Genomic DNA, 57,671 nt, shown 5'->3' with positions numbered 1-57,671 from the left:
GAACTGCTGCTGGAAAGCGAAAAGGTGTCTGCAGACAAGCGCTTGCCTGCAACGTCGAATGAGGTTTTTGTCCGCGTACTTGGCTCTGCAAAAAAGAGCACAACGCTTTTACCCTTGAGGGTTGGAACCTTCTTAACAGGGCGCTGATTGATTTCGTGAAATTGCTCGGCTGTGTCGAGAAGATGAGAAACTTCTTCGAGTGACAGCTGACTAACGTCCAAAAGGTCCTTGTGCGGCCAGATGAAGTGTTTTTCTTGTGACATTTCATTTTCTCTGGTTTGCGGGCAACGCCCATGATGATTGGAAGCCTAAAAGTCTTCCGGCAAAATAGCGTAGTGGAATCGTTTTCCTTTGGACAACGTTCCCAGTTCATTCGTAATGCCGAGTGCTTTTGCGCCCGCAACAGTAAGCATGCGCAAGAGGGCACCGGCAGGTATATCGAAACTATCACGCAGTACGCGTGCTTCATTCCAAAGATTCAGGTCATGGTTCGAAGCAAGGCTGTCTGTACCGATGGTCAGTTGCAGGCCAGCTTCTAAAAAATTGCGTATAGGTGCAGTTCCTACCCCGATAAGCTCGTTTGAGCGGGGGCAGAGGCATACACTTGTTCCGGTCTGCTGGAGAATCGAGATATCATCTTGCGTGCAGTGTACACAGTGGACTGCAAGGGTAGTTTCATCCAGCAGGCCGAGGTGGTGTGCATAGGGTACTGCCCGCATTGCAGGCGGTGTAAAGTCTTTTGGCAGGACTCTGCGGGAGAGTTGTTCTCTGAAGCGTCCTGTGCCTGTAGTGAGCAGCTCTTCTTCGCCGGGGTGCTCTGCCAGATGGATAGAAAAATACCGCTCATTAGAGCGGCACCATTGTTTAGCAATTACCAACGCATCAGGGCTGGTAGAATAAAGAGCGTGACCGGAAAGGGTCATCCATCGTTTTTTTGCTTCAAGCGGCAATGCGGCAGCTGAGGATGGAAATAAATCATCAGCACATAGGGTGCCGTCAGAAATATTCGGGAAATCATAGCCGAATACTTCAAATTGAATGTGGCAGCTTAAGTCTGCGGTTGTCACAGCATCATAGACAGCTTCAGGAGCACGTCCATTTACATCAGCAATGTGTGCAGTTCCGCTCTCTTTCATTTCTGAAACTGCAGCAGAGAGGCTTTGTGCATCTACAGGTGCTGCCATGAGTGGCAATGCTGATTCAATCCAGCTCTCAAATCCTTTGCCAAACGTCGCCTTGCCCTTCAGGTGGGAAAGCTCCAGATGGTTGTGGCAATTAATGAGGCCGGGAGTCAGGGTTACGTCACCCAGATCCTCTGCTTTAATGGAGTATGCTTTGGAAAATGCCTTGAACGAAAGAACGTCCACAATAGTTGAACTATTGTGGACGATAACGCCGTCTTCAATGACATCTGGAAAAGAATAGTACCCCGAATCTGTTCGGGGGGAAGTGTTATGGCCTTCCATAGTGAGGATGCGACTGGCGCGGATGGCATTGAGCATTGAAAAATCTGATGGTTTTATGTGGTTAACTTTTTGGCGTACCGCCACACAGCTAAATCACACATGTTACGTGGTTTGTAAAGAAGAGAATTTGAGCTGAGACAATAAAAAAAGATGACGTAAAATAGCACTGTAAAATCGGGAGTTGTAGAAGGTAACGATTGTAAGCCAAATTTATATGAGACAGTTTTTTACATTTTCTGACTTGTATTGATGTGGGTGTATACTGCAAGTCAGTGTGTATTGACTTGTATTTTCAGGAAATTTTAAGAAACTGACAGTGTCGTCGAATAGATATTGAAGGGTACTACCAAACAAGTGTCGTGTAGGATGTGTGTGTATACATAAAATTATCTACATGCTCTGTTCTATCTACAATTGAAGTATGCCTGTTTTGAAGCAAGTCTTGTTGTGACAATATTTTCTAAAGTCCGGGGGGTATATGTTTAGAAGTATTAAAGCCAAAGTAACTGCTTTGGTGATGGTTGCGTCGATGGTTTCGGTTCTTTCAGTTCTTGCTGTGTCGAATATTATTGTGCGCGATAACGCTGTGGAGTCTTTTGTGTCTTCTTCAGAGACAAATGCGAATCTTGCAGGTGGGGTTGTAAGTAGTTTTTTCGCAGATGTTGTCAGAACGACAAAAGAGATAGCGTTGATGGAGGAGATTCATGAAGCCGAAGGGCCGTTCACGTTTAACAGTACTATTGATACTGAAATAAATTATACGCTGGACGAGCTGACAGAATGGGAACGGCATATTGCTGAAAAATTTTCAAATTCCCGTGTCGCCCATGAAGCATATGACATGGTGTTTTTTGGAAGCAATACTGGTGGTATTATTCTGTCCGACCCTACAAAGCTGCCACCGAACTATGACCCTAGACAACGTCCGTGGTATAAAGATGCGGTTGTTTCCGCCACTGGCTCATCTGTTTCGCAGGCGTATCAGAGTACGTCAGGGATGCCTGTGGCAAGCGCTATGACAGTTGTGAAAAACAGAAAAGGCGATGTGCTTGGGGTTGTCGCCATTGATGTGCAGCTGGCTATGCTTGTTAACCTGATGTCGGAGATCAAAATCGGGGAAACAGGTCGGGTTATTCTGCTCGAAAAGAATGGTACTGTATTGGCTGCTCCGGGAAATGATGAACTGCTCATGAAGCGATCTGGTTCTACCGGCGATGCTGTGCTGGATTTTTTTGCTGATAAAACTGACGGGGTGTATGAATGCGATTCCAGCAATGGTGATGTGTTGGCGCGACTGCACACAGTAAAAGATACAGGTCATAAGTTGATTGTTCTGCAAGACAAAGAAGAGGTTTTCCACGCAGCTGATGCAAGTACAAAAGCCACCTTGGCGGCAGGACTTGGTATTGCGTTACTCATCGGGTTCATTGGCTACCTTGTTGTCTTGAGAACGTTGAAACCGTTGTATCGGGTGATTGATTCAGCTAAGGATGTTACTAAGGGAACCTATTCGACCGTGCAAAAGGATCTTGGTGCTACTGGAGAGCTATTTGATTTGCATACTGCGCTGAAGGAAATGGTGAGCAGTCTTGTACAGTCATTAACGACCGCAGACAGACAGACCAAAGAAGCAGAAGAGCAGACTGCCCGGGCAAATGATGCGTTGCAGGCTGCTGCAGAAGCACAGGCGCAGGCTGATGTGGCGCGCAGGGAAGGCTTGAATCAGGCTGCAGGGCAGTTGGAAGTGATCGTAGAAAATATTGGTTCAGTATCACATGAATTGACTGATCTTGTTGAGCAGACACGGAACGGAACAGAACGGCAGGCTGCCCGCAGTGGTGAAACTGCCACTGCAATGGAGCAGATGAATGTCGCCGTTATGGAAGTTGCCAGAAATGCTTCTGATGCTGCTAAGCATTCTGATGCTATGCGGCATAGTGTCGTGCATGAAGCGCAGGCTGTAATGGAAGTTGTTTCTGCAATTAACGACGTTGCTGTCCGTTCGGAAGAAATGACAGAAAGCCTCGGCTCCCTTGGTGAGAAAGCCGACGGAATCGGTCAGATCATGGATGTTATTTCCGATATTGCAGACCAGACTAACCTGCTGGCGTTAAACGCGGCAATTGAAGCTGCCCGTGCCGGAGAGGCCGGACGTGGTTTTGCAGTGGTTGCTGATGAAGTTCGAAAACTTGCTGAAAAAACCATGCAGGCAACATCTGAAGTTGAAAAAGCTGTTTCCGCCATTCAGGATGGTACATCGCAAAATATTGAAGCGATGAAGCAGACCAGTGACGTGGTTTCAAACTGTACCGGCCTTGCCAGAGAGGCGGGGGATGCGTTGACGAACATGACGACGATGATCGAAAGTTCAACGGATATGGTGCGTGTTATCGCCACAGCTTCGGAAGAACAATCCGCAACGAGTGAAGAAATTAACGCCAGCGTCGAAGAAGTTACCCGCCTTGCTGAGGATATGGCTTCTTCAGCAGGTGATTCCGCAAGGACAATGGCAACACTTGCCAGTTTGTCGGATGAACTTACCGGAGTTATTAATACATTGAAGCAGAGTTAACGTTATCTATCCGGCAGACGTTGTACGTTTTACGGACAGTATGTTGAATAATATCAAAAGAGTCTTTTCCTCAGAACGGGAAAGGCTCTTTTTTGTTATAGCGGTGGTGTGAACGGGTTGGAGAAAATATTTGACTATAAAACTACTGACAGGAACAGTATCGGGAAGTGTGTCGGCAGCTCTTTACTGTTTTAATTTGTGTGATGCTGATGAGGAGTATGCCGTATTGATATAGCAGGAGAGTTATATGGAAATGCATGAGACTCAGATAGTGGCACAACATGTTGAACCTGTTGGTGATACTGAAAAAGAGATTTTAGATAGTTTACTTCAAGGTACCGGTGTAACTGTTAATGGTTTTAATGACTGGGATCCGAGGTTTTATAGTGCTGAGGTGGTAAACAGGGTGCTGGCTAAAGGCAATCTGGGGCTTGGTGAAGCATATATGGATAGATTGTGGGACGTACCGAAGCTTGATGAATTTTTTTACAGGCTTTTAAAAGGGGGCGTTGATACCAGAATTAAGCCGGTAAAGCTCTTCTGGCACGCAACCCGTTTTAAGTTGCTCAATCTAGAAACCGTAAAGAAAGCTAAGCGGATCGGTGAATTTCATTACGATCTTGGAAACAGTTTTTATCAGGCGATGCTTGATAAATATATGGCGTATAGCTGCGGATACTGGAAGGATGCAGACTCTCTTGAGCAGGCACAGGAAGCAAAGCTCGACCTTATTTGCCAGAAGATAGGGCTGGAGCGGGGAATGCGGGTGCTTGATATTGGATGCGGATGGGGAAGCTTTATGCGATATGCCGCAGAAAAATACGGTGTAGAGTGTGTAGGCCTTACCGTATCTTCTGAACAGGTTAAGCTTGGCAGGGAATTATGCAAAGGCTTGCCTGTTGAATTTCGCCTGAAAGATTACAGGAAGGAAACAGAGAAATTTGACCGGATAGTAAGTGTGGGGATGTGTGAACATGTGGGGCGGAAAAATTACAGGACGTATATGAAGCAGGCGAGTTGTTGTCTGAAGGAGGATGGATTGTTCCTGTTGCACACTATCGGCAAGCGAATCCGAAGTTCAGTCCCCGACCCGTTTATTGCAAAATACATTTTCCCAGTGGGACAGGTCCCTGCTTTGGAGTGGTTGACTCAGGCCGCAGAGGGACTTTTTGTGCTTGAGGACTTGCATAATTTTGGTGCCGATTATGATAAGACGCTTATGGCATGGAATGAACGTTTTGAAGCAGCCTGGCCGCAGTTCAAAGATGAGCTGGGGGATCGCTTTTATCGAATGTGGCGTTATTACCTGCTTTCCTGTGCCGGAGCATTCAGAGCAAGAGACCTTCAGTTGTGGCAGATCGTTTTTAGTAAAAAAGGTGCTTCTGGAGGATATTGCTCTTGTAGATAACAGGGGTTTCCTGCTACTGCCCGAAGTATGAAAGATCAAATGTCACTTTTTTCTATCGTAGTAAGTTCAGTGGTGCTTATCCTGTGGGTCGTTATCTGCTGGCGTATGATTATGCCGTTAAAAGCGCGTCCCGTAACCAAGATTGCTCTGGCTGGTTTATTGTTGCTTGGGCTTGGGATGCATCATATTACCCGCCTGTATGTGCATGAAGGGCTTCCAGTGGAAGTGCCTGCGGTAATTCGCTGGTGCGGGTATCTGTCATTCGGTTTTTTATTCCTCCTTGCGCCGTTCTTGTTTGTAAAAGAAACCTTACAGCTTGTGGGAAGATTGTTTACGCCCAAAAAAACTCCAGTTAACGGTGCACGGCGTGCCTTCATTCATAATGCGGGGAATGCGCTTGTGCTGGCGACAGCACTTCCTATAACGGCATTTTCTGTTGCGGAGGCTTTTCAGACTCCCCTGATTAAAAAGAATATTCTTCCGGTTAAAGAGCTGCATCCAGACCTGCAAGGGCTGACCATTGCCCATATATCAGATCTGCATGTGGGGTCTATTTTGGATAAAAAATGGTTGGAGCCTATTGTTCAACAGATTGAGACACTGAATGCCGACATCGTTGTACTGACTGGGGATGCCATCGACGGGCAAGTTTCCCGTGTCGGAAAAGAGCTTTCAGTATTGAAAAGATTACGTGCACCGCTCGGCAAGTTTTTTGTTACCGGTAACCATGAATTTTATTCCGGTGTAGACGCGTGGGTAGGGCAGATGCGCGAACTGGATTTCACAGTACTCAATAATGAACATACACTGGTGCAGAAAGGAAACGGCAAAATGCTTATGGCTGGTGTGTGGGATTTTCATGGCGACCGTATCGGGCAAGAGTATGCCTCTGATCCGTTTGCAGCCAAAGCTGATGCACCGGAACATGACATGTCTTTGTTGCTGGCGCACAATCCTCGAAATGTCTACAAAGCTGTTGAGGCGCAATACGATGTGCAGTTGTCCGGTCACACTCATGGCGGACAATATTTCCCGTGGACATATGCTGTGGGGTTATTCCAGCAGTATGTCTCTGGGAGATACCAGGTAGGTGGCACTGTGTTGTATGTGAATACAGGTACAGGTTTCTGGGGACCTCCTATGCGGTTTACGGTGCCTCCTGAAATTACACTGCATACACTTGAGCGAGCCTAAGTATAGAGTTCACCGTCCCATATTGATTCCAGAGAGTAGGGCGAATCATATTCTGTGAAGCCTGCGGCATTAAAGATCTTAGCTTTTGCATGTAATTCGGCAATTGTTGCGATATTTAATGGTGTGAGTGCCAGCGATGTTGCTTTGAAGTTTTCCTGTATCCGTTCAGGAGATGATGATCGCGGGATGACGGCAACTTCAATGGCCATCAGCCATGCAAGTAATACCTGTGCAGCCGTGGCATCATGCTCTTCAGCTATTTCATTAATAACAGGGTGAGTGAGCAACGGCGGTAGCTTTGTACCGTCTGCCTGCTGCATTGTATCTACTGAACTTCCAAGTGGGGAGTAGGCTGTCAGGAGAATATGATGCCGCTTAGCGTAGTCCCGTTGTAAATGCTGTTGCTGGTAGGGATGCATTTCTATCTGGTTGACTGCTGGCTGAATGCGGGCTGTTTCTGCTAAGTCATGTAATTTTACTGTACTGAAATTGCTGGTTCCGATGTCACGTACAAGTCCTTTTTTGACACAATGCTCCATTGCTTCCCATGTTTCGGAGAGTGGTACTTCTTCGAGTGTGTAATAATCTTCGTGTTGTGTCGGCCATCCTGTGCCGGGTCTGAGTGCAACCGGAAAATGCATCAGGTAGAGATCAAGGTAGTCCAGCTGAAGTTTATACAGAGAGTCCTTGAGAGCGGTCATAACATCATCAGGCTTATGGGCATCGCACCAGAGTTTTGAGGTAATCCACAAGTCAGGTCGCGGGTATTGTTTTAGCCCTTTTTGCAGAGCTGCTCCAATGGGCAGCTCATTTTTGTATATGGCTGCTGTGTCGATATGCCTGTAACCTGCATCCAATGCAGTCATGATTGCTGGTTCTATTTTTTCATGTTCAATTCTGGACGTACCTAGCCCGAGAGCGGGCATTTTTCTTCCTGTACAAAGTGTGAAGTGTTTCACGCTATTCACCATCCCATATGTTTTCAATTGTATAGGGCGAGTTGTAATGTGTGAAGATGCGTCCGTCGATGATACGGGCATGCATATCCAGCTCTGCCAATGCCGTCATGTCGTTTGTGTCCAGATCAAGTTTTGTGCTGGCAAAGTTTTCTTGTATGCGTTCCGGTGTGATTGATTTAGGAATAGCAGCAATGCCTTGCTTGAGGAGCCATGCAAGAAGTACTTGCGCGGGGGTAGCGCTGTGTTTTTTTGCAATGGAGATAATGAGTGGGTGCTTTAGTAACGGTGGTGGAAGACTGCCGTCCTGGGTAGTGATAGGTGTTCCTATAGAGCCCAGCGGACAATAGGCTGTGAGTGCAATGTTATGCTTTTGAGCAAAGGCAACTTGTTGCTTCTGCTGCTGGTAGGGGTGGATTTCAATTTGATTTACAGCAGGCTGGATGCGTGCCTGTGCAAGCAAGCTGGCAAGTTTATGCGTGCTGAAGTTGCTCACACCGATATTGCGAATGAGGCCTTGTTCTACACATGTTTCCATTGCCTGCCACGTTGCCTGCAACGGAACCTGCTCCAGTGTTATATAGTCTTCATGCTTCTGGGGTAATTCTACTCCCGGAGCCAGAGCTATAGGCCAGTGGATAAGGTACAAGTCCAGATAGGAAAGGTTGAGGTCTTTAAGCGTTTGCTTCAAGGCCGGAAGTACAGCATCCGGTTCGTGACAATCACACCAGAGTTTTGATGTGATCCAGAGATCTTCACGTTTGTAGGTGGCAAGTTCTTTTTGGAGGGCTGCACCGATGTCATCTTCGTTGCCATAGATGGCCGCGCAATCAATGTGCCTGTAGCCACAAGACAAGGCAGTTGAAATTGCCTGCTCTATCTTTTCCGGTGGACTGAGATACGTGCCCAGTCCCAAGGCAGGCATTCTATCACCTGATGGTAATTGAACGTACTTCATGTGGTGCCTCCGTTATGCAAGCGCCAGTTTTTGAAAATTGGTTTCAGCATAGCAGAGATGCTGCGCAAGTAAACACTATGTTGCGGCGGAGCCCAAAGGCATTAGAAGTTACTTATAATAATGTAAAAATAATACGAGGTAAAAGTTGGGTATCGTACTGAATTAGTATGAAAAATATTTTGGTTACAGGTGGAGCAGGGTATATAGGGAGTCATACTGCGGTGGAACTGCTGGAAAGTGGTTATAACGTGATTTGTATTGATAACTTTTCTAACAGTACAGAAGCAGTTTTTGAAAACATCCAACGCATCACGGGAAAACGGTTTACGTGGTACGAGGCAGATGTTCGTGATGCTGTACAGCTTGATTCTATAATGGGAGCACACCATATTGATTGTGTTATTCATTTTGCAGGATACAAAGCTGTTGGTGAATCAGTTCAAAAACCGTTGATGTATTATCAGAACAATATCGACAGTACACTCATATTGTGTGAACGGTGTCTGAAGCATTCAATAAACAACATTATTTTCAGCTCTTCTGCCACCGTGTACGGTCGTCCTCAGTATCTTCCGTTGGATGAAGCGCATTCGCTCAGTGCCACAAATCCATATGGGAAGTGTAAGCTTTTTATTGAGCATATGCTGAAGGATTTGCATATTGCGCATTCAGAAATGAACATTGCGCTGCTTCGATATTTTAATCCTGTCGGTGCTCATTCTTCATACAAGCTTGGGGAAAGTCCTCGAGGAATTCCGAATAACCTTATGCCGTACGTGTGCCAGACCGCACTTGGCATTCGTGAAAAATTGCATATTTTCGGGAATGACTACAACACGGTTGACGGAACAGGCGTACGGGATTTTATCCATGTGGTTGATCTGGCAAAAGGGCACGTTGCGGCAGTGCAGAAAATGGCAACTGACCCGGGATGTGTTGTGTATAATTTAGGGACAGGGAACGGAATTAGTGTGCTGGAGTTGGTACACGCCTTTGAGAAAGTAAATGGCATAGAGGTGCCGTACGTTATTGCCCCGAGGCGATCCGGTGACGTGGCAGAGTGCTGGGCTGACCCCGGTGCTGCAAAGCGTGAGCTGGGGTGGAAGGCGCAATTAACTGTTGAAGATATGGTGCGTGACAGTTGGGAGGCGCAAAAGGCGCTTGGTGTGCACGATATTTTGCAAAGCAGACAGTATACCGCATCGGTATAAGTAATAAAAAAAACCGCCGAATATGGCGGTTTTTTAATTAGTATTGAAAATGGATATTACAATCCCTGACGTTTGTATTCAGCACGGCGCAAAAAGTCTACTGCACGGTCTGGGAAGTCTGTAAATACACCGTCAACATTTACAGTGTAGTAGAAAATGTCGAGCATATCTTCAAAGCTGGCTGCATACTGAGGGATGCGGCCTTCATCGAGACGGAAGGTATAAGGGTGCACTTCCATGCCGTTATCGTGTGCTTCTTTAACCATGTCTGTGATGATCAGGTTATTGCGGGTTGAGTCGTTTTTAACAAGCATTGGCTTCCAAGGACCGATACCGTCAGCATATTCGGCAATTTTCTTCATTGCGCCTTTTTTGAACATCCAGTCGTAGTTGTATGGAACCAGCTTGCCGTTTTTAGGCTCCATGGTTTCGTTCCAGTCAGTCTCTGCAATAAGCTGAACAACTTTAACATTCATGCCAAGCTTAGGAAGCAGTTCCTTGCTGATACGACGGGTCTCATTAGGGTCAAAGCACTGTACATACACTTTATCTTCTTTTGTTGTGTAGCCGTACTTTTTAAGCATGTTGAGAGCCGCAAGGCTGATATCCTTGCCTTCAGAGCGGTGGAACCAAGGAGCTTTGATTTCAGGGTATACTCCAACATTTTTGCCAGTGGACTTGTTCAGACCTTGAATGAGCTGTAACTCTTCTTCAAAGGTAGGAACTTCAAAGGAGGACTTGAACAGTGGGAAGCGGGCACTGAAACCTTGTGTCTTTTTTCCGTCCTTAACTTTGAATCCTTCTGTAACTTTCAGACTTTTAATTTCTGGAAGTGTGAAGTCGATGGCAAACCAGCGTTTTTTACCATCTACCATGCGGTAGCGGTTAGGGAACTTCTCCATAACATCAGTAATGCGATCAAGGTAGTGATCATGGAGTACTACAAGCTGGTTGTCTTTTGTCATTACGAGATCTTGTTCAATGTAGTCTACACCCATAAAGTATGCAGCAGCTTTTGCTTCAAGAGTGTGTTCCGGCAGGTAGCCGCATGCGCCGCGGTGGGCGATTACAATCTTGTCAGCGTCAGCAAAAGCAGCAGTTGCACTGAACATCATAATGGTAACAGCGAGAAATAATAGCAACTTTTTCATAAATAACTCCTCTTTGTAGTATGTGCTTACATACCATAAGAAATAGCAATTGCAATATTGATAGCGTTTACAACAGCAAAGTCTAACACCATGTTGTACAGTACAACCTTGAGCAGTTGTACAATGATCAAGATCTATGCACCTACACGAATGATGCGACTCGTCTTGTGTATAGCAATAGCCAAAAGAAAAGCTACGTATACTCTATTGTATACGTAGCTTTGTGATATTTATGTTACTGATTTGTTTCTTCCGTTATCTTTTCAAGCTCTTTTGCCAGTTTGGAAACTTGTTTTGTCAGGTTGAAGTGTATTTCTGTGTATTCTTGCACCATGCGTTTGTTTTTAGATAGATCCTCTTTTGGAAGCGTTGCTATATCCTTCAGTCGTTCAACCCACATTTCAGCAGGCTCTGACTCTGGAATCAGCAGATCCTTCAGAGAGTCCGGCCAAGCTTCGTGTATTCCACCAACATCCCGCGCAACAGGAATAAGGCCGCAGGACATGGCTTCCAGAAGTGTATTAGGCAGTCCCTCAAAGAACGAGGGAAGAACAAAACAATCTGCCTGTTCAAGCAAAGGGAATATGTCCTGAACCCATCCGTGCCACGTGATATATGAGTCCAGTTGCAATTCTTTACACTGCTTCTTTAACGCTTCTTCTTCGGTTCCTGTTCCAACGATATGCCAGTGAAACGGACAGCCTCTTTCAGCAAGCAGGCCCATGGTCTCCATTAGTTCCTTATGCCCCTTGCGGACATTCAGCTGGCTGGTTGTTATGAACTGAACAGCGCCGGCGTGTGCTTGTGTAGATACATTCCGAACAGGTTTTCCTGTATATACAACAGTTGTTCGTGCTCGATCTACAAACGGAAGATGCTCAAGCATACCTTCACGATTATGGTCGCACGGGAATAAATAGTGCGGAGTAAGAATCTGGTCGAGCAGTTTTACTTTGGTGCAGCACTTCATGTCTTTTGGAAGTCCGATTCGTTGAATTATCGGGATTCCGAGAAGTTTTGCTGCGATGCCGACGGTTCTGAGCTCTTTACTCACGTTTATGAGTATTGCATCCACCTGCTCTTTACGCAGAAAATTCATAAATTTGATGATGCTGACAGGGCTGAAATCTGCGCCAAATGAGACTGTATAGGCTCGCATGTCCTTAGAAGCAGCACGCTCCCTGAATCGGTCGTCTTTTCCGACAACAACAACGTTGTGTCCTTGCTTCTGCAATTCTTCCGCAACGTCGATTGTCCATGTTTTTACTCCACCCCACCCGGCAGTAGCATTGAAGAATGCTATGTTCATACCTATCCCCAGTTACGACGTAAAAGATGTTCTTGGTGCAGCTTTACTTGCACCGGCTGTGCATGCGCCAAGCGTTATACCGAGCATTGCCATGCCGATTGCAAGCCACCATGGACGGAAGAAATCATGAGCAGAGATTCCGGTGCCGAGGTAGGCAAGGTAGCTGCCCCAGAAAAGGGCGGTATAGCGCCAGTAGTAGGCGGATGATTGTTCTTGTATTTCATATTTAATGTTCGGGCGTATGATTGCAAATGCATAGTACAGCAAACCGAACAGGAACAGCATGCAGATTGTGAAGCCGATAATGCCGCCGTCAGAGAGGAACTGGAGGTACATATTATGCGGGTGGGGGATTTCAGCACTGGCAACAACTTGCTTTAAGCCGAGCATATCACGTGCAGGTGCGTAGGTCTTGAGTCCTGCGCCGAAGATGGGAAATTCTTCAAATATTTTTAAGGAGAAAGACCATATTTCCCATCGAGGGTTTTGCATAAGGCGTTCAAAAGAAATTCGTGAAGGACCCAGAATAATCAAAGAGACAACGCCGGCAACAGGTAAGGCCAATTTATAGAGACGAAAAGGAGGCCAGACAAAGGCCCATAACGTAAACAGGGCAATGGCGACTCCGGCATAGCCGCTGCGTGTAAGACTGAATATCCAGAGGAATACTGCAGGAGTAAGCAAAGCGCAGCATACAAGTTTTCCCCATTTCGGGCCTTGTTGTTTTGCAATGTAGCATATCCCGAAAGCAGCAGGCAGAATGATCGCCATGTAGTTGCCAACCCGTGGTGTCTTCATGGAGCCGGTAAGCCTGTCTTCATAGATGGCGGTGCCGTGGATAAGATCAAAGCCTGAAATAGACTGCCAGATGCCGTCAAGTCCTTGGAGAAAGCCCGCACCGGCAAAGGCCATAATTAATTTTTTGAGGTCACGTTCTGATGTGACAAGTTCCATGGCAATGAATGGTATTAAAAATGCCTTCCACCAGTTAGAGCTGATTGCTCTGATGGATGTTGCTGGCCATTGTGACAGTACTACATTGAGAATGAGATAGGCGAAGAAAATAGCAAAGAATTTTTTACCACCAAACTTACTGAGGTTCGTAGTGTTGAACCCTTTAGCATAATATGCTGCCAGAAGGATAATAGACCCGATTTGCCCAATTTGGATGAAAATACGTCCGAAAGAGAAAAATAGCATGTAAAAACAAAAGGTATTTACAAGGGCAGTGTGTATTTGATCCTGACTTGTTTCATTCCACTTGGAACGTATTATCTCGATATATTTCATGTAAATCAGTGTCCGGTGCTGAGATGTAGTGACTTTATCAAAAAAAGCGTTAGGCAACTGCGCGTATAGCAGGGTCTATAGCTAAAAAAAATGCCTGTGAAAATTAGTAGCTCAAACATTCTATGTCAAACTATTTAAAAGATGACCTTAGTTGTCGGGATATCATGACAGTAAAATTAATTTCAATAGAGGGCTTTGCGTATTGAAAGAAGTGGTAAGTGGTTTTGAGTTGCTCTTTTGCATCAAGGGTGGCGTGTATGTTTTTTAGCTAGAAAAAACATATGGTTATGTTGTTGATTTGAACGTTGCCTAATTGCATCCTTTTTGTTTCGGCTTGATTATACAGATAAAATATAATGACGCACTCTTCATGTTTGTGAAAAAAAGAATAAATAAAGGGGATAAAGGGATAGTAGGTACTTTGATCTACTTCTTGGTTTGTTGATGCAGTAATGCAACGTTGTTGGGTGAGGTATCGTGTAAAAGAGAAAGATACCGGTTTCAAAGGGCTCATGCCGATTGATGAAAGGTTGAAAGCGAAAAAACTGGGTAGTTAGCCAGTGTAAAGATGTGAGGAAGAAAAAATTCAATAAAAAACATATTTCAATAACCATCTGATATAATAATATAAAAAACATTTTTGTGATGAGTTGTAAAAAAGTCCTGATTCAAAGTTGGTTGTTTGCACATTTATTGCTTAGTAGAAATGCTTGTTACTTTTCGTACAAAGCATTTTTCTTTGGCTGAAAAAGTAACTGCATATGCTGGAATAACGAAGTGAAGAGCGTTGATGCCACAGGGGTAGTGGTACATTCCGGCAGGTTAGAAAAAGGTTTTTTTAGGTTACTGAATTTATTTTGGTGCAAACAGCAACTTTCATCACCGGAAGGATTTGAGATGAGCTTTCAGCAGACAGTCGCACCTGTCGAATTTTACATGCCGCCAGTGACAGTTATCGGTTCTGGCGCAATTAAAGAGATTCCTGCAAGACTTGCGTCTCTGGGAGGTACCAAGCCTTTGCTCGTAACGGACAAAGGTATGACGCAGCTTGGAGTTACCGCTTCTATCGTACAGCTTATGCAGGCTGCTGGCATGCAGTGCGCTGTATACGATGAAACAGTACCGAACCCGACAGATGCAAACGTGAATGACGGCCTTGCACAGTATACTGCTAATGGTTGTGACTGCATTGTCACCCTTGGCGGCGGCAGCGCTCACGATTGTGGTAAAGGTATTGGCATCGTAGCTACAAACGGTGGGACAATTCACCAGTACGAAGGTGTGAATAAAGCTCGCGTGGCAATGCCTCCGTTCCTCGCTGTTAATACTACAGCAGGTACTGCTTCAGAAATGACACGCTTTTGCATTATCACAGACACAGCCCGCAAAGTTAAAATGGCGATTGTGGACTGGCGTGTTACTCCGGGGATTGCTCTTGATGACCCTGAGCTTATGGTTGGTATGCCACCTAGCCTCACAGCGGCTACAGGTCTTGATGCATTGACACACGCAGTGGAAGCATATGTTTCTACTGGTGCAACGCACATGACCGATGCAAACGCGGAAAAAGCAATTAAGCTTATTGCAAAATATCTGCGCCGCGCTGTTGGTAACGGTCGTAACTTAGAAGCCCGTGAAGCTATGTGTTATGCTCAGTATCAGGCTGGTATGGCATTTAACAATGCTGGGCTCGGATACGTTCATGCTATGGCGCACCAGCTTGGTGGGTACCTTAACTTGCCGCATGGTGAGTGTAACGCAATCCTCCTTCCTCATGTATGTGAATTTAACATGCTTGCTGCGATGGATCGCTTTGCAGAAATGGCAGAATTTTTCGGTGTACAGGGCACAGCCCGTACTCAGCGTGAAGCTGCTTCAAATGTGATTCAGGCTATCCGTGATCTCATGCAGGATGTTGGTATTCCGCCGTCACTTACTCTGCTTGCAAAGAAATACGGTAAGACTGTGAATCCGGAAGACTTTGAAGTAATGGCAGAAAGCGCAATGAAAGACGCCTGTGCAGCTACGAACCCTCGTGGCATGCGTAAGGAAGAGATTGTCGCTATCTACCGTAAGATTTTGTAAGTCTCGATTACACGTTGAAATAGTAAGCGCCTGAGAGTTTCTCTCGGGCGCTTTTTTGTGGCCTTGTGGATGGATAGTACTGTTTGAGGGTCGGGAAGGTGGATAGTGGTGTGGCGTATTGGCTACAGGCAAAACAAAATGCCCTGATTTCTTGGCAAGAGAAATCAGGGCATTTGTAGGGAGTGTGCTCCCGTGCCCAGACAAGGCTTGAAAGATGAGGGACAAAATGGGCTATAAGAAGCGGGGAGAATCTTGATAGCCGCGCGTGGTACCTGCGCTTATGTCTCCTCAAGCAGGGTTCGGAATGGAGTGTTCCGTAGGGTAACCGGAGATAGATGAACAGCCTTAGAGGCATGATCAAAGGAGGAGCTGGTCAACTATCCGGTTGCAAAAAATTTGTGTGCGCTTTTTGGCGCGATATACGTTCCTGTCTGCGTGCATGACGCAGACAGGAACGTGAGGAACAACGTAGTTGTGCGACTACTTGCCGAGACGTGCGAGAACTTCGGAAACGATGTCTTTCACGAGATCAGCAGAAGCTGCGCCACCTGCAACGGAAGCTGCTGGTGCAGATTCGAGGCCGAGGAGTTTTGCAGCGTTGTCATGCATAACTTTCTGACGAACTTCAGGAGTGAATGGAAGTTCGCTGTAAGTCTGAAGTGCCTGACGGAAGTCAATGAATGGGTGAGCAGATGCGTAAAGCAGCTTGTCGGAGATCATTGTGTTAGCAGCCTGAATGTATGCTTCAGACATTGGGGAGCGTTCGTATTCAGAGATTTCGATGAATACGTTTTTGTTACGCTCTGCAACAATGATAGCTTCGTTAACCCATGGGTAGCCACCGTGGCTGATTACGATTTTGAGCTCTGGGAAGTCACGAGCAACAAAGTCGATGTAACGAGGTGCAACGTGGTCAACTACTGCTGCAGGAACGAGAGTAGCAGGACCAGTTGTGAATACGAGAGGAATGTCGAGTTCACAACATTTTGCGTAAATTGGGTAGTACTTGGCATCGTTCGGGTAGAGCTGAGCAAGGTATGGGTCAACTGCTGCGCCGCGGAGGCCGAGAGTCTGAACTGCGTGGTTCAGGTCGCGGATGCCCTGCATGCCTTTGTGTGGGTCCATGCCGAAGAAGCCGATGAACTTCTCTGGATGAGCCTGAACAAAGTCGATAACACTCTGGTTGTTAGGCTTAGCACCGTAGGTAGTTTCACAGTCACGACCGGTGATAACAGCGCGCACAACGTTGTTAGCAGTAAGGTCCTGAACACACTCAGCTACGGTCTGAGCCTTCATTTTAGAAAAGTCGATGTGCTGGCAGAGGCCTTTGAACATAGTGCTGTTCTGGATTCCGCTCAGAGTTTCCGCAGTGTTTGGACGGAAACGGAAGTCAATCACGTTCATTGCAAATCCCCTATGGGTTTTCATCCATCGCCAGATGCATAAACACTATGCGTCGTGGCGTTATTAAACTAATCGGTAGAATTTAAAATACTGCCAGCAGTACAAAAGCAAGTAGAGTGCCAGAGTGAACGTAGACGCTCTTGTGAAAAGAAGAGTTAGAGATAATCTGTTTTGTAAAAAGGCTTGTATGAGAGGGGTTAACCGATTGGTTTGCAGAAATAGTGGTAAAATAGAGCAGGGTGGATTGATTAATTAATCAAACTTTTTCAAGAAAAAACACGTAGCTAGAGAAGTTGAAGAGGTAATTTTTACGCAAAATTTTGATGCGGAGTTGCACCATGCAACTTCAAATTATGCTAATTGTACGAAATGCAATACTTTGCGCAAAAAATGTGCATGTTGCCTTGTTGCAACGTAAGTAAAATTGTTACTTACTGTTAGTAAAACTGAAGAAACTAACGTGTTGAAATACTATAAATTGAATGTGTTAGTAGTAATCAGTATTAAAAAGTATAGTTATGCTGCAAAAATGCATCTCATGCCTTCTTGAACATAGTAAAATACTTTTGCATTTAGGTTGTGGAAAAAATCACAAAACTGAATGCTATTTTTTTTCAAAAGAATTTTTTGCCTCAACATGCAGAAAATAACACTTTATTTCTTATTCAATCATCATTTATAGAGGAGCTGTCCGTAACTACAAGATGGCTGTGTTTTTGTGCACGGTTGTTGCAAGAGAGCCATGTGCCTGCTCTCTTGTGCAGGCTTATATAAATGTTACGCGCAGGTTTTTCACAGCCTGAAAAACTTGGGCAAATGACTGAAAGCCCCATACACGAACAGCCAACACTGGAGGTACTGCATGGGAAAACGGATAGTCACCGAGGCTGACGTTCGCAAAGCTGTTGATAATGGTACTAACTCCATTAAACTTAAAATTTGTGAATGTATCATTACTCCACAAGCTCAGGATAAAGCCGAAGAGCTTGGAGTAACTTTCATTGAGTCTTCTCTTGAAGATGCTGCGCCTGCACAGGCTTGCAGTGCATCTGCTCCAGAAGCATGTGTTGCGCAAGCTCCGGCTCCTGCTGCTCCGGTAGCGCCTGCGGTTTCCGCTGGCGGTTGTACTGAAGCACAAGAGGTTGTGACGCAGGTTTGTGCGCTCCTCAAAGATAAGCTTCCTGCAGGAACAAGCGCTGAAGTGCTTGAAGCTGTGGTTGCCCGCGTTGTTTCCGCTAAACTTGGCGATACTGCGTGTCCGGCAACAGCACCTGCTGCATCGGTTGTTGAAGCTGCTGCTTCAAGCAACGGTATTTGCTTTATCGAAGGGCAGCGCCTGCAGAAACAGGGTTCCAGTCCTGTTCCAGTTGACGAGCAAGTCTTCATTGCAGATGCCATTGGCGCATGTGATGATGCTAAGCTTGCTGCTGGGTACATGGAGTGGGAACGCGCTTCCTTTACCCGTACTGTAGAGTCCCCTGAAGTGGGTATCATCCTTGAAGGCGAATTACATTTGACTGTTGGCGGCGAAACCAAAATCGGTAAAGCCGGCGATATGATGTACTTCCCTGAAGGTGTTGAGATTACTTACAGTACTCCTTCTTCTGTACGCATCGCTTGCGTAAACAACATCCAGTAGTCACGGAGTGTAATGTGAGCATTCTGGAACGTTGTAAAGAAGCATGCAGGCAGAATCCTAAGACTGTTGTGTTCCCGGATTGTCTCGACGAGCGTGTTCTCGAAGCCGTTACCCGCCTGAAGGCTGACGGACTTTGCGAGCCTGTGCTTGTCCAGTCTCCATTTGCTGTGCGCAGTAAAATGCGCGAAGCAAAAGTCCGTACTACAGGTATTACGGTAGTGGATCACACCAGCCCCACACTGCTTGAAAAAAATGCGACCGAATTTTTCGCAATGCGCGAAAAGAAAGGTAAGCCTGTGACAATGGATGCTGCTGTTAAAGCAATGCGTTGTCCGCTTGCTGGTGCTGCCATGATGGTTCGCCGTGATGAAGCACAGCTTGGTGTTGCAGGTAACATCTCCTCAACTGGTGATGTTATTCGTGCCGGGTTGCATATTTTGCCTAAACAGAAAGGTCTCAAAACCGTTTCTAGTTTCTTTTTCATGATCGCGCCTGAGGGCGGTAAGGACTACATTTTTGCAGACTGTGGCGTTGTACCTGCACCTAATGCAGCTACTCTTGCAGATATCGCCATTGCATCTGCGGATAAAGCCCGAAAGCTTCTTGGTGAAGACCCGCGTGTTGCTCTGCTGTCTTTCTCTACCAAAGGTAGTGCAAAGCATGACCGTGTAACACTGGTTCAGGAAGCTTTGGCAAATGTCCGTGAACGTGAATCTGACCTTCTTATTGATGGTGAATTGCAGCTTGATGCTGCGATTGTACCAAGCGTTGCAGCCTCCAAGGCTCCTGACAGCCCTATTAAAGGTGAAGCAAACGTATTGGTATTTCCATCTCTGGAAGCAGGAAACATTGCATACAAGCTTGCACAGCGACTTGGCGGATACACCGCATTAGGTCCGCTTCTGCAGGGCTTTGCTGCAGGCTGGCATGACCTTTCCCGTGGTTGTAGTGCAGATGATATTTATAAAGTTGCCGTCGTAGGCCAGTGCTTATAACGCGGCAAACAAAGTAAAAACATACGTCAGTTACTGACTAATCAATTGGAGGATACAATGGACGCATTAGGAATGATCGAAACTAAAGGTCTTACCGCTCTTATCGAAGCTTCTGACGCAATGGTAAAAGCTGCTCGTGTGCAGCTCGTTGGTTACAAGCAGATTGGTGCTGGTCTTGTTACTGCTATCGTTCGTGGCGACGTAGCTGCTTGTAAAGCTGCTACCGACGCTGGTGCAGCAGCTGCACAGCGCATCGGTGAAGTTGTAGCGGTTCACGTTATTCCTCGTCCTCACGGCGATCTGGAAGACGTTTTTCCATTTAAGCGCTAGTCGCGCTCTTTGTAGCCCTTAACGCACAAAGAAGAATGTCATGGACAAAGTAACACTTATCCGTTCGATCCAGAATGCTGGTGTTGTCGGAGAAGGCGGGGCCGGTTTTCCGGCCCACGTCAAATACGACGCACAAGTTGATACGGTCATTGCCAATGGTTGCGAATGTGAACCATTGCTCCACACTGATCAGTACATCATGAAATCCCATGCTTCTGACATCATTCGTGCCATGCAGGCTGTAGTTGCAGCTACAGGGGCTACACGAGGTGTCATTGGCATTAAACGGAAATATACCGAAATTGCAGATATTTTTGCAAAGGGTATGGAAGGTACCGGCCTTGAGCTTGCTCAACTCGATAACTTCTATCCTGCCGGTGATGAGCAGATTCTGGTTCACGAAGTAACCGGAAAAACCATCCCGCCTTTGGGTTTGCCTAAAGATGTGGGCGCTGTTGTGGCTAACGTTGGTACTCTGCACACTGTTGCAGAAGCTATGGACGGTAAGCCGCTGACACACAAAGTGCTTACAGTTACAGGTGAAGTAGGTAATCCTTCTATTATCCGTGTACCACTCGGTACCAGCCTTAAGGAATGTCTCGAATTCTGTGGCGGTGCAACCGTTGCAGACCCTGTATACATTCTCGGTGGTCCGATGATGGGACGTATGTGTGATTCTCAGGCTGCTTTTGAGAATGAAGTAATCACAAAAACAAGCGGCGGTCTTATTGTGCTCCCTCGTGGACACTACCTGCATAAGCAGGCGACCGTTGATCTTCACACCATGCAGCGCCGTGCTGCTACTGCCTGTATCCAGTGTCGCATGTGTACAGAGCTGTGTCCGCGTTACCTCGTAGGTCACAGTTTTGAAACACACAAAGTTATGCGCGCATTCGGCGGTGGTCAGGATGTAGCAATGGGTGCCACTCAGGCAGCCATGTGTTGTGAATGTGGGGTGTGTGAACTCTTCAGCTGTCCAATGGGGCTTTCCCCGCGCCGTATCAACAGCGCATTAAAAGGACAGTTCCGCGAGAAAGGTGTTCAGTACACCGGTCCGCGTGAAGTTCGTTCCGAACAGTCTGCAATGCGTCCGTACCGTAAAATTCCGGTACCTCGCCTTGCGTCCAAAATCGGCATTGCTGATTACATGAATATCCATCCAGAATTTAAAGGCGATTACAAACCTGCACAGGTAAGTCTCCCGCTCCGCATGCACATTGGCGCACCTTCTGTTGCTCAAGTTAAGGTAGGGGACACTGTAACTGCAGGCCAGCTTATCGGTGCTGTGCCGGAAGGCGCACTCGGTGCAACCGTTCATGCTTCTATTGCAGGTACTGTCGTAGAAGTTGGCAACAACATCGTCATTAAAGGAGCCTAGTTGTGGTAACTCAACTCCAGTCTGTTGGAATGATTGAATTCACTTCCATTGCAGCAGGTATTGAAGCAGCAGACCGCATGATGAAAGCTTCTCTTGTAGAACCTCTCATGCTTAAAACCATCTGCCCGGGCAAATTTGTTGTTGCGGTACATGGCGATGTTGCGGCAGTTCAGTCTGCGGTTGACGCAGGTATGAGCAGCTCTGACGGTACTGTTGCTGATCATTTTGTAATCCCGAACATCAACGAAGCTGTTGTTTCCGCAATGGCCTGTGCAACGCCGGAACCGTCCGGCTCAGCACTTGGTGTTATTGAAACTTTCTCCGCAGCGTCTTCTATTCTTGCAGCTGACACAGCATCCAAAACTGCTGATGTTGATATTGCAGAAGTACGCATTGCAATGGGACTTGGCGGTAAGGCTTTCTGTATCCTTACCGGCGACGTTGCAGCTGTAAACATGGCGGTTGAAGCAGCAGCTAATGTTGTTGCTCAGAGCGCTATGCTGGTTCGCAAAGTTGTAATCCCAAGCGCATCTCCGGAAGTTTTGCGTAATATTTTGTAGACGCTGCTTTCGCTGCGTCCATTGAAGAACGAAAGGAACGTATCGTTATGAACGACTCTTTAGGTTTAGTAGAAGTAGTAGGTCTTGTAGCTGCTGTTGAAGCTGCAGACGCTATGTCCAAAGCAGCTCGCGTACATGTGCGTAGCGTGGCGAATGCTGACTCCGGTCTCCTCACTGTTATTTGTGAAGGTGACCTCGCAGCAGTAAGCGCTGCTGTTGATGCTGGTAAAGCAGCTGCTTCCCGCCTTGGCGAATGCGCAGGCACCAACGTTATCGCTCGTCCGGGTGATGGCCTTGGTGACATGATCGCAAATAAAATTGGTTCTATTTTTGACGAACCAAAGGCTGAAAAGCCTGCGAAAGCTGCTGAAAAACCTGCTAAAGCAGGCCAGAAGAAAAAATAGACCGGCTTTTTCCGGTTTCTGTATATAAACAGGAGATACACATGGGCGACGCTCTTGGTATTATTGAAGTAAAAGGCATGACTGCTCTTGTTGAAGCATCTGATGCCATGACTAAGTCTGCACGCGTTGAACTCGTTGGTTACGAGCGCATCGGCGGCGCACTTGTTTCCGCTCTTATCCGTGGCGACGTTGCTGCTTGCAAAGCTGCTATCGATGCTGGTGCTGCTGCAGCACAGCGCGTTGGTGAAGTTGTAGCAACTCACGTTATCCCACGTCCTCATGCAGATCTTGAGGAAGTTTTCCCTATTAAAACTAAGTAAACTGCCAACGGAAGACCCCCTGACGGCGTTCAATAAGGAGATGCAAAATGGAATTAGGAAGAGTACGAGGACAGGTAGTTTCTACTGTTCGTGATCCCGGCGTGCCTCCAGTAACGCTGTTGTTGGTGGATCTTATTACCGCTGACGGTGAAGTTGTTCGTTCTGGGCAGGTTGCAGCCGACACCCTTGGTGCCGGTGAAGGTGAAATGGTACTCCTCGTTCGAGGCAGTTCCGCGCGTTTCACCATGAATGAAAGACCTCCTCTCGATCTCAGCGTAATAGCGATCATTGATCAGATCTCTGCTCAGGGCGAAACGGTTTACAATAAATAATATAGTTTGGAGATAACATGGCTATCGCACGTGAACAGATAGAGTCTATTGTTTCTGAAGTTCTTACTCAGCTGACTGGTGCTGCACAGACTTCTTCTGCTGCTCCTGCACCTGCTGCTGGCGACTGGGGCATTTTTGATGAGTTAGATGATGCTGTAGCTGCTGCTAAAGCTGCTCAGAAAAAAATCGGTACTATCGCAATGCGTAACAAGATTGTTGATATTATCCGTCGCGCTGCGCGTAATAACGCTCGTCATCTGTCAGAAATGGCTGTAGAAGAAACCGGTATGGGTAACGTTGAAGACAAGATTGCTAAAACTCTTCTTGTTGCAGACCGTACCCCTGGTACAGAAGTTGTTTCTGCTGAAGCAATTACTGGTGACAATGGTTTTACCATGATCGAAAACGCACCTTGGGGCGTTATCGCATCTGTAACTCCATCAACCAACCCGGGTTCCACTGTTATCAACAACGGTATCAGCATGATTGCTGCCGGTAACTCTGTAGTATTCGCTCCGCATCCTGCTGCTAAGCGCATCACTCAGGAAGCTATCAAAATCATCAACAAAGCTGTTGTTGCTGAAACCGGCATTGCTAACCTTCTCGTAGCTGTTAAAGAACCTTCCATTGACGCTGCAAAGCGCCTCTTTACTTACGAAGGTATCAACCTTCTCGTAGTTACCGGTGGTGAAGCTGTAGTAGAAGCTGCACGCAAGACCACGAACAAGCGCCTTATGGCTGCTGGTGCCGGTAACCCTCCTGTAGTTGTAGACGAAACTGCCGACATCGCTCGTGCAGCTGAGTCCATCTACATTGGTGCATCTTTTGATAACAACCTCATTTGTGCTGACGAAAAAGAAATCATCGCAGTTGATTCCATCGCTGACCAGCTTAAAGCTGAGATGAAAAAAGTTGGCGCATACGAGCTTACTCTTGAGCAGGCTAACACCATCGCTCAGACTGTTATCCTTGATTACGGTACTGATAAAGCTCGTGCTAATCCAAAATGGGTTGGCCGTGACGCTAAAAAAATCGCTGCAATCGCAGGCATCACCGTACCTGATACATGCAAGCTTCTTATCGTAGACGCTGGCCGTGATTCTGACTACGTGTTTGCTACTGTTGAGCAGATGATGCCTCTCGTACCTGTACTCCGTGCACACAACTTTGAAGAAGCACTCCAGTGGGCACTTAAGCTTGAGCGTGGCCTCAGCCACACCGCTGGTCTGCACTCAACTAACGTGTACAACATGGAAGCAATGGCTCGTGCTACTGATACAAGCCTTTTCGTTAAAAACGGTCCTCACGTAGCAGGTCTCGGCGCAGGCGGTGAAGGTTGGACTTCTATGACCATCTCCACTCCTACCGGTGAAGGCGTAACTAACGCAGCTACATTTACTCGTAAGCGTCGCTGCTGCCTCGTAGATTGCTTTAGGATCGTTTAATTATGGCCATTTCTTGGGAGTTAGCATGCGAGCGACTTGATCGCGCCGCAGCCATGATGAACGACACCGAACCTGTTTCGGTCGAAGGCCCGATTCACATCGGCATTGACTTAGGTACAGCTGATGTTGTGCTTATGGCTGTTGATGGCGAAGGCGAGCCGGTTGCTGTCTTCCTGGAATGGACAGAAGTTGTACGTGACGGTGTTGTGGTTGACTTTGTTGGTGCTTGCGACGTAGTGCGCAAATTCGTAGCTATGGCGGAAGAACGCCTTGGTATCGAAATCACCGAAGCTTCCACCTCTTTCCCTCCGGGGACAGATGCGCGTCTTTCCACAAATATTTTGGAAACCGCAGGACTCGAGGTAACCCATGTTGAAGACGAACCAAGCTGCGTAGCATCTCTTTTAGAGCTTGATAAAGCAGCAGTTGTCGATATCGGTGGTGGTACTACAGGTACTGCAATCGTTAAAGATGGCGAGATCGTATTCAGCGATGATGAGCCGACAGGCGGTAAGCACATTACACTTACTATTGCCGGTCACTATGATGTTGAGCTTGAGAAAGCTGAAGAGTATAAGCGCAAAGCAGAGGAGTACAAAATTCTCTCAATTGCAAAGCCTACTCTTGAGCGCGTAAGCGACATTGTTGCTGCTCACATGAAAGGGTACGAAGTTGATTCAATTCTTCTTTCAGGTGGTACTTGCTGCCTGCCGGGGATTGAAACCATCTTTGAGAAAGAGCTTAAACTGCCTGTACATCTTCCAAGCCAACCGCTTATGTTAACCCCGCTCTCTATTGCGTCGTTAGCATTGCGCTAGGCTGAAGTTATACGAAATATAAAACCGGCTGTCCGAAAGGACAGCCGGTTTTTTTGTTGCCTTCGGCGAGGGGGCGCTGCCCTCCACCCGCAAGGGGGAGCCCCCCTTGACCGGCTTGACGTACATGTGAGCTGTCTTTCGTAAACAGAGATTATGTAACCCACTACGTAAACGGATGTTAGGAGGTGAGGGTGGTTATGAGAAGTTCAGGTTCATCACAACTGCATTGCGAGATTATTTCACCTTCTTTATTCCAGAAAGCTGATTTTCCGGCGCAGATATATGGTCCTGAATGTCCTATGTAGTTCGCAAATCCTATCGTCACGCTGTGTTGCTGAGCGTATTGGGTAAACATAGCTGCATCTGCTGCATAGCCCTGCTTAGAAATAAGTACAGAAGCAATATAGCAATCAACATCCTTGTTAATCATGTGTTGAATGTGTTCTTGGTGTGTCGTGTCAGCGCAAATAGCGAGTCCAATTTTGAATGAGTTGATTGTGAAAATTTTATGGTGGATACCAGCTCTGAAAAACTGCTTTTCAATACCATGTAGGTGGATTTTGCTATAGTGCTGAGGAGCGTTTTCTGGGGAGAGTATAATCAATGAAAGCTCAGGCTGATCGTACCCTGTATCAAACGGAGCACCAGCAAGAATAGTCATGGAGTGTTTTTTTGCTAAGCTGTCTAGCAATAGTATTGGCTCTGACTCCAATGTCATAGACAGCTTTGATGCTAGCTCTGGCTCGTATCCGGTCAATGAAAGTTCAGGGAACACCAAAAGATCTACTCGTTTGTTTGCTGCAGTTTCTATGAGTGAAATATGTTGGGTGAGGTTGTCAGCAATGTGTCCTTTAGTAGGGGTAAATTGGGCAAGACCTATGGTGATGGTACTCATGAGTTCTCTCTGCTTGTAGTTTGACATTACGTGTATGTAAAAACAGTTAGCTACAGAATTTTTTGCTAAAAAAATAGGTAAAAGTACCAGGATATCTCTCGCCTATTTTTCTAAAAAAACTGCGTTCCACATAACGGGGTCAAGGGGACAAGTCCCCTTGCGGGGGTGCAGGGGGCGGAGTCCGCCTGCCCGTCGGAGACAACTCCAGCAAACACAATCAACATAAAAAAAGCGGAGAACCTTTTCAGGTTCTCCGCAATCTTTTCGGGTAGGGTTGAAGCACAAGGCTTCACCCTGCTACATGAGCATTTTCGGCAGGAAGAGAATCAGCTGCGGGAACATCACGAGCAGGAAGATAACACCGATTGTGACGCAGCAGAACGGAATCGCTTTTGCGGAAATTTCTTCCAGCGAGACGTCTGCGATACCCGAGGCGATAAACATATTTTCCCCTAGTGGTGGAGTAGAGAAGCCTACGCCACAGCAACATACGAGAACGATACCGAAGTGGATTGGGTCCACACCGAATGCTTTCATAACTGGAAGCAGTACCGGGGTAACGAGAAGGATGATTGCAAGGGTTTCCATGAACATGCCGAGGAACAGAAGAATAAGTACTACAAAGATCCAAACAACCATTACGTTGGAAGTAAATGCGAGGAGCATTTCAACGATCTGATCCGGAATACGGTACTGCACAAGCAGACGACCGAATGCGTAGGCGGTAAACATAATGATGAGTACGCGACCGGTAAGCCATGATGTTGTCTCAAGGGACTTCATCAGGGATTTGATTGTAAGTTCTTTGTAAATAAAGAATCCGACGAAGAGTGTGTAGAAGATAGCTACAATAGCTGCTTCTGTCGGTGTAAAGAAGCCGGAGTAGATACCACCCAAAATAACGATAGGTGCCATCATTGCCCAGAAACCTTCTTTCATGGACTTAAACAGAGTGGCTGCAGACCATCCTGCCATATCTTCGTGTACTTCCATTTTGCGACATTTGAACAAGTGCATCGCAATAAGGCCAGCTGCGATTAAGAGGCCAGGGATAACACCACCGAGGAACATCTTGGTAATGGATTCCTGTGCCGCTACGCCGTAGATAACCATAGGGATAGAAGGCGGAATAATAATACCTACACCACCCGCAGTAGCAGTTGCTGCTGCAGCGTAGCCAGGTTCATAATCACGTTTAATCATAGCCGGAATCATCAGCATACCAACCGCAGCAGTAGTAGCCGGGCCAGAACCAGAAATAGCGCCGAAGAATACACAGGCAAGAGCTGTAGAAATTGCCAGACCACCGCGTACAGGGCCAACGAGGTTCTCAGCAATAATAACTAATCGTTTTGATACACCAGCACATTCCATCAATGCCCCAGCAAGTACGAATGCCGGCAATGCCATGATTGGAAAACTGTTAACAGAGGTGAATGCGATCTGGATGAGCGTGCTCAAATCCTGACCTACTACCATGAATGAGAACATGGCAGACACACCAAGTGCTACGGTGATCGGTGCTCCCAAAAGCATGAGCACCAAAAATGTTAGAAATAATACTTCTGCAACACCCATGACTAACCCTCCTCACCCTTCAGAGCATTTTTACTCTTTTCAATATCAGCTTTGTCAGGGTCTTCAATTTCTTGCTTAAGAATCCATTTGATGTAGTTGACCTGCAGAATACGCAGAGTCATGAGGGAGAAGCTCAGTGGGAAGATCATGTACACCCAGCTCAACTGCCAGTCGAGAGCAGGGGTTGCGTACGGGAATTCGATCAGGTCCTGAATGGTCTGGATGCCTTTCCAAGTCATCACGCTGTTAAATACGATCCAGACACCATCCATGAGAAGCATGGAGATTTCACCCACGATAGGTGGGAAAAGCTTAAACTGGAGCGTCACACGGTTGTGAGCAGCGAGCCTTGCCGCGTAGGAAGCGCCGAAAAATACAAACCAAACAAAAGAGAAGCGGGCGACTTCCTCACTCCAGTACAGTGGTGTGCCAATTTCACGCAGAATAATCTGTAAGAAAAGAATCACAACAAAGAATGCAAGGAGTGCTTGGCAGATGTAGCTCTCAACATGGTCGAGAATATTAAAAAGGATTTTTTTGAACATCAGGTGTCCCCTAATTAAAAAGGAATGAGCCGGTGTCAGACACCGGCTCTTGAGTCTCTGCTAGATTATTTTTTGCCGATGTAACCGAGGTAACGATCAAGCACTTTCTGGCCGCCAACAAAGTCGGTCATTTTTGGCCATACGTTATCGATAGCAAGCTTTTTCCACTCAGCTTCGTCTTCGAGAGTATCGATCTGGATACCGGAAGCGATGAGCTCTGCTTTAGCGCGACCAGCGTCTACGAGCTGGAATGCGAGGCAGTATTCCTGAGCTTCACGACCAGCTTCTACTACGAGCTGCTGCATTTCTGGAGAGAGCTTTTTGTAAAGACGCTCAGAAATCATCATTGGCTGGAGCTGGTAAGTGTAGTGAACTTCGGTGATGTACTTCTGTACTTCGTTGAATTTAGCAGCCTGGAAAGTGATGTAACCGTAGCACTGACCATCTACTACGCCCTGCTGGAGAGCAGTGAATGTTTCAGCCCAAGAGATAGGCACTGGGTTTGCGCCCCAAGAACGGTAAGTTTCAAGGATAACTGCGGACTGAGGAACACGGAATTTCATGTCTTTAACGTCAGCAAGTTTTTTGATTGGGCGCTTGGAGTTAGAGAGGTAGCGGTAGTCGGTGTAAGTCCAACCAAGAACACGGAAGCCACCTTCTTTAATTGCAAATTCGTTAAGCATTTCGTGAGCAGGGCCGGTAGCGCCACGAACTACGTCGTACATGTTTTCGAAGAGGTAAGGCAGGGTAAGAATACCAAGCTTTTTAACGAAAGGAACAGTGTTCGCGATACCTACTACTGCCATGTCGAGGTTGCCGCGACGAACGTTCTGGATCATTTCGGTTTCATCACCGAGCTGACCACTTGGGAAGATCTGTACTTCAACTTTACCGTCTGTGCGACCTTCTACGATTTCCTTAAAGCGGGTTGCGATAGCACCCATTTCGGAATCAATAGGGTCGCCCATGCCGATGCGCAGAACCTGTGGATCCTGAGCAAATGATACAGAAGATACTGCCATCATTGCTACCAGTGCAACCAGCACTAATGCTTTCCTAAACATACTTCCTCCTGAATGTATTCCATATTTAGATACGACTCTAAGTAGAGCGTGTAACTGCCTGTATGGAATAAGGTTGTTATTCACCCCTGCAACTGGCCGAAAGTTGTTAGGGGTAGTATTTCTTATGCTGAAGAAATTTATTGTCCGGAGGGAAACGACATGTCTTTAACTGGTGGGACAGGTCATGCCGTTTCCCGAGGGCATAAACCATATGGTGGGTATAGAGCAAAGAAGAGACCAAAAAGTGCACATGTAAGAAAATTTGTTAGTATCGTTCAGATATAGTTAACAAATTACCTGAAGGCATGGTCAGGATGTTAGAAATAGATTGGAAAAAAGTGAGACAAGTATGTCTCTTTTTTTATTCTTTTTTCATAACATGCTAAAAATAAAAGAAATAATATTGAGACTAATTTGTCCCATAGTAGGTGTTTGTGAAAAAATGCGCGAAAAGGGGTTTGGTTGACGGGACAAAATAGTCCCAAAAAACAGATGGCTGCAGCGGGTGATGTATGATGGTGCGAATGTGCAACATAAACTTGCAGTTTTGACTCAAATTTTAGTTGTGATAAGGTCAATTTCGATCTTTTTTGGGTCATAATTGACCCGTTTTGAATTCTGTAAGCTCTGACGCAGCTTAGAGGTGATCAATTTCGGACATTACTGTCTCAAGTAATCCGTATAAAAATAATACAGCAACGCCCTATTGTGCCCTTGAAGAATATATTCTGATGTAATTTGAGTATGATGTATGTGGTGAGCTGTTATAAATTGTATATTCGCGGCTGCTTGTGCCGTAGATAACAAGCTGTTGAGAACGGATGTTGCAAGGCTTATGGCACGGAATACGTGGACTGAGGGCAATGTTTACAGCGCAACGTAATCAGCTTTTAGTCTGTCCCTATATATAATGTAGGGCAGTTGTCAGGAAGTGTTGGTTTGCATTGGCAGTGCAGAGCGGCAATGGATAAGTATCTATTAGGTAAACTGAGCGGATTATTCTCCGCATGGTTTCAGGAGTAAGATGAATGCGCCTGAAAATGTTGACTCTCCTTGTGTGCGGTATGTTGCTTCTGGGAATGGGAGCAATTTACAAGACCGTTCTTTCTTCTTTGGATTCCCGTGATAATACTGTTGAGCGGTTGATTGAAAACAAAGAGTTTGTCTGGGCGAATTTTTCACCTGAAGAACGTGATTGGCTCTCCAAGCATGGAACAGTCCGTGTCGGCATTGATAATAACTTTTTTCCTATTGAAGCAAAAAATGAGGATGGAAAGCATGTAGGCATGACCAGTGACTATCTGCGCATTCTGGAAAAGCTGACAGGATTGAAGTTTGAAATCTCCGCAGTTGGTGAATGGACGCAGGTTATGCAGAATATGCGTGATGGCAAGCTCGATATGATTGCTGCACTGATGCGTACCCCGAGTCGTGATAATTTCCTCAACTTCAGTGCGCCGTTTATTAAGATGCCGGGCATTATCGTAGTCCGCAAGGGAGATTGGAAGGATCTTACTCTGGATGACTTGAGTGGCAAACATGTTGCTGTTGTCCGTCGTTATGCGTGGCATGACTATCTTGAAGATTATTATAAGGATATCATTATTGATGTGGTCGAAAACAGTGCGGAAGGTTTGCAGCGAGTAGCTTTCGGGCAGTCGGACGCATTGGTAGACTATCAGTTCAGTATTACACATCAGATTAAAAAAAGCGGTGTTCTTGATTTGCAGGTAGGGGGTGTTGTCGGACTGACAGCGAGCCTTTCTATTGGTATAAGTAAAGATTTGCCGATACTGCAAAGTATTCTCAACAAAGCACTGCATAATATCACTTCAGAAGAGCATAGTGCCATTGTCGGTAAATGGGTACGCATGGAAGAGGTTGATCCTGTTTCAACGCGAGCTATTGTTCTTATCCTTATGTGTTTCACATTCCTTATTGGTGCAACATGCATAATTGTTTTGTGGAACCTTTCTCTTAAAAAGCTTGTAGATAAAAAAACCAGCGAACTTAACGCAGAGCTGGAAAAACGAGATTCAGTCGAGGCTGCCCTCCGAAATAGTGAGGACAGGTATCGGCGAATATTTGAGAATATTCAGGACGTATATTTTCAAGCTCTGCCCGACGGCAGAATTCGAGAGGTAAGTCCTTCGATTCAGCAGGTCTTCGGGTGGACGCCAGAGGCTGCTCAAAATGCAACTATCCATGACTTTATGGCTCCCAAGGTTGTTCGCAAGCTGAGGAAAGAGCTTCGCAGGCGCGGGAAGCTGGAAGACTTTGCATTTGTGTTTGGTTCTGGCGAGCAAGCAATGCACTGTTCTGTCACCGGTAAAATGCTATTTGATGCAGACGGCAAGCCTGCAGAGTTTGTAGGGTCTGTACGAAATGTAACTACCCGTGTTCAGTATGAAGAAATGTTGAGCAGAGCGAACCTTGAGCTGGAATCACGCGTTGAAGAACGTACCCGTGATTTGAGAGAGATGAACAAAGAACTGCAGCGTTCCAAAGAGGCTGCAGACGCTGCAACTCAAGCAAAAAGTCAGTTTCTTGCCAGTATCAGTCATGAAATCAGAACCCCGCTTCACGGTATTATATCCTTTGCAGAACAAGTACGGATGCTTGAGGCATCACCGCCTGTACGAAAGTATTTACGTAGCATTCTGGATTCATCTTTTACGCTGCTTGATATCATCAATGAGCTTCTGGACTTTTCCAAAATTGAAGCAGGACACGTAGCTGTTGAGAATATGCCGTTTCATCTTGATAGCACTGTGCAGCGAGTCTGCAACCTTGTCCTTGGAAGAGCCGCTGCGAAAGATCTTGAATTTATTGTGGATCTTCCTTCCACTGTTCCGACAAGGCTGTGTGGCGATTCTGGTAAATTACAGCAGGTTATGTTGAACCTTACCAGTAATGCCCTTAAATTTACGCCTCCTGGTGGCACCATCTCGTTGTCATTCAGGTTTCATCAAATATCAGACAACAATATTCTGCTTCAGTGTTTTGTACAGGATTCTGGTATCGGGGTTCCATCCGGTTCCATGGAACAGTTGTTTATTCCGTTCCAGCAATTGAGTGCACCGGAATTGCGTAGTTATGGCGGTACTGGTTTGGGGCTGAGTATCTGTAAACAGCTTGTAGAGCACATGGGCGGCGAAATTTGGGCTGAATCTGAACAGGGAGTAGGAAGTCTTTTTGCTTTCTCTGTTCCGTTTGAGCTTGAAGCATCATGCTGTGACGTATGGGAACTTCCAGAGGAGCTGGCGAACATATCTGCCCTGATTGTGACAAAGTCAGAACAGTCGGGCAGTGTTATCCGTTCTCACTTCAATGCGATAGATATGATGTCGACCATTGCCTACGGTGTGGATGATGCAGTGCTTAAGCTTGAGTCCGGTGTTGTGCATCCTGACGTTATCTGTATCGGACATAATATTCCGCTGGCGGAGCGACCGGAACGGCTATTTAATTTTACTGCTGATGGTGAGCCGATACCTGTTCTCGTTATGGCAGCAAAGCATGGTAAGCTTGTTCTTTCCAGCTCAAAGCTTCCGGAGCATGTTTATTTGGCAACCGACATTCTGACCATGCGTACTTTGTTGAGTTCACTATGCTCAATGCTTGGTGCAGAAGGTGCTGTACTTGCCGATACAGACATGCCGGCAATGGGGATTCCTGAAGAAGATCTTTTTGAGGGAAAACGCATTCTTATTGCTGAGGATACGCAGACAAACCGTGAGATTGTAACCATGCTACTCGAGCCGACTGGTGGCTTGCTGACATTTGTAACCAACGGTCGTGAAGCCGTGGAAGCTGTCCGTAAAATTACGTACGACGTGGTGCTCATGGATATTCAAATGCCGGAAATGGATGGGTACGAAGCAGCTTCAATCATTACAAAGGAACAGGGTGTGGCAGCACCGCCTATGATTGCGTTGACGGCACATGCCATTAAAGGAAGCAGGCAGAGGGCTCAGGAAGCGGGTATGGAGTATTACCTGTCAAAACCATTCGGTAAAGATTCGTTATATTCAACTATCGCAAGTGCATTGAATTCAGAGGAAGCTATGGAACAACCAGTGCGTGATTATGCAGAGGAAGCTCAGTCATTGGTCGTGCCGTATGGTATATGCGGAGAGGTGGCAAAACGTCTTGGTGTTACTCAGGATTCTTTTGATCAGCTTTTAAGACTGTTCGCGCAAGAGCATGCTGATGTTATCGATAAGCTGCGTAAGGCAAGGGTTAATCATGAGTATGAGCAAGTGATGAAAATCGCGCATACGATTTCTGGTGCAGCTTCAAACATTGGTGCAGCGCAGGGGGGGGCCATTGCAAAGCAGATTGAAATGCGTGCAGAGCGGGTTGTGAACGGGGAAAGCACTCCGCTCGGTGTTGACGATCTTATTCTTTCTCTTGAGCGGGAATTAACTCCGCTGCTGGAGGAAGGAGTTGTGCAGGTAGAACCTGTGAAAGAGCTGGAGAGTCTTTCTGCTGCTCAGCCGCTGACAGACGAAGAGTTTTCTGTAGCACAAAAATTAGCTTCAGCTTTGGAAGCCGCAGACCCTGTGACAATTGAAGAGTTGTTACCAAAAGCTGCTGTTTTTTTACCGCAGACTGTGTCTGCCACACTTGAATCTTTCGTATTTCAATACGATTACGAAAAGGCGCGGGAGCATCTGTTGGCTTGTGAGCAGATTTCCGGCTTTGCAGAAGTATAGGCAAGGGGAGACACACTGTGAGAAAAAAACCATTAATTCTGGTAGTTGACGATAATCCGGTAAACCTCCGCATTCTCGTTGATAATCTGCAAGAAGAATATGCCCTTGTTGTGGCAAAGACCGGTGAAAAAGCATTGGAACACGCTGTGGTGCAGCGTCCTGATCTCATTTTGCTTGATATTGTTCTGCCTGATATGGACGGATTTACTGTCTGTGAAGAGTTGCAGCAACAGGATTCAACTCGTTCTATCCCTGTCATATTTATTTCAAGCATGCAGGATCCCGAGCATAAAACCAGAGCGTTCAGCGTCGGGGGCGTAGACTACGTTACGAAGCCGTTTCATCAGGCGGAAGTAGTTGCAAGGGTTCATACGCATCTGTTGCTCAAAGGGATGCGTGAGCGTCTTGAAGAGAAGAATGTGCTCGTAAAGCAGGAGTTGAGCGAAAATAAGCGTCAGTTGAATACGCTGATGGATAACCTGCCGGGCATTGCGTACAGAAGCGATGTGGATCCGCAACGAACAATGCAATTTATGAGTGTCGGAACTTACGAATTGACCGGTTTTCCTCATACGCATTTTACAGAAGGCGGAATGGAGCCTTTTCTGTCAATAGTTGTGGAGGAAGACAGAGCCGAATTGACAGAGCGGTTGCAGGCTTCTCTTGCAGCGCGTCTGCGGTTTGAGCATGTGTATCGTATCCAGACTGAATCTGGTGATGCGCGCTGGGTTAGAGAGCAGGCGGTCGGTTTATATGATGATGACGGGATTCCGTTTGCTATAGAGGGATTTATTTCAGATGTGACTGAAAGCAAGATGCAGGAATTGGGGATCTGTGAAGAGAACCGTCTGTTGAAAAGCAAGATGAAGGCACATTATTTTGGGAACATTGTCGGTGATTCAGAGCCGATGCAGAATATTTATGAAATGATTCTCAAAGCTGGCGCAACCGATGACAACGTGATTGTTTATGGTGAGTCCGGTACAGGTAAAGAACTTGTATCGCGAGCTGTACACGACAATAGTTCACGGTTTGAGCGCAATTATGTTCCGGTAAACTGTGGGGCTATCCCTGAACAGCTTTTTGAAAGCGAATTTTTTGGACACAAAAAAGGTGCGTTTACCGGAGCAGTCGCGAATCGAAAAGGATATTTGGAACAGGCTGATAATGGTACGCTCTTTCTTGATGAACTGGGTGAGATCAGCTTGATCGGACAGATCAAATTATTACGTGCGATCGAGGGCGGTGGCTTTACCCCTGTTGGGGGGACTGAGTTGGTTCATTCACGCCCCAGAATTGTCGCGGCAACAAACAGAGATTTGATGGAATTGGTACAGCAAGGGCAAATGCGAAGCGACTTCTATTACCGCATTCATGTTGTGCCGATTTATATTCCCCCATTGCGTGAACGCAAAGAGGATATTCCATTACTTATCGATCACTTCCTGAGAGTGTTGCCGGATCAGGACAATCGACCGCCAATTACAACAGAAGTGTTGAATGCTTTTATGGCATATGATTGGCCAGGTAACATAAGGGAGATGCAGAATGCACTGCATCAATATTTGAATTTAGGAACCCTGTCACTTGGTGGAGAACGGATTATTACAAGAAGTGACAGGGGAGGAATGCAGGTACTTCAGGAACCACTTGAAACTGCGATGTCCCGCTTTGAGCGTCAGTACATTGTGGACATTCTAAAGGCTAATGACTGGCATCGTTCTCATACAGCGCGAACTTTGCAAGTCGATAGGCGCACGTTGTTCCGTAAGATGAAGCAATATGAAATTGATCAGGAATAGCAACGTAAGCTAACGTTCAATCTCCTTGAAATGTTATGATTAATAAAGACCTTCCGGCCTGTCGGGGGGTCTTTTTTTGTTCACAAGAGTGATGCGTAAATGTTTTTTTATTGTAAGTCGACATGATAAAAAACGATTCAAAGAAAAATGTATTAATTTTCATTATCTTACCGATAAGTAAACACTGTACACAACTGAAGTGCACAGTCAGCGGATGTACCATAATCTAACTGGGAGGTGACTCAGAAAGATACGCTCAAGAGAGCAAGTGAGTGTTTATTAGCGCAGAAAGAGGATGCTTCAGCTGGCACCTAAGTATCCTTACGTAGTTTGTTAGAGTGTATAGGGCTAAGTATTGCTGAGTATGTGTACTGCTCACATATATTCAGATTGGAAGTCCGGTGACTAGGTGTGGTAAACTTGGAGGAGTCACAAATGCTTGGAACAATTCGAGCCAAAGTAACTGCGGCCTTGATAGTCTCGTGTTTGATATCGGTCGTGGTGGTTTCTATAATGTCGTATACGCTGCTTTATGAAAAAGCTCGTGAAGATTTTACAAAAGAAGCTGAGCAAAGCGCTCAGCTTGTAGATAACTATGTTTCTTTGTTTATGAAGTCTACGCAGAGTGATGCAGAGCAATTAGCAAAGACACCATTGGTGAAGCAAGCCATTGGGAAGTTACAAACATTTTATAATGCAAAAGAAGATAGTGCGAGTTCACAGGAAGCAACTAACCCTGACCAAAAAAAGATTAGTTCCCTTTTTAGTAATATTCGTAAAACGCACTCCAGCTATGGCATTGTTTTTTTAGGGATGGCAGATGGAGGGTATATTCAAGAACCGGACGATCGAGTCGGAGCAGGCTATGACCCTCGAAAGCGTCCTTGGATGATGGAAGCACTGGCAGAAACAGCGCCAGCATCTGTTTCAAGTGCTTATATGAGTACATTAGGGTATCCCGTAGCCAGTGCAATAGCCAAAGTACTGGATGATTCTGGCAAAGCAATAGGTGTGGCAGCTATTGATCTTGAGTTATCTATGCTAGTGGATGTGATGGATACTATTAAGCTGGGACGCACAGGGCGTGTTGCCTTACTTGAACAAAATGGGACTATTCTGGCGTATCCAGGGAATAAAGACATTACCATGAAGCGGTTAGGAAATACTTCTGTCGCAGGCCTTGATTCTCTTTCTGATAAAGGAGATGGAATCTATGAAGTGACGATTGGCGATGTCTCGAAGTTGGCATATGTTCATAATATTAAGGCGTTTAAATATAAGCTTATTATCTTAAAAGATATGGGTGAAGTTCTTGAAAGTGCCGACCAGACTGCTCAGTCAATATGTATTGTCGGCTCCATAATCACAATAATTCTTGGGCTACTTGGCTACTTATTGGCACGATCAATTGTAGCTCCGTTAAATGTAATGGTGCAGAGAGCTAACGCTATCAAGAACGGTGAATATGGCAACCCGCCTTCAACTGAGTTATTTAGTGGTGAATTGCTTGAGTTAAACACTGCCTTGCGTGCTATGGTAATGAGTTTGGTAGAAGCTCTTGAAATGGCGGAACAAAAATCAAGAGAAGCAGAAGAGCAGACTAGCAGAGCAACTGAGGCGCTTGAGGCTGTTGAGAAAGCACAGCGTGAAACAGAGATTGCTCGCCGTGAAGGAATTATGCAGGCCGCACAACAGCTTGAAGCAGTTGTTGCTGGCGTTTCAGCTGCATCAAGTGAATTAGCTGAGCAGATAGATCAAACGCGTATTGGAACAGAAAATCAGGCAGCAAGAACTGGTGAAACTGCTACTGCAATGGAAGAAATGAATGTAGCAGTTGTTGAGGTCGCCCGTAGTGCCTCTGATGCTGCCACACACTCTGATAATGCAAGAGAACAAGCAGAGAAAGGTTCTGAAACAGTGAAGAATGTAATCTCGGCAATTAATGATGTTGCAGAGCGTTCAGCTGTTATGAAATCGCGTTTGGGCACTCTTGGTGAGCAGGCTGTCGGCATTGGGAAAATAATGACAGTTATTACAGATATTGCTGATCAGACAAACCTACTTGCATTAAATGCTGCCATTGAAGCAGCCCGTGCAGGTGATGCAGGTAGAGGGTTTGCTGTGGTTGCTGATGAAGTCCGTAAACTTGCTGAAAAAACAATGCAGGCAACAAATGAAGTTGGAGATGCTGTCAGCGCAATTCAAAATGGTACTCGTGACAATATTGAGGCTATGGATCAAGCGACGGAAGCTGTTGATCGCAGTACAGCGTTGGCAAGCGATGCAGGAACCGTTCTGGATTCAATGATGAATTTGATTGAAGGCTCTGCAGACATGGCGCGTACAATTGCGACAGCTTCAGAGCAGCAATCTGCAACCAGTGAAGAGATAAATCAGGCTGTCGAGGAAGTAAGCCGGCTAGCAGAAAATATGGCCTCTTCTGCTACTGCTTCTGTCCGTACCATGAGTCACATGGAGAAGCTGACAAATGATCTGCGTAGAATTATAAATGAGTTACAACAATAGCAGCGGCTATTTTGTTGGGACGCTGTACTCCCTATTGAGCAAGTAACACAAGGACACCCGATAATTTTCAGATTGTCGGGTGTTCATTTTTTACGGCATGCAGGGTTTTCCTGAACTAATAGAAGAAGTTGTTCTGTAAGGTTATCGGCAAAGTGGGTATCCAGCGGAGCATGACCGGTAAGTAGGCGATACCACATTGGGCCGAAGATAAGATCAATAAGTAGATCAGAGTCGCAGATTGGGCTTACCTCTCCTGTCTCTGTAGCATGCAGAAGCATGGAGTGTACGATTTGTCTGCGCTTGTTGGTAAAATTTTCACGAAATCGTTCTCTAAATTCTTTGTCTTTCTGGGCATGTGCCATAAGAAAACGAAGGTGAGCACCACCCCATTCATTTAAGGTTTGCACGGACTGTCGTAAGAAGAGTTGAAGATTCCTTGCAAAAGGTGCCTCGTGATGCACACAGATTGCAGAATCTGCCTCGCGTAGAACAACATCCAGTACAATGTCTGCAACACTTGGCCACCAACGGTATATTGTTGGTCTGCCTACGTTGGCCTGTTTGGCAATTGCCTCGATAGTGACTCCATTGCCGCCTTTTTCTGTCAGTAAGTTATGCGTGGCTTCAAGAATGGCCTCTTGTGCTAATTCGCAACGAGGGCGCCCCCTTTTTCCTTTTGTCATATCTTCCTCTTTGTGCTGTGTGTGGTAACTTTCTGCCATACTTGACAAATATTTTCAAATTAATTTACGTTACATTCTGTAATTAAAATCTGTCATGCTTTGTAATGATCAGAAAGCAATGAGTCTAATGAATAGAAATAGTGTAATGAAGTTCGCGGGGTAAATACGATGAATGTGGATTCTGTAACGGCTGTGTATTTTTCACCAACAGGGACATCAAGAAAAATTACAGAAGGAATTGTTAAGGGAATTAAGCCTGCTAGAAGTAACGTGGTAGATTTAACTGATGCTGAAAGGCGGATGATGCCTTTACACGTTTCAGAGAAAGACCTTCTTGTGGTCGCAGTTCCTGTGTATATGGGGCGGGTTCCGGCTTTGGTAACAGAGTGGCTATCAACACTGACGGCACGGAAGACCCCTGTGGTTTGTGTTGTTGTGTATGGTAACCGCGTATATGATAATGCGCTGCTGGAACTTAAAGATACTCTGGCTGCTCGTGGTTGTGTACCAGTTGCTGGTGCCGCATATGTCGGTGAGCATTCATTTTCTAGTGAAGAAATCCCAGTTGCGCATGGACGGCCTGATAGCAGTGATCTGGCTCATGCCGAAGCATTTGGCAGAGCTGTTCGGGACAAAATGGATGCTGTTGCAGATTCTTCAGCTATGCCTGAACTGCATGTTGCGGGTAGCCGTCCGTATGAAGGGATGACCACATTGTGGGATGTGGATTTTATTGAAGTCGCGGATAGCTGCACGCAGTGTGGTGTGTGCGCGCAAATTTGTCCTTTGGGAGCAATAGATACTCAGAACAGTGCGTTGGTTGATATAGCGCAGTGTATCACTTGCTGTGCATGTATTAAGCGTTGCCCTCAGCAAGCAAGGAGCATCAAGCCAAGTCTGGTAAAGGATGCGTCGCTTAGACTGAACAAACTGTTTAGTGCTCCAAAACAACCGGAGAATTTTTTATAGATAATCATAAGTTCCGGCCATCATGCTGGAATATGTTATGAATGAAAAGGACTTACAAGTGTATTTGTAAGTCCTTTTTCAATAAATATGTTTGACATATTGAAGTGTGATTACATTTTCAGCGTGTGTTCTGCGTGCGTTAGCAGGATATGCAAGTCATCAATGTGGCCTTGCAGAAATCCCGCCTCACAACTGGCCAGATAGTAATTCCATGTCCGCTTGAATTCCTCGTCAAATCCCAGCTGTTCTACATCAGACCATGAACTGTTGAACTTTTCCCGCCACTGGCTGAGCGTATTGGCGTAGTGTTGCCCATATGCGTCGACTCTTTCTAGCGCAAGGCCAGTATTACCGGAAACAACCGTACAAATACGACTTAAGGAAGGAAGCTCGCCCCCGGGGAAAATATGCTTACGTAGCCAGTCGGTTCTGCAGCAATAGCGGTTATATAAAGAGTCTTTAATGGTGATCGTTTGTATTGCAATTTTGCCCTTGGGATTGAGGAGTTTTTCCAGTTGCTGAAAATATTCTGCATGGAATTTATGCCCGACTGCTTCCAGCATTTCAATGGAAACTATTTTGTCGTACTGTGATGTAAGGTTCCGATAATCAAGCAATTGTATGTCGACGAGGTGTTCTAGCCCTGCCTGCTGTATGCGCTGTGTTGCGTAGTCATATTGCTCTTGCGATAAGGTGACTCCAGTAACTTTGCATCCACGTTCTTTTGCGGTTTGTTCTGCAAATCCACCCCATCCGCAGCCGACTTCAAGCACATGATCTGTCGCGCTGATTCCGGCTTTGTCAGCGAGTTCTCTGTTTTTTCTGAGTTGTGCTTCGGTAAGATTTTCATGCACATTATCGGGTTCAAGGAACAGTGCGCAGGAATACGTCAGTGTTGGATCAAGGAAGCAGCGGAACAGGTCGTTTGAAAGATCGTAGTGTGCTGCAATATTAGCTTTGGAACCTGCCTGATCATTATGCGGGGCAGTTGCATGCACTTGTTTACGTACTAAACCCGTTCCATATGCCCATATATTTTGTAAAAAATTACTCGAAGTCGCATATATTTTCCTATTTTTTAAAAAAAATTGGATGAGACTCACCACGTCTTTAGACTCCCAGAGTTTCTGGGTGTAGCCTTCTCCTAAACCAATATCTCCGTGCAAAAGTATGTTTCGAAAAAGTGCATACGAATGTACTGAAATACTCGCGGTGGGGCCGGGGAGTGTGCCTGTAAAATGCACCGACGTGTCGTCCGGTAGTATGAGGGTGAGTTGTCCGTACCGGACTTTGTTTAGCACGCGCTTGATGATAGCGAAGGCGAGTTTGTCTTTTCGGGATATGGTAGTCTTGTGGCGAATTGTCATATCGTTGTCCGGTTCCGGTTTAGGATGATAGCGGATGCCTTTGCCCAGATGAATTTTACCGGCTTGCCACAGAATACGCGGCATTGTGAGGTGTGTGGTGAAGGGCTTGGTTACAACTGTCTTCAACAATGTCGCATCTGCCAGAGGAAACCGTTCCTCTTCGATGAGCGTTGCTTCGAAAGCTTTTGTGGTGTCGTGGTAAAGCGTGACGGTAACATCGAGAGTTTGGCGTATGTCCTCAAATGAGAATGCATAGCTGCCCTGCATGTCCATAAACGGAGAGACGTGAAATTGCTTCGGGCTGCTGTACTGTGCGGGGAACACATCGGTTGAGGCAGTGGGATGGGAGGTATCATTTTCCTGAGATAGCTCCGCTTTTTTTGCCATACTACCTGAACCGGGAAGTATGTAGATGTGTTTCTCACCAAAGGTGTTGTTCACTTCAGCAGCGCAACCGTGAAGCGCCTCATCACGAAAAATCCAGTAGAAGCATACGGGGTTGAAGGCATAATTCAAAAAGCGGGCAGAGGTTACAAGAAAGACAGTGTCAGTAGCTCTTAGCTCAACGTTTTTTGCAGAAAAAAGATGTGTAAGCTTTGTGCGAATGGTTTCGGAGCCGCGTTCAAGGTAATCGGCATCGTGAAGTGAAAGCAGGCGCTTTTTGTTGTGTCCGAAGAGTCGTAACTGTGTGTTCAGTAGCGGCAGCTCGTCTATATCAAATAAACAGGTGTAGAGCGGGTATGAAAAGCTATGTTCTTTAGGTGTGAACCGCTGGTGCTGAACACGGCATGTGAGTAACCGGCTGTTCATAGCGATTCTCCAAAATGCCGTGCAACTCTTGCACCCGATGCTGCGCCGTCTTCATGAAATCCGTATCCGTGGTATGCGCCGCAAAAAAATGTCCTGTTTATGCCGTTCAACTTTGGTAGATCGTTCTGTGAGGCAATAGCATCAAGGGAGTACTGGGGGTGGGCAAAGTGCTTATCCTCAAGCAGCGTGTTGAGTTTCGGTTCCCGTACTGGATTAAGCGTAACAACGTATGCTTTGTCGGCAGCAATATTTTGCAGACGGTTCATATAGTAACTTACTCCGACACTACCTTGCTTTTTTTGTAGTGGATCACGGATTACATTCCATGAAGCCCGTCCGGCAGCTTTGGGAGGAAGAAATGAGTCGTCAGTATGAAGAACCACGCGGTTGTCTGCATACATCCACGGGGAGAGCAACGTGTGCTCTTGTTCTGTAGGATTGGTCAAAATACGTAACGAAACATTGGCGTGTGTTGCCAGAACAACTGTATCAAACTCTCCGCTTCCTTTGTCGGTCATTACATGTACATGGCTTGCGTGGCGTGTAACTGAGGTCACCGCTGTGCCTGTGTGAATATCTCCTGAAAATTGTTTGCGAAATGCCCGGACATACGTATCACTACCGCCCTCAATGTAATACCATTGCGGGCGCATTGTATATTCAAGCAATAGATGGTTATCAAAAAAGTGCACCAGTGTTTCAGCGGGGAATGATCTTATGTCCCCCTCCGGTGTTGACCAGATGGCCTCTGCCATAGGGAGCAGATAGTTCTGGGTAAAATAATTGCCGTATTTTTGAGTGCGGAGATATTCACCAAGCGTTTTTCCCGAGAGCTTTCCGGCAAGCAATGCCTGCTTTGCTTCAACGCCGAATTTGCGAATACCGTACAGCATCTTCCAGAAATCAAGCGAGATGATGTTCTTTTTATGAGCAAAAAGCCCTCGTAGCCCTGTGCCTGCGTACATAAAATCAGTCTCAGGATTATAGAAGGCAAACGACATGTTCGACTTGGCGCGCTTTACGCCCAGTGCGTTAATAAAGGCATTGAAAACAGGATAATTGGGGATGTTGAAAACAATGAATCCCATATCAACAGGAAGCGTTTTTTCTTCTCCAGAGGGGGAGTGGGCTGGAACTCTGGCTGTATAGGTGTGTCCCCCAAGGTGTGCTTCTTTTTCGAAAATGGTCACACGATTACGGCGTGAAAGCAGGTGAGCTGCAACAAGACCGGAGATGCCTCCGCCTATGACAGCAACCTTCAGTCCTCCCGCTGTGTACGCTATTTTTTCTTGTGACATGGCAACGTTATACAACAGCAAATAAGCTATGGAAAGTATTGGCGGGAAGTTATCAGCGAGTAGCCGTAAAGGTTATTGTCTGTTTTTTTGTCGCATTTTTTGAAGGAGAACTGTGACGGGATAATAGCAGGCAGGAGCGACAAAAAGCCATGCAAACATCCAGCCCAGAATTGCATGCAGCAGAGGGATTCCAAGGATAGCAAAAGAACCGATAGGGTCGGTGAAAACAATAGTCAGGATTTCCGGAACGGAGGTTTCAAAATGCGGAACGCCGAGCAAGGTTTCGCCTAGACGAAGAAAAGGGATCATCAAAAGATATTGAAGAGGGCTGAATACAATACTTACTCCTGAAACAATGGCTTTATTGCATCGGGTTATCCACGAGAGCAAAATAGCCATAATAGGATTTGTCCCGATTTGCGGCCAGGAAGCAGAGATCAGCCCAAGGATGCAAGCCATCGTTACCTTAGGCATTGTTGTCCCTATTGAGAGCTCACGAAGTATCGGGGCGCGAACTCTTCGACGCCAGAATCGGACAGGCCAGCTTGGTTTGGTGGAGTGAGAGGAGGACATACAAAAGCTATATCCTTTTTTCAGGGGAAAAAATATGCTAACGTTGCGGCTTGAATCCTTTCTTTAACTTACGGGGATTTCTCGTGCAGCACGTACAAACAATCTGGCTTACAGGAGCCTCCCGCGGCATAGGTGAAGCGCTGGTGAAGCGGTTTGTTGCAGGAGGCAAGCAGGTCGCCATAACCTCTCGCAATAACGAAGCGTTAGTAAAAGTTGCCCAACCATTCGGAAACTCAGGACAGGTATTGTGTGTTCCTGCAGATGTTACTGACGAGCAGGAACTGATGCTCGCATATACTCATGTGAAAGAAGCCATGGGGGTGCCCGATTTAGTTGTGGCTAATGCTGGAACACATATTAATATGCCTGCCAGCGAAATAACGTTTGAAAAGTGCAGGCAGCTTTTCGAAATTAACCTGCATGGTGCTGTTGCAACGCTGCTTGCACCGCTCCCTGATATGATGGAGCGAGGAAGCGGGCACCTTGCCGGAGTTGGCTCGCTCTCATCCTACAGAGGACTGCCATTGGCAGCAGCTTATGGAGCCACCAAAGCGGGACTGAATAACTTTTTGCAAAGCCTGCAATTTGATGTTGAGACCTATGGAATTTCAGTTACCGCAATCAATCCCGGTTTTATTAAAACCCCCCTTACTGATTTGAACCCGTATCCTATGCCCATGCGTATAAGCACCGAACGTGCAGCTGAATATATCTGGAACGGCCTTGCAAAACAAAAGGCAGAAATTCATTTTCCATTTGCGTTTTCATGGGCATGCAAGCTGCTGAGAGTGTTACCGTACCCTGCGTACCATTATCTGGTTCGCACTATCACCGGCAGTAAAAACAGGAGAGGGTGATGAGTACTTTTTTTGATGGCAGATCAAACATTACAGCTCAAAGCAATGCTGCTGGCGGAGAACCCTTTGCACTTGAAGAATTTTTTGCAGGAGAATTGGCAGCACATGGGGTCATGCTTGGAAGAAACGGAAGAGTTCTCCGGTCATTTACTGCTGTGATGCATGGCTCCTGGCAACAAAACACAAACGGGATGCAGGGGCATCTGACAGAAAATTTTGTCTTTGATAACGGGGAGAAAATGCAGCGCTTCTGGGAATTCGTAGGTACCGGTGACAAGCAGTTTGAAGGAACGGCAGCCGATGTTCAGGGCGTTGCAGAATTGGTCTGGTATGGCAATGCGTTGCGAATGGATTACACGCTTGTGGTGCCGTTTAAAGGAAGAACGCTGGCTGTACAGGTTGAGGACTGGTTGTGGCGCATGAATTCTGAGGTTGTTGTGAACAAAAGCATCATGCGTAAGTGGAGATTTCGTGTAGGTGAAATTATTACGACCATTATCAGGAAGGATGAATAACCTACGTAAGTACCATGAACTGTAAGTACTCAGTATGAGTAAAAAAAGGAACTATGTATTGGTCATAAATAACGTAGTTCCTTTTAATAATTACTTGTATTTATCGTTTGAAGAGCCTGTGATGCATTATGCAATACGGGCTTTATTCTTTTTCTTCGGTAATCTTATCCTGACCGGTTAATACGAGAATATCGTTTGCGGTTTTGCCATCCATCGCTGCGTAGACTTTCTTTTGGATGCCGGATGCTGAAAGTGTACCTTCCAGCGTTGCTTCAAGTGTCTTTTTTACTTTGAAAACAGCAAAAGCAGCTTTAACTCGTAATTTATCTTTCTCCGGAACATCATCCATTACTTTTTGGTATGAAGCAGTGAAAGCTTCCTCTGAAGTGCCATCAATTGTTGGAGTGCATCCAGCTAGTATAAATACAAGAGTAAATGGAATGAAAAAAGAAATAACACGTTTCATATGTAGTCTTTTAGATAGAAAGTAGAGCATGCTGAAGAATGTATATAGCTGCCCTAAAAGTCAACTACACATTTGTTTACATAAACTAAGTGTGCTGTGGGGGACGACCCCTATTCAGTGACATATTGAATGCTGTTTGCAGCTACGTTCATGAGGTGCGTTTCAACTATCGGTCAGGACGGTTGCTAAGTGCTTTCTTCAGTGCTTGGTTCACTGCTGGAGCAAACAGGTATGACAATTTCAAATGTGCTTCCGTGCTCTTCAGAGCTGACAACAGATATTTCCCAGCCGTGTTCGTCCACAATTTTTTTGACGGTGCAAAGTCCCATGCCCACGCCGTCGGGGAGAGAAGAGAAGAACGGGTCGAAAATAAAGCTGATAATCTCTGACGAGATGCCGACGCCGTTATCTGCGACAGTAAGGATGCATCCTTCATTAAGAGGTGAAGCGGCAATAGTTATGTGGCAATGTTCTTTTTTGAATACCACTGCATTGAGTATGAGCTCCTCAAGCATACGGACAAAGAGTCCTTTGTCTGTTTCAATCATAAAGTCGTCAACAGTTACGGTCATGGTCGCAACGTCGGCTAACGCAATGTTTTTAGCAGCAAGTTGTTTTTCTGCTGCAGTATATGCTTCATTAATAAGATTTTTCAGCAGGATATGCTCTTTGATGCCACGTGTGAGTGAAGCATAGTCAGATACGGACGCTACAAGCGCTTCCAGACGGGAGGCTTCGGTTCTGATGGTACTTAGGTGCGACGTGGCATCTTCTCCGGCAGAAAGTTCTCTGACGGCGATATTGGCAAATCCTGCGATACTCATGGTTCTGTTACGAATCTGGTGGGCAACAGACATGGCAAGTTGCAATAGGCTGTTACGATTTGTTTCTATTGTTTTTAAATCTCGATACGAACGCAATGCTGTGGTTATGGTGACGTATAACTTTTGCGCTGTCAGTTCTGTTTTTTGCTTGTAGTCATTAATATCAAGTTCAGAAATAACCTTGTTTTCAGGTGCTTGTCCCGGTTGTCCTGTGCGTAGAATGATACGGGTAAAGGGGTTGTTTAATTCTTCGCGAATACGCTTTGCTACATCAAGACCAGTGTGGTTCTCTTCCATAACGACGTCGAGAAGCACAACGGCAATATCGTCTACTTCTTTCAGCAGCTCCATAGCCTCTTTTCCGCTATACGCACTGAGCATTTCCAGTCCGCGCCCTTCGAATGTGAAGTCGCTAAGCACCAGACGCGTGACAGTGTGAACCTCTTCCTCATCATCAACAATAAGTATCTTCCAAGGCTTAGGCTCATGGGCAACGGTTTCAAATTCTTTTTCATCAGCAAACAGCAGTTCGTCGGTACTTGTCACAGGATTTATCTCCTTTTAGGCTTAGCTCTTTGCTTCAGAGGGTGGTGCGGCAGGAAAGGTAATGATAAATTGAGCACCGTGGCCGAGTGTGCTGTGGCATGTAATGGTACCGCCCAGTCTGCGTGTCACAAGATTCCACACAATATGCATACCGAGGCCGGAGCCGCCGGTACCCATCTTTGTGGTAAAGAACGGTTCAAAAATGCGATGAATCTGTTCCTTGGTCATACCTTTTCCATTGTCTTTGTAATCGATGCTAATGTTACCATTTGTGCGGCTCAGGACAATTTCTACAATGCCGTTTTCCATTTCTTCAAAGCCGTGCACAAACGAGTTGCTTATCAGGTTGGATATGATTTGCATAATGACACCGGGATAGGTTTTAACAACGATTTTTTCGGCATCTCCTTTCGCATGCAGCTCAACAGTATGCGATGTACGCTTCCAGCGTGGACGTAAACTTGTGAGAACTTCGCCAAGGTATTCATATAAGTTAACCTCTCGGAGTACTTCAGAAGTTTGATCCACAGCAACCTGCTTGAAGCTTTGCACCAGGCTGGCAGCCCGCCGCAGGTTTGTGACTGTGGCAGTTAGCCCTTCTGTGGCAATTTGCATAAATTGTTCAAGTGTTGAACGTTTGAAGCTTCCTGCTTTATATTCTTCTTCAAGTTTTGTGAGGCGCTCTTGCAGGTATGTTGTACTTGTAAGACCAATGCCAAGCGGAGTGTTGATTTCATGAGCAACTCCGGCAACAAGACCACCCAGTGATGCTAGTTTTTCTGCTTCAACCAGTTGTTGCTGTGCACTTTGTAAATTTGTTACTGAGGCTTCTAATTCTGCCGTACGTTGGTGCACGCGCTCTTCCAGTTCCTGATTCAGCTTGGCTAGTTCGGCCTGTGTTTTTTTCAGATCCGTAACATCGGTGATAAATCCTTCCAGCACTGCCTCGTCACCATCTTCTTCTGTATCCTCCACATATCTCCCACGCTCCAGCACATGTCGCATTTTGCCGGATGAAGATTGTAGACGGTACTCAACAGTAAAGCTGTTGCTGTGTTCTAGTTGTTCATGAATGGCAGTTTTAGCATTGTCCCGATCATCCTCCACAATGAGGGAGGCAAACGAAACACCGCCATCTTCCAACAATTTTTCTGGGGGATATTCAACAAGCTCTTTGCTGCCGTCGCTGACAAAACGCATAAGCCAGCTAGAGCCGAATACGCTTCTGTAGGCCATCCCCGGCATATTTTTCAGGAGGATAGAAAACTGCATGCGGCTTTTGCGTAATTGTTTTTCAACAACTCTTCTGCGGGCAATGTGGATCATCTGGAGAAGAACAATGATGAACAGCACTGCAATGATGATCTCCACCAGAATAATATATTCACGGTACATTTCGAAAAATGAAACAGGTCGATCAAGGATAATGCTGCCTTCTGGCAGAGACGTTTCCGGAATGTTCCAGCGCACCAGTTCAGGATAGCGGAACATAAACCTGTTTGCACCGGTATGGAGAATAGGGATGCTGTTAATATCCGTACCGTTTAAGACACGCTTTGCCATTTTTGCAGCCGATTCTCCCTGAAAATAGCCGCTGATGACATCGCCTCCGACGACACCTTTGCGTAAGTTGAATCCTAACAGACAGTAAACAGGAACTGGCGTATCTGCTGTAAGCATTTCCCCTACTGTTTTTGACGGAAAGAAGCGTCCGTTGCTGTCTCGGAAATAGACTCCAAGCAGGACAGCAGTGTCGCTTTTCAGTGCAAGAAGTTTCTTGCGCAGTGCACTGATGGGCTCTTTAATATTGTGCTCAAATGTTATTCTGTCTTCGAGACCTTCTAGCCTTTTCATAAGGTACGGGCGCCAACTGTTGCCTGTTATGGAGTGGTCATTAACTACAAGAATTTTTTTAATATCAGGATGGTTGCGGAGCATTTGTTCCACTGTCGGGCGAGGCGAGGGGGCTTCTTCAACGCCTGTGATAAGTGGCGTTGTTTTTTGTAGGTCTGGTGGAAGGTTTGTTACTCCACAGAATACAACAGGAACATTGGGCCATAGTTCATCGCGATTGTTACGGAGGAAGTCAAAGGCGTAGTTGTCGGAAGAAATGATGATGCTGAAAGGGATGCCTTTGTATCGTTCCTTAAGCAGTTTTTTGAACGTGGCAAAATATGTTTTGGAGAACACCATCTTGGTGTCCATGTTTTCAATGTGGAGTATCAAGTCGTTTTTTTCAGGCTCCAGCACATCCTCTACAGCTCGGGTGATATTTTGCACCCATGTCATCCGTTGATGATACGAGTTTAATAACAACACATGCCGCGGGGCTTTTTGTGCATACACGGATGAGGGCAGCACGACCAAAGCTGCCCATAGGATTCCCAGTAAAATCGCATAAAAAGAGAGTCGTCGTTGTTTCATTCAAGTACCCTTCATCACCCGTTATTCAGGCTGCCATCAGTGTACGTTATGCACGCCGCCATCCCATTATTATAAAAAACGAACTGTCTTTAATTTTTCGTAAAATAGGAATGAAAATAAATTGTTGTTTTGAAAAACGCAGAGGGCGCGTTATGGCCGGTGCACTTAAGAACAGTAATCACGATTGGTATGTGCTGTATGGAATTGTACTGTAGGTGGGGAGTTACAGGGCTTCAAAGCAGACAATGTTTTTCCAGCTGACCATTCGTAGAAGTATTTGGCGAATTGGACAGAGAAATTCCATTTCGGTGCTGTAAACAGCCACAGCGACATTGCTGCCGAGAGGTAGGTTGTATTTGCTCATGTCTTCATCCAGTGTGATAAAAACGGGAACACGTCCGGCTTTATCGTCTCCTTCAAAGCGCATAAGTGTTCCACTTGGTTCAAGTTGGCCTTCGCCGAGCGCGTTCATAATTTTAGTAACACGTCCTCGAAAGGCGCGTCCCGGGAGTGCAGGAAAAATGACTTCAGCCAGATTTCCGATCTTAATGTTTTGCAGAGGGTTTTGTTTGAATTCACCTATAATGTAAGATGCATCGGCGGTAATAAATGTCATGACAGGTTTTAGTGGTAAGGGAACTGCCATCATTCCTGCACGCAGGCGTACTTGCGTTACAGAGCCGTTGGCTGGGGCACGAACGACAGTGCTTTCCAGATTGAACGCCGCAGTGTCCACATCTGCCTCAGCTTCTTGGATGACTGCTTGTTGCGTTTCAAATGCATCCAAACTTTTTTGCAGATTTGCTTTAGCCTTGGTTAGCTGTTCTTCTGCTTCAATGGCATTGGCGTTTGCCTGATCATACTCCTGCTTTGAAATTACTCTCTTTTCCCACAAGCTTCGTAAGCGTTTTTCGGTTACTGCAGCTAACTGATTTGCTGCATCAAATTTTTTAAGATCTGCCTTCGCACTTATGATGTTCTTTTGAACTTGTGCCAGTTGGGTCTTGGCTTCTGCAACTTTGGCTTTGGCGTTGTCATAGCTCGCTTTATAGGGTGTAGAGTCTATTTCAAAAAGGATGTCTCCTTTCTTTAACTGCTCGTTATCCAGAGCTTGTACACGGAGTACTTTACCGCGTACCTGCGGTACTATTGGAGTGGTTTGAAAATATATTCGACCTTCAGGAGTGTACGGGTGGAAGTAAGCCATGGTGAGAAATATTGAACCGACAACAAAAAAGCCACTGACAACAGCAGTTGTAACTGTCCATTTATTTACGGGTATTTTGAATATTTTGAATGCGGCAAAAACTAATGCTGCATAGGTGAGTTCAATAAGTATATCCATCTTACTCTTCCGCAGGTGGAGCTTCTTTACTTGAAGCAATTTCGCGTTCCAGCTCGGTAATGCGCATTCTGAGCTGAGCTATCTCGTCTTTTTCTTCAGCGTGGCTAACAAGGCCGTGTTCCAGAACATCATTTGTTTTATTACTTGTTCCCGGTTTATAAAGTAGAGCCCATATCCATAGCAGAGGCCAGATGACGTGGAGAAGAAAAAGGCTCAGCCAACCTGCAGCATGGATAGCATCTTGATGCGGGTGAGAACGTTTCTTTGCTATTTCGTATGGGATATCGTGTATAAATATAATGCCATAAATAAAAACGAGAAAAACGAAAACGAGCAACCCTGCACCAATCCAATCTAAGATGCGTGTTGTGGTCTCTATCATTTTCATTCCCCCGTTACCGTAGTTCTGATGAACAAATACAATATTCCTGAAAGTGTATCAGATTAGTATTTGCTGTGTGGCATTATCAGAACAAAAATAATATTTCTGGAATGGCAGGTAGCTCTTTTATTTATACGTGAATATGACCAGAAAAGAATTCAGGTCAAAAGAGATAGAAAAGGTAGTTGTGGTGGGCAAAAATATGAAAAAGATATGCAATTAAGCCACATAGATTCGATTGAATGTTTAGAAGAGCGAACTGCAGTGATCGTAAAAACGGTCTATCGTACTGTCCAAGCTATAAATTTTGCGGTGGCAGCAAGTTAAGATCAGAAAACTCATTGATAATGTGTTTGATCAGGTTCGACTGGATGCTGCTTTTATCATACGGCGGGTGGTACAGGCAGATATTTGCAGAAGGCAGTACCGGAAGTTTATCAGACGAGATTACGCGCAGATTGGGGGTAAATGTACTTGCGCCAATGGGTGCTATAGCAAGACCGGATTGCACTGCTGCTACTATTCCTGAAATGCTGGGACTGGAGTAGGCTATTCTGTAGCGTATGGAATTTTTTTCAAGTGCTTCAATTGCCCACTGGCGATTGATACATTCTTCATTGAACATTGCCAGCGGCAACGGCGATTCTCTTTCCGGTTCGGCATCGTGTGCACCAACCCAGACGAGTGCTTCTTTTCGTAAGAAAACTGCATCAGTTCCAATGGTTGCTGTGTTTCGTAAGCAAAGCTCCAACTTGCCTTGCTTTAGCATTTTTCGAAGAGAATCTGAGCGATCGCAGTGAAGATTGACCTGTACCAGAGGATATTTTTCAGCGAATCGCTTTAAAATTCGTGGGAAATACAAGGTGGCGTATTCTTCTGTTGTGCCAAGGGTAATCTGACCTTTTATGTGTGATTCAGAAAATGTTGCGATAGCTTCGTCGTGTAATCGAATGAGCTGGTTGGCATATTTCAGCAGAGACTTTCCATGCCTTGTTAATGTCACGCCGTGAGGAACACGCTCAAAAAGGGGTTTTCCTAACTCCGTTTCCAGCTTGCGGATTTGGTGACTGACTGCAGACTGCGTGAGACTGACTTTCTGTGCTGCCTGAGTAAAATTTTGTGTTTGTGCAGCAGCCACAAAGGTTTTTAATAAATCCGGCGTTAAGTTCATACTCATCTCCATTACAAGTATTCATATCTGAGATGATAGGTATTCGTTTGTTGAATGTCAAAAAATGGTGATTATGAAGGGGAATGCACAGGATATTTTGTTCTGCGCAATGTAATTCTCGAATAACACAGGAGTAAGGCATGTCGAACAGTGCAGATTCCAGAAATATCCTTGGAAGAACGTTGGAACTTCCATGTGGTGCAGTGCTAAAAAATCGTCTTGCAAAAGCGCCGATGTCTGATTCCCTTGGAAACGGAGAAGGCGGTCCAACAGAAGCTCAGATTCGTCTTTACGAACGATGGGCGGAAGGTGGCAGTGCATTGTCTATCGTTGGTGAAGTGCAGGGAGACTTTCGTTTTCCAGAAAGACCGGGGAATTTGTTGTTAGGGCTTAAAGAGAATCAAAACGCTCTTCGTCTGCTCACCAAACGGGCTACAGTTAACGGTGCGCATATATGGCCGCAATTGGGACATGCAGGTGCTCTTGCCTACTTACCTGTCAGTCAGCCTAAGGGGCCTTCTGCGTTAAGTATTGGTGATTTTACATGTGCAGGAATGTCCGCTGAGGAGATTAAAGCACTACCTGTTTCGTATGCCAGAGCAGCACTGGACGCAAAGGACGTCGGCTTCAGCGGTGTTCAGATTCATGCTGCGCACGGCTTTCTTTTGAGCCAGTTCTTATCCCCGTTGTTTAACCGCAGGTCTGATGGATATGGAGGCTCAATTGAGGCACGGTGCCGCATTGTCCTTGAAGTAATCAACGAGGTTCGGCGTGTTGTTGGGGCGGAGTTTCCCATAGGAATTAAAATTAATTCTACAGATAAGTTGGTTGGTGGCCTGACGCAGGAAGAAGCGTTGGAGGCACTGCGGTTACTAGATACTACCTCGCTCGATCTAATCGATATAAGCGGGGGGACGTATTTTCCTGGAGCAGCATCGTGCTCAGACAACTCCAGCAGTGAGCCATATTTTCTTGATTTCGCGCGAAGAGCAAAAGAACTGACTCAAATACCGTTAATGGTGACTGGAGGATTCAAAAAAAGTGAGCAGGCTGTGCAGGCCGTAACAGAAGGTGCAGCCGACATGGTGGGCGTGGGGCGTGCTATGGTGTTGAATCCTTGTCTTGCAGAAGAGTGGGTGCATAACAGTGGTATCGATCCGGAATTTCCCCGATTTGAATCGCCACCAGAAGGTGGAGTCACTGCATGGTATACAATGCGATTAACAGCGTTAGGAGAAGACGCTGAGAAAAATTACGATCTTGACGTGCTTTCTGCACTTCGCATTTATGAGGAACGCGATACAAAACGTGTTAGTATCTGGAAGAGGAAGTTTTCAGGTTGATGCTTACTAGCTAAAATTCCCAATGTATCAGAAGAAGTGCGGGGGGATTGCTAGTGCTTTTTTATGAAGAGTTAGGCTGCGATCTTGCTCTTGGAAATAGAGGATTTAATCGAGTTTTTATATTTACTTAGGCGTGTTCTGGAGGTTCGACTTTTGGTTTCGGAATCACGCCTCAGATTCTTCATTTTAAAGCATTACAGGAAACCTTGACGCAGAGCACTTGCCGGTGTTCTTCTTTGCTAGGATCCCTTGTGACGGTTGATGATGTGGGTGCTTCGACAAAATAAGCAGAGGAAGTTGGCGGAAAACTCATTCTTTTCCCATCACTGGCATCTTCGGAGTCGGGCGCTATTGTGTTATCGTGACCCGCAGGATGTCAGCCTGAACTTGATTACTTATAGGGCACAAGCAAAATAAGACAGGAACAAAGAATGCCTAAAGGTTGCAAAACATATTATGAGCAGGAAGTGGAGAGAATATTTGCGCATGCCCAGCTAGCTCAAAAGCCTTACCTACAGCTACGTCGGTCAAAACAATTTATGCAGACCAACTATCCGAAAAAAATAAGCATCACACAAATTGCAGAAGCCGCATTTCTCTCGTCATCGCACTATATTAGAATGTTCAAACAAGTTTATGGCATAACACCACGTCAATACTTACGTGACTTGCGAATATCAAAAGCCAAACAGCTACTTCAAGACGGAAGCTCTGCCACGCGGGCGTGCTTTGAAGTTGGATATGAAAGCCTCACAATGTTCTCGACAGCTTTCAAGCGGGCTACAGGGGTTTCGCCTAAAAAATATCAAAAGATGAATCTGCGCAATCTGGAATAAGTTTTTTGAACAACAAACAGCTACATTCAGTTTTTACACATTTGATGAAACGCAAGAGGTAAAATCACATGCTCAGAATCAACATTACCAGCGTCCCTGTAGACGACCAAGAAAAGGCTCTGGACTTTTATACAAATGTTTTGGGATTCCTTAAAAAAACTGAGGTTCCCATGGGAGAACATAAATGGCTTACCGTCGTTTCTCCTCTTGAACAAAGTGGCGTAGAACTATTGCTTGAACCCATGGCTTTTGAGCCAGCCAAAATCTACCAAAAAGCGTTGAAAGATGCTGGGATCCCATGGACATCTTTTGCAGTCGAGGACATCTACAAAGAGCACGAGCGGCTCTTAGCATTAAACGTCCATTTTTCCGTCCCCCCAAAGGAAGTGGGAGCAGTCATTATCGCTGTGCTGGATGACACCTGCGGAAATTATATACAGCTAGTCCAAACGTTATAACGTTTCACCCTGCCCCCCTTTTTTCTGCACAGAACAGTCTCAACATCCCTTCTGACGAAAACGCCCTGTCTCCGAAGAGTCAGGGCGTTTATTTTTTGTGGAGCTTTCAAGTAGAATTGAACTGCTGACTTCATCCTTACCAAGGATGAAGTATCCTTAGTTTGGTTGATAGTATCTTTGTATTTATCTAAAACGCAAAAAATCCCGCACAGGCAGCTGTGCGGGATTTTTACTTACGAAAATGGCGCGCCAGGAAAGATTCGAACTCTCGGCCGACGGCTTAGAAGGCCGTTGCTCTATCCAACTGAGCTACTGGCGCGCGTGAGGGATGTTGTCTATCGAACCTGCGTTTGACAGTCAAGTAAAAAAGCGTAGCAGACAGAAAAGTTTACGATTTTATAATGATAGTACACGAAGGTTTTGTTCTAATGAAGGACGTTTTGGTTAGTTTTTGTATTCTATGATGTTATAAAAAAGTAAGTATAGAAGCGCATTGGCGTGATTGTCTGAATTCGGTTGGAGTCCGTACACAAGTAGGCTTCGGCAGATCGGACATGCGTAAAGTACTGCAGAGAGTTTCAGCAATAAAAGAAATGCCCCCTTGGATGGAATGCCAAGGGGGCTTGTTCTTAAATAACTGCGGTACGATTAGTTCGTGAATAGTTTTGACAGATACTGTTCCCCATATAACATATCAAAGTGGATGAGTTCTAACTTGTCGGCATTATGCTCGTCACTGACGATAGAATCGATTCCACGAAGAGGGAAAAAGCTTTTCTTGAGCAACATGGTTGCAAGCTCGTAGGTAGCAAGGTCGGAATTTTTACCTGTCGGCAGCTGGCCTTTCGAGTCATACAGTAGATAAAAGAGTGAGCCTTTTTCTTTCCTCATTGAAGACAGTGGCGGGAGGTGGTCAGAGTACATTAACACCAGGGTCCTGCGAGGTAGCGTGTTGACCTGTTTAATGAAGGCAGCAAGATCGTTTTGTGTGTATCGGAGTCTGCTGAAATAGTTTGCAAGTCTTTTGTTTTCAGCATCACTGTTTTTGGAATTTACATTGAATGCAAACTTAGCGTGTTTTTCATCATATGGATGGTGAGGGATAAGCGTTAATGCATGCGCGAAAATAGGGTTCATTGACTTTTTCAGTTTGGAGAAGATGCTGCTGAACATGGTAGAGTCATGATAGAACCTCTTCACGCATATTGTCTTGTCTGGATAATTCTCACGAGTGTAGTATTTTTCAATACCCATTTCTTTGAACACTACGTTGCGGTTATAGAATTTCTGCGTCCCCATATGGTACGCAAATGACTGATAGCCCATCTCAGACAAAAAGCTCGGCAATGAATAAGTGTGTCTATTGATTTCCATAAATGGAACTCGAGTCGTTGGCAGAGATTTTAATGGAAGTGATGTAAGTACCTCATACTCGGCATTGGCTGTTCCGCCGGGAACACTCAGTCTGCCGTATAATGATTTTTTCTTTAATTCTTCTAAAAATGGAGTCGGGTAAGGCTCAACCTTAATGTCTGTAAGACGGCTTGGGTCAATCGTACTTTCAAGAAGCACTAAGACAATATTCGGTAATGTGTCCGGTCTCTCTTTACTGGAGGAATTGACAGGAAATGATTTCTGGATGGATGCGGAATACCCTTCAGGTGTCATTGATGCGGCTTTGTACAACTGGGAATAAAGGATTCCAAATGCACCATGACGCTTTAGGTTATCCATTTGATTATAAATGTCCGGTTCAACATTTTTCATTGCAAAGATGATTGTACCAACTCCAAGAAAAGGGAGGATAAGCATCCACGCATAAAATTTTTGCACCGGCTGTTTTTTCCAGAAAAGCAGAGAATAGACTACAAGCGTTATGCTGGAATATAAAAAGGTAAGCTGGGCTTCATGGATTTCCCAGAACTGAGAAATGTCAGAAAGTCCATCGACATTAAGAAGCTGCAACACCATTTGGAAGTCATAAAGCTGTAAAGGAATGCCCAGTAATTCTGTTTTGATGCAGGAGCTGAGTGAGATGCCTACAGCGACTAAGAATGTAAGTACGAATGATTGCTTTCTATTGAGAAAAAGAGAGAAAAGAAAGTAACAAAGAATGGCAGTGCCATATGTTACAAGGCTACCCCAGATGTTTTCATGTCTGATTGCAATAGAAAGAATAAATAAAAAGAATAGTTCACAAAGATGTTCGGGAATTGCTGCTGCAAATGCACAAATCTTGGAACCTATCGCCCTGTAATTCAAAACTACCCCTCCATAAAAAAACACATGATCCCCACATGTGATTATTGAGAACACCAAAGCACGTTTAGGAATTTATTACGTATGAGTCAGCAAGATAACTCAAATAAATTCTTAGATGGTATTTTCACGAGTTGCCTGAAAGCAGTATCCATCCAAAAGTTTAGTAAAAAATTTACTGCAAGAAATATG

At 45.7% G+C, this 57,671-nt stretch carries 47 protein-coding genes and 1 tRNA gene (1 of these 48 running past the window's edge); 24 read left to right on the top strand and 24 right to left on the bottom strand.

Features of this window, described 5'->3' with window-relative positions; all coding sequences use genetic code 11:
- Both SP90_RS09740 and SP90_RS09735 read right to left on the bottom strand, forming a co-directional pair.
- Positions 1–263 carry the beginning of an aspartate carbamoyltransferase catalytic subunit gene (locus SP90_RS09740; RefSeq protein WP_066855166.1) on the bottom strand. 691 nt of this gene lie to the left of the window's left edge, so only the first 263 of its 954 coding nucleotides appear in the window; the start codon lies at positions 261–263; its stop codon lies off the left edge, out of view.
- A gap of 45 nt (positions 264–308) precedes the next feature.
- A complete protein-coding gene (locus SP90_RS09735; protein WP_066855163.1) occupies positions 309–1,502 on the bottom strand; it encodes an amidohydrolase family protein in 1,194 nt (397 codons plus the stop codon).
- Between the two features lie 442 nt (positions 1,503–1,944).
- Between SP90_RS09735 and SP90_RS09730 the strand changes: the two genes are divergently transcribed.
- The 3 genes from SP90_RS09730 to SP90_RS09720 all read left to right on the top strand — a co-directional run bounded on the left by SP90_RS09730 (position 1,945) and on the right by SP90_RS09720 (position 6,640).
- Positions 1,945–4,038 carry a methyl-accepting chemotaxis protein gene (locus SP90_RS09730; protein WP_066855160.1) on the top strand — a complete coding sequence of 698 codons (2,094 nt, stop codon included), beginning with the start codon at positions 1,945–1,947 and terminating at the stop codon, positions 4,036–4,038.
- A 247-nt stretch (positions 4,039–4,285) separates the two neighbouring features.
- Positions 4,286–5,446 carry a cyclopropane fatty acyl phospholipid synthase gene (cfa, locus tag SP90_RS09725; RefSeq protein WP_231895555.1) on the top strand — a complete coding sequence of 387 codons (1,161 nt, stop codon included), beginning with the start codon at positions 4,286–4,288 and terminating at the stop codon, positions 5,444–5,446.
- A gap of 39 nt (positions 5,447–5,485) precedes the next feature.
- Positions 5,486–6,640: a metallophosphoesterase gene (locus tag SP90_RS09720; RefSeq protein WP_066855235.1), complete on the top strand. Its 1,155-nt coding sequence runs from the start codon at positions 5,486–5,488 to the stop codon at positions 6,638–6,640.
- Here the strand turns inward: SP90_RS09720 and SP90_RS09715 are convergent.
- Positions 6,637–7,566, bottom strand: a complete 930-nt coding sequence (locus SP90_RS09715; protein ID WP_231895554.1) for an aldo/keto reductase — start codon at positions 7,564–7,566, stop codon at positions 6,637–6,639. The genes SP90_RS09720 and SP90_RS09715 overlap by 4 nt on opposite strands.
- A 34-nt stretch (positions 7,567–7,600) precedes the next feature.
- Positions 7,601–8,554: an aldo/keto reductase gene (locus SP90_RS09710; RefSeq protein ID WP_066855154.1), complete on the bottom strand. Its 954-nt coding sequence runs from the start codon at positions 8,552–8,554 to the stop codon at positions 7,601–7,603.
- A gap of 167 nt (positions 8,555–8,721) precedes the next feature.
- On the opposite strand from SP90_RS09710, the gene galE reads away from it, so the two are divergent.
- Positions 8,722–9,765 carry a UDP-glucose 4-epimerase GalE gene (gene galE / locus SP90_RS09705; protein ID WP_066855151.1) on the top strand — a complete coding sequence of 348 codons (1,044 nt, stop codon included), beginning with the start codon at positions 8,722–8,724 and terminating at the stop codon, positions 9,763–9,765.
- Positions 9,766–9,821: 56 nt separating this feature from the next.
- Here galE and glpQ read toward each other — a convergent pair whose 3' ends face one another.
- From glpQ to SP90_RS09690, 3 genes are all read right to left on the bottom strand, one after another.
- The gene (gene glpQ, locus SP90_RS09700) at positions 9,822–10,916 is read right to left on the bottom strand and encodes a glycerophosphodiester phosphodiesterase (RefSeq protein WP_066855148.1); all 1,095 of its coding nucleotides are present in this window, start codon (positions 10,914–10,916) and stop codon (positions 9,822–9,824) included.
- A 235-nt stretch (positions 10,917–11,151) separates the two neighbouring features.
- The gene (locus tag SP90_RS09695; protein WP_066855145.1) at positions 11,152–12,225 is read right to left on the bottom strand and encodes a glycosyltransferase; all 1,074 of its coding nucleotides are present in this window, start codon (positions 12,223–12,225) and stop codon (positions 11,152–11,154) included.
- A gap of 12 nt (positions 12,226–12,237) precedes the next feature.
- Entirely contained in the window at positions 12,238–13,515 is a 1,278-nt protein-coding gene (locus SP90_RS09690; RefSeq protein WP_066855142.1) for an O-antigen ligase family protein, read from the bottom strand.
- 897 nt (positions 13,516–14,412) lie between these two features.
- Between SP90_RS09690 and SP90_RS09685 the strand changes: the two genes are divergently transcribed.
- On the top strand, positions 14,413–15,600 hold the full coding sequence (locus tag SP90_RS09685; RefSeq protein ID WP_066855139.1) for an iron-containing alcohol dehydrogenase: 1,188 nt from the start codon (positions 14,413–14,415) through the stop codon (positions 15,598–15,600).
- Positions 15,601–16,080: 480 nt separating this feature from the next.
- Here the strand turns inward: SP90_RS09685 and SP90_RS09680 are convergent, their stop codons facing one another.
- On the bottom strand, positions 16,081–17,004 hold the full coding sequence (locus SP90_RS09680) for an amidohydrolase family protein (RefSeq protein ID WP_066855136.1): 924 nt from the start codon (positions 17,002–17,004) through the stop codon (positions 16,081–16,083).
- Between the two features lie 862 nt (positions 17,005–17,866).
- Here SP90_RS09680 and SP90_RS09675 point away from each other — a divergent pair.
- From SP90_RS09675 to eutJ, 10 genes are read left to right on the top strand one after another with little or no spacing between them, the layout of a single operon-like run.
- Positions 17,867–18,643, top strand: a complete 777-nt coding sequence (locus SP90_RS09675) for a cupin domain-containing protein (protein WP_066855133.1) — start codon at positions 17,867–17,869, stop codon at positions 18,641–18,643.
- A 14-nt stretch (positions 18,644–18,657) separates the two neighbouring features.
- The gene (gene pta, locus SP90_RS09670; RefSeq protein ID WP_066855130.1) at positions 18,658–19,638 is read left to right on the top strand and encodes a phosphate acetyltransferase; all 981 of its coding nucleotides are present in this window, start codon (positions 18,658–18,660) and stop codon (positions 19,636–19,638) included.
- A 57-nt stretch (positions 19,639–19,695) separates the two neighbouring features.
- The gene (eutM, locus tag SP90_RS09665) at positions 19,696–19,968 is read left to right on the top strand and encodes an ethanolamine utilization microcompartment protein EutM (protein ID WP_020000567.1); all 273 of its coding nucleotides are present in this window, start codon (positions 19,696–19,698) and stop codon (positions 19,966–19,968) included.
- 40 nt (positions 19,969–20,008) lie between these two features.
- Positions 20,009–21,346: a 4Fe-4S dicluster domain-containing protein gene (locus SP90_RS09660; protein WP_066855127.1), complete on the top strand. Its 1,338-nt coding sequence runs from the start codon at positions 20,009–20,011 to the stop codon at positions 21,344–21,346.
- A gap of 2 nt (positions 21,347–21,348) precedes the next feature.
- Positions 21,349–21,906: a BMC domain-containing protein gene (locus tag SP90_RS09655; protein WP_197498787.1), complete on the top strand. Its 558-nt coding sequence runs from the start codon at positions 21,349–21,351 to the stop codon at positions 21,904–21,906.
- A gap of 47 nt (positions 21,907–21,953) precedes the next feature.
- Positions 21,954–22,310, top strand: coding sequence for a BMC domain-containing protein (locus SP90_RS09650; protein WP_066855124.1), 357 nt, complete (start codon positions 21,954–21,956; stop codon positions 22,308–22,310).
- Between the two features lie 41 nt (positions 22,311–22,351).
- Entirely contained in the window at positions 22,352–22,630 is a 279-nt protein-coding gene (gene eutM / locus SP90_RS09645) for an ethanolamine utilization microcompartment protein EutM (RefSeq protein WP_066855121.1), read from the top strand.
- 47 nt (positions 22,631–22,677) lie between these two features.
- Entirely contained in the window at positions 22,678–22,962 is a 285-nt protein-coding gene (locus SP90_RS09640; protein ID WP_066855118.1) for a EutN/CcmL family microcompartment protein, read from the top strand.
- A 17-nt stretch (positions 22,963–22,979) separates the two neighbouring features.
- Positions 22,980–24,407: an aldehyde dehydrogenase family protein gene (locus SP90_RS09635; protein WP_066855114.1), complete on the top strand. Its 1,428-nt coding sequence runs from the start codon at positions 22,980–22,982 to the stop codon at positions 24,405–24,407.
- A gap of 2 nt (positions 24,408–24,409) precedes the next feature.
- Positions 24,410–25,225: an ethanolamine utilization protein EutJ gene (gene eutJ / locus SP90_RS09630; protein ID WP_066855111.1), complete on the top strand. Its 816-nt coding sequence runs from the start codon at positions 24,410–24,412 to the stop codon at positions 25,223–25,225.
- Between the two features lie 178 nt (positions 25,226–25,403).
- Here eutJ and SP90_RS09625 read toward each other — a convergent pair whose 3' ends face one another.
- The 4 genes from SP90_RS09625 to SP90_RS09610 all read right to left on the bottom strand — a co-directional run bounded on the left by SP90_RS09625 (position 25,404) and on the right by SP90_RS09610 (position 29,307).
- Positions 25,404–26,120, bottom strand: a complete 717-nt coding sequence (locus tag SP90_RS09625; RefSeq protein ID WP_066855108.1) for a carbon-nitrogen hydrolase family protein — start codon at positions 26,118–26,120, stop codon at positions 25,404–25,406.
- A gap of 297 nt (positions 26,121–26,417) precedes the next feature.
- Positions 26,418–27,698, bottom strand: coding sequence for a TRAP transporter large permease (locus SP90_RS09620; protein ID WP_066855105.1), 1,281 nt, complete (start codon positions 27,696–27,698; stop codon positions 26,418–26,420).
- A gap of 2 nt (positions 27,699–27,700) precedes the next feature.
- Positions 27,701–28,243, bottom strand: a complete 543-nt coding sequence (locus SP90_RS09615; RefSeq protein WP_066855102.1) for a TRAP transporter small permease — start codon at positions 28,241–28,243, stop codon at positions 27,701–27,703.
- 65 nt (positions 28,244–28,308) lie between these two features.
- Positions 28,309–29,307, bottom strand: a complete 999-nt coding sequence (locus SP90_RS09610) for a TRAP transporter substrate-binding protein (protein ID WP_066855099.1) — start codon at positions 29,305–29,307, stop codon at positions 28,309–28,311.
- Positions 29,308–30,335: 1,028 nt separating this feature from the next.
- On the opposite strand from SP90_RS09610, the gene SP90_RS09605 reads away from it, so the two are divergent.
- The 3 genes from SP90_RS09605 to SP90_RS09595 all read left to right on the top strand — a co-directional run bounded on the left by SP90_RS09605 (position 30,336) and on the right by SP90_RS09595 (position 38,353).
- Complete coding sequence (locus SP90_RS09605) at positions 30,336–34,025, top strand: ATP-binding protein (protein WP_066855096.1); 3,690 nt, start codon at positions 30,336–30,338, stop codon at positions 34,023–34,025.
- 17 nt (positions 34,026–34,042) lie between these two features.
- Positions 34,043–35,827, top strand: a complete 1,785-nt coding sequence (locus SP90_RS09600) for a sigma-54 dependent transcriptional regulator (protein WP_066855093.1) — start codon at positions 34,043–34,045, stop codon at positions 35,825–35,827.
- Between the two features lie 513 nt (positions 35,828–36,340).
- Complete coding sequence (locus SP90_RS09595) at positions 36,341–38,353, top strand: methyl-accepting chemotaxis protein (RefSeq protein WP_197498786.1); 2,013 nt, start codon at positions 36,341–36,343, stop codon at positions 38,351–38,353.
- Between the two features lie 83 nt (positions 38,354–38,436).
- Here SP90_RS09595 and SP90_RS09590 read toward each other — a convergent pair whose 3' ends face one another.
- Positions 38,437–39,036 (bottom strand): TetR/AcrR family transcriptional regulator, encoded by a 600-nt coding sequence (locus SP90_RS09590; RefSeq protein WP_066855087.1) that lies wholly within the window; start codon positions 39,034–39,036, stop codon positions 38,437–38,439.
- A 168-nt stretch (positions 39,037–39,204) separates the two neighbouring features.
- Between SP90_RS09590 and SP90_RS09585 the strand changes: the two genes are divergently transcribed.
- The gene (locus tag SP90_RS09585) at positions 39,205–40,005 is read left to right on the top strand and encodes an EFR1 family ferrodoxin (protein ID WP_066855084.1); all 801 of its coding nucleotides are present in this window, start codon (positions 39,205–39,207) and stop codon (positions 40,003–40,005) included.
- A gap of 110 nt (positions 40,006–40,115) precedes the next feature.
- On the opposite strand, the gene SP90_RS09580 is transcribed toward SP90_RS09585, so the two are convergent.
- The 3 genes from SP90_RS09580 to SP90_RS09570 all read right to left on the bottom strand — a co-directional run bounded on the left by SP90_RS09580 (position 40,116) and on the right by SP90_RS09570 (position 44,053).
- Positions 40,116–42,182 carry a DUF1365 family protein gene (locus tag SP90_RS09580; protein ID WP_066855081.1) on the bottom strand — a complete coding sequence of 689 codons (2,067 nt, stop codon included), beginning with the start codon at positions 42,180–42,182 and terminating at the stop codon, positions 40,116–40,118.
- Positions 42,179–43,480 carry an NAD(P)/FAD-dependent oxidoreductase gene (locus SP90_RS09575; protein WP_082936380.1) on the bottom strand — a complete coding sequence of 434 codons (1,302 nt, stop codon included), beginning with the start codon at positions 43,478–43,480 and terminating at the stop codon, positions 42,179–42,181. Before SP90_RS09575 ends, SP90_RS09580 begins: the two co-directional genes overlap by 4 nt.
- A 72-nt stretch (positions 43,481–43,552) precedes the next feature.
- Positions 43,553–44,053, bottom strand: coding sequence for a DUF2062 domain-containing protein (locus tag SP90_RS09570; protein WP_082936379.1), 501 nt, complete (start codon positions 44,051–44,053; stop codon positions 43,553–43,555).
- An 83-nt stretch (positions 44,054–44,136) separates the two neighbouring features.
- Between SP90_RS09570 and SP90_RS09565 the strand changes: the two genes are divergently transcribed.
- Positions 44,137–44,910 (top strand): SDR family NAD(P)-dependent oxidoreductase, encoded by a 774-nt coding sequence (locus tag SP90_RS09565; protein WP_066855070.1) that lies wholly within the window; start codon positions 44,137–44,139, stop codon positions 44,908–44,910.
- Complete coding sequence (locus SP90_RS09560) at positions 44,910–45,425, top strand: DUF3833 family protein (protein WP_066855067.1); 516 nt, start codon at positions 44,910–44,912, stop codon at positions 45,423–45,425. Before SP90_RS09565 ends, SP90_RS09560 begins: the two co-directional genes overlap by 1 nt.
- Positions 45,426–45,567: 142 nt before the next feature.
- Here the strand turns inward: SP90_RS09560 and SP90_RS09555 are convergent, their stop codons facing one another.
- The 6 genes from SP90_RS09555 to SP90_RS09530 all read right to left on the bottom strand — a co-directional run bounded on the left by SP90_RS09555 (position 45,568) and on the right by SP90_RS09530 (position 52,583).
- Entirely contained in the window at positions 45,568–45,891 is a 324-nt protein-coding gene (locus tag SP90_RS09555; protein WP_066855064.1) for a DUF6694 family lipoprotein, read from the bottom strand.
- A 185-nt stretch (positions 45,892–46,076) separates the two neighbouring features.
- Entirely contained in the window at positions 46,077–47,261 is a 1,185-nt protein-coding gene (locus tag SP90_RS09550; protein WP_197498785.1) for an ATP-binding response regulator, read from the bottom strand.
- Between the two features lie 21 nt (positions 47,262–47,282).
- On the bottom strand, positions 47,283–49,685 hold the full coding sequence (locus SP90_RS09545; RefSeq protein ID WP_082936377.1) for a sensor histidine kinase: 2,403 nt from the start codon (positions 49,683–49,685) through the stop codon (positions 47,283–47,285).
- A gap of 223 nt (positions 49,686–49,908) precedes the next feature.
- Positions 49,909–51,030, bottom strand: a complete 1,122-nt coding sequence (locus SP90_RS09540) for an HlyD family secretion protein (protein ID WP_066855055.1) — start codon at positions 51,028–51,030, stop codon at positions 49,909–49,911.
- A 1-nt stretch (position 51,031) separates the two neighbouring features.
- Positions 51,032–51,412, bottom strand: a complete 381-nt coding sequence (locus SP90_RS09535) for a DUF3302 domain-containing protein (RefSeq protein WP_066855052.1) — start codon at positions 51,410–51,412, stop codon at positions 51,032–51,034.
- A 298-nt stretch (positions 51,413–51,710) separates the two neighbouring features.
- Positions 51,711–52,583: a LysR family transcriptional regulator gene (locus SP90_RS09530; RefSeq protein ID WP_066855049.1), complete on the bottom strand. Its 873-nt coding sequence runs from the start codon at positions 52,581–52,583 to the stop codon at positions 51,711–51,713.
- 140 nt (positions 52,584–52,723) lie between these two features.
- Here SP90_RS09530 and SP90_RS09525 point away from each other — a divergent pair, with 140 nt between their 5' ends.
- The 3 genes from SP90_RS09525 (at position 52,724) to SP90_RS09515 (ending at position 55,220) form a co-directional block, all read left to right on the top strand.
- Positions 52,724–53,926, top strand: a complete 1,203-nt coding sequence (locus SP90_RS09525) for an oxidoreductase (RefSeq protein ID WP_066855047.1) — start codon at positions 52,724–52,726, stop codon at positions 53,924–53,926.
- A gap of 431 nt (positions 53,927–54,357) precedes the next feature.
- Positions 54,358–54,762: a helix-turn-helix domain-containing protein gene (locus SP90_RS09520; protein WP_066855043.1), complete on the top strand. Its 405-nt coding sequence runs from the start codon at positions 54,358–54,360 to the stop codon at positions 54,760–54,762.
- A gap of 68 nt (positions 54,763–54,830) precedes the next feature.
- Complete coding sequence (locus SP90_RS09515; protein ID WP_066855040.1) at positions 54,831–55,220, top strand: VOC family protein; 390 nt, start codon at positions 54,831–54,833, stop codon at positions 55,218–55,220.
- Positions 55,221–55,462: 242 nt separating this feature from the next.
- Here SP90_RS09515 and SP90_RS09510 read toward each other — a convergent pair.
- Together SP90_RS09510 and SP90_RS09505 are read right to left on the bottom strand one after the other, a co-directional pair.
- A tRNA-Arg gene (locus SP90_RS09510) sits at positions 55,463–55,539 on the bottom strand.
- Positions 55,540–55,868: 329 nt separating this feature from the next.
- Positions 55,869–57,506, bottom strand: coding sequence for an LTA synthase family protein (locus SP90_RS09505; protein WP_197498784.1), 1,638 nt, complete (start codon positions 57,504–57,506; stop codon positions 55,869–55,871).
- Positions 57,507–57,671: the final 165 nt, after the last annotated feature.

Origin of the sequence: Halodesulfovibrio spirochaetisodalis (assembly GCF_001672295.1) — a bacterium.
Classification (GTDB): domain Bacteria; phylum Desulfobacterota; class Desulfovibrionia; order Desulfovibrionales; family Desulfovibrionaceae; genus Halodesulfovibrio; species Halodesulfovibrio spirochaetisodalis.
Note: the sequence above shows the minus strand (reverse complement) of the source record. Positions and strands in the feature narration are given on the sequence as shown.

Excerpts from the sequence above, each read along its gene's own strand:
- SP90_RS09735 (WP_066855163.1), bottom strand. The coding sequence starts at position 1,502 with ATGCTCAATGCCATCCGCGCCAGTCGCATCCTCACTATGGAAGGCCAT.
- SP90_RS09730 (WP_066855160.1), top strand. The coding sequence starts at position 1,945 with ATGTTTAGAAGTATTAAAGCCAAAGTAACTGCTTTGGTGATGGTTGCG.
- cfa (WP_231895555.1), top strand. The coding sequence starts at position 4,286 with ATGGAAATGCATGAGACTCAGATAGTGGCACAACATGTTGAACCTGTT.
- SP90_RS09720 (WP_066855235.1), top strand. The coding sequence starts at position 5,486 with ATGTCACTTTTTTCTATCGTAGTAAGTTCAGTGGTGCTTATCCTGTGG.
- SP90_RS09715 (WP_231895554.1), bottom strand. The coding sequence starts at position 7,566 with ATGCCCGCTCTCGGGCTAGGTACGTCCAGAATTGAACATGAAAAAATA.
- SP90_RS09710 (WP_066855154.1), bottom strand. The coding sequence starts at position 8,554 with ATGAAGTACGTTCAATTACCATCAGGTGATAGAATGCCTGCCTTGGGA.
- galE (WP_066855151.1), top strand. The coding sequence starts at position 8,722 with ATGAAAAATATTTTGGTTACAGGTGGAGCAGGGTATATAGGGAGTCAT.
- glpQ (WP_066855148.1), bottom strand. The coding sequence starts at position 10,916 with ATGAAAAAGTTGCTATTATTTCTCGCTGTTACCATTATGATGTTCAGT.
- SP90_RS09695 (WP_066855145.1), bottom strand. The coding sequence starts at position 12,225 with ATGAACATAGCATTCTTCAATGCTACTGCCGGGTGGGGTGGAGTAAAA.
- SP90_RS09690 (WP_066855142.1), bottom strand. The coding sequence starts at position 13,515 with ATGAAATATATCGAGATAATACGTTCCAAGTGGAATGAAACAAGTCAG.
- SP90_RS09685 (WP_066855139.1), top strand. The coding sequence starts at position 14,413 with ATGAGCTTTCAGCAGACAGTCGCACCTGTCGAATTTTACATGCCGCCA.
- SP90_RS09680 (WP_066855136.1), bottom strand. The coding sequence starts at position 17,004 with ATGAACGTGATTGACTTCCGTTTCCGTCCAAACACTGCGGAAACTCTG.
- SP90_RS09675 (WP_066855133.1), top strand. The coding sequence starts at position 17,867 with ATGGGAAAACGGATAGTCACCGAGGCTGACGTTCGCAAAGCTGTTGAT.
- eutM (WP_020000567.1), top strand. The coding sequence starts at position 19,696 with ATGGACGCATTAGGAATGATCGAAACTAAAGGTCTTACCGCTCTTATC.
- SP90_RS09660 (WP_066855127.1), top strand. The coding sequence starts at position 20,009 with ATGGACAAAGTAACACTTATCCGTTCGATCCAGAATGCTGGTGTTGTC.
- SP90_RS09650 (WP_066855124.1), top strand. The coding sequence starts at position 21,954 with ATGAACGACTCTTTAGGTTTAGTAGAAGTAGTAGGTCTTGTAGCTGCT.
- eutM (WP_066855121.1), top strand. The coding sequence starts at position 22,352 with ATGGGCGACGCTCTTGGTATTATTGAAGTAAAAGGCATGACTGCTCTT.
- SP90_RS09640 (WP_066855118.1), top strand. The coding sequence starts at position 22,678 with ATGGAATTAGGAAGAGTACGAGGACAGGTAGTTTCTACTGTTCGTGAT.
- SP90_RS09635 (WP_066855114.1), top strand. The coding sequence starts at position 22,980 with ATGGCTATCGCACGTGAACAGATAGAGTCTATTGTTTCTGAAGTTCTT.
- eutJ (WP_066855111.1), top strand. The coding sequence starts at position 24,410 with ATGGCCATTTCTTGGGAGTTAGCATGCGAGCGACTTGATCGCGCCGCA.
- SP90_RS09625 (WP_066855108.1), bottom strand. The coding sequence starts at position 26,120 with ATGAGTACCATCACCATAGGTCTTGCCCAATTTACCCCTACTAAAGGA.
- SP90_RS09620 (WP_066855105.1), bottom strand. The coding sequence starts at position 27,698 with ATGGGTGTTGCAGAAGTATTATTTCTAACATTTTTGGTGCTCATGCTT.
- SP90_RS09615 (WP_066855102.1), bottom strand. The coding sequence starts at position 28,243 with ATGTTCAAAAAAATCCTTTTTAATATTCTCGACCATGTTGAGAGCTAC.
- SP90_RS09610 (WP_066855099.1), bottom strand. The coding sequence starts at position 29,307 with ATGTTTAGGAAAGCATTAGTGCTGGTTGCACTGGTAGCAATGATGGCA.
- SP90_RS09605 (WP_066855096.1), top strand. The coding sequence starts at position 30,336 with ATGCGCCTGAAAATGTTGACTCTCCTTGTGTGCGGTATGTTGCTTCTG.
- SP90_RS09595 (WP_197498786.1), top strand. The coding sequence starts at position 36,341 with ATGTCGTATACGCTGCTTTATGAAAAAGCTCGTGAAGATTTTACAAAA.
- SP90_RS09590 (WP_066855087.1), bottom strand. The coding sequence starts at position 39,036 with ATGACAAAAGGAAAAAGGGGGCGCCCTCGTTGCGAATTAGCACAAGAG.
- SP90_RS09585 (WP_066855084.1), top strand. The coding sequence starts at position 39,205 with ATGAATGTGGATTCTGTAACGGCTGTGTATTTTTCACCAACAGGGACA.
- SP90_RS09580 (WP_066855081.1), bottom strand. The coding sequence starts at position 42,182 with ATGAACAGCCGGTTACTCACATGCCGTGTTCAGCACCAGCGGTTCACA.
- SP90_RS09575 (WP_082936380.1), bottom strand. The coding sequence starts at position 43,480 with ATGTCACAAGAAAAAATAGCGTACACAGCGGGAGGACTGAAGGTTGCT.
- SP90_RS09570 (WP_082936379.1), bottom strand. The coding sequence starts at position 44,053 with ATGTCCTCCTCTCACTCCACCAAACCAAGCTGGCCTGTCCGATTCTGG.
- SP90_RS09560 (WP_066855067.1), top strand. The coding sequence starts at position 44,910 with ATGAGTACTTTTTTTGATGGCAGATCAAACATTACAGCTCAAAGCAAT.
- SP90_RS09555 (WP_066855064.1), bottom strand. The coding sequence starts at position 45,891 with ATGAAACGTGTTATTTCTTTTTTCATTCCATTTACTCTTGTATTTATA.
- SP90_RS09545 (WP_082936377.1), bottom strand. The coding sequence starts at position 49,685 with ATGAAACAACGACGACTCTCTTTTTATGCGATTTTACTGGGAATCCTA.
- SP90_RS09540 (WP_066855055.1), bottom strand. The coding sequence starts at position 51,030 with ATGGATATACTTATTGAACTCACCTATGCAGCATTAGTTTTTGCCGCA.
- SP90_RS09535 (WP_066855052.1), bottom strand. The coding sequence starts at position 51,412 with ATGATAGAGACCACAACACGCATCTTAGATTGGATTGGTGCAGGGTTG.
- SP90_RS09530 (WP_066855049.1), bottom strand. The coding sequence starts at position 52,583 with ATGAACTTAACGCCGGATTTATTAAAAACCTTTGTGGCTGCTGCACAA.
- SP90_RS09525 (WP_066855047.1), top strand. The coding sequence starts at position 52,724 with ATGTCGAACAGTGCAGATTCCAGAAATATCCTTGGAAGAACGTTGGAA.
- SP90_RS09520 (WP_066855043.1), top strand. The coding sequence starts at position 54,358 with ATGCCTAAAGGTTGCAAAACATATTATGAGCAGGAAGTGGAGAGAATA.
- SP90_RS09515 (WP_066855040.1), top strand. The coding sequence starts at position 54,831 with ATGCTCAGAATCAACATTACCAGCGTCCCTGTAGACGACCAAGAAAAG.